The organism is Plantactinospora solaniradicis (genome assembly GCF_042658085.1).
In the GTDB taxonomy this organism is placed as follows: Bacteria; Actinomycetota; Actinomycetes; order Mycobacteriales; family Micromonosporaceae; genus Plantactinospora; species Plantactinospora solaniradicis.
Genome location: NZ_JBHSPR010000032.1, coordinates 321963 through 378683 on the forward strand (window position 1 = coordinate 321963; position 56721 = coordinate 378683).

Sequence of the window (56721 nt, forward strand, 5' to 3'; positions counted from 1 at the left end):
CCGCTGACCAGGATCAGTACGCCCAGGCTGATGATGAAGATCTGCCGGTACCGCTCCGCGATGTGCTCGCCGACCAACCGCACGTAGCCTTCGCCCGTCTGGCCGATCCCTGGTACGGGCCGGCCCACCGTCACACCCAGGTAGTCCAGCACGATGGCTACCGACCAGCACACCAGTCGCGGCGTGGCTGGCAGGAACGCCCCGGTCAGCCACGGTATCGCGCTCACGCCGCACCAGATCGCGGAGCGCTGCATCTGCTCCTGGAGCGGGTGACCGCCCAGCGTCCGCACATTTGCCAGGTGCCGGCCGAGGTTTACCGCGACATACGTACCGGCGAAGACGAAGCCGTGTCCGGCGAAGGCGTCGGGCACCGCGGCGGCGACCAGCAGCCCGCCGAACATTCCCGCGATGGTGAGCAGGTGCACGTACGGCTCGTCGGGATTGAACCAGTCCGTCATGAGCGCTCCCGCTACCCACAACGACCAGATCGCCGCCAGGAGGATCAGCGTCTGTACCGAGTTCTCCCAGCCGAAATCCCGTAGGAAACGCTGCGCGATCTGCGTGAGCGCGAAGATGATGGCCAGGTCGAAGAACAGCTCGAGAAAGGAGACCTCGCGCGGACTCCGGGGCTTTCGTAAGAGCCGTTCCAACCTGGTGTCCGCCACAGCTCACCCGTTTCGCCCGTCTTATCATGAATATTCGTATCATGACCGGAAGAGCGCAGGGGCCGTTACGTTGCCGTTGGTGACCGGCCGACGCAGCGCGGCGACCGAAGAGCTAACCCCGGGACGGGGGAACGACCAGCAGCGGAATGGTCATCTCGGTCGCCGTGCACGAGCCGTGGTACGCGACCAGGGTCGCCTCGATCGGGTGGTGGGTCTTCGAGGCGAGCACCACGGTCTCGCCCAGGCAGGCGGCCACCACGTCACCGATGCGCTCCAGGTGGGCCTCGGGCACCGGGCCGAACCAGCCGGCCGCGACCGCCTCGGCCCGGGTGGCGACCCACGCCTGCTCGCCCAGCACCTCCGACCAGGCGGCGACGACGTCGGCGGTCGCGCCGGGCACGGTGTGCAGGTAGCGGACCCGGGCCTCCCCCGCCACCACCCGTACGCCGGCCCGCAGCCGGGGATCGGCGTCGAGGTCGTACCGGCCCTCCGCCGGGACGTTGAGCTGCCCATGGTCGGCGGTGACCAGCAACGCGGCGTCCGGCGGCAGCCCGTCGGCCAGCCGGGCGAGCAGGCGGTCCACGTCTTTGACGGCGGACTGCCAGTCGGCGGAGCCGATGCCGCTGCGGTGCCCGTGCCGGTCCACCTCCGGGTGGTAGCCGTACACCAGGGTCGGGCCGGGGCCGGCGGTCAGCGCAGCGAGCATCTCGGTCGCCAGCGCGTCGACGTCGGCCGCGTCCCGGTGCGTACCGGCACCGCCGTACGCGGCCAGGCTGAGTCCGGTGCTGGCGAGTTCCGGCCGACTCACCACGGTCACCGCGACCCCGGCCGCCTCGGCCTGCCGCAACCGGGTCGGCAGCGGCTGCCAACGACGTGGGTCGGGATCGTCCGTCGACTCGGCGGCATGCGCCGGTAACGCTTCCCCGGCCGGGGCGCCGGGCCGTTCCCCGGCCGTCGATCTCGGCTGCTCCTCGGTACCGAGTGGCGGCCAGGACCCGCTCGGGCGGTGCCCGCCGACCGGCGACCCCGGGCCGCCGCCCGGGAAGTTCGGACCATCGGCGGGTGACCTCGGCCAGTCGATGTGGGTGAGGACCCGGTCCGTTCCGGGCACGTTGACCCGGAAGCCGAGCACGCCGTGCGCCCCGGGCGCGGCACCGGTGCCCAGACTCACCAGGCTGGTCGGGGTGGTGGACGGAAAACCACAGGTCAACGGGCGCCCGAACCGGCCGGTGAGGTCGGTCAGCACCGGCGCGTGCGGGGCTGCGGTCGGCAACTGGTACCAGCCGAGGCCGTCCACGAGCAGCACCGCGATCCGGCGTACCCCGGGGAGTTGGGCGGTCAGCCCCAACGGGTCGGCCCGGTCGACGCCCAGCACCGCCAACGCGCTCGGCAGTACGTCGGCCAGACTGCCGCCGAAGTAGTGCGGCCGGACCACCTCGAGCGGATTCGTCATGGCCGCACCCCGCTTCGCCCGGTCACGCCGGGCGGCGGGCGAACAGGTGCAACTGGGCCGCGATGTCCCGGTAGGGCGGCTGCGCCGAGGCGGCCAACTCCAGGTCGAGCAGGGCCGGCGGATCGGCCTCGGCGGCAACCGCGGGGATCAGGTCGGCGAAGACGCGTACGCCATGGGTCTGCTCGACCGCCAGCCCGGCGGACCGGAGCAGCGCGGCGGCGCTGTCGGCGTCGTAACGCCGCCGCAGCGTGTCCCGTGATCCGGCGCGTCCGTCCGGGTCGGCGAGCAGCGCGGCGGCAACGTCGAGGTGGCCGTTCATCACCCGGCTGAGCACGGCGGCGGCCCGGTTCGCCACCAGTACGCTGGCCGCGCCGCCGGGGCGCAGCGCGGTGCCGATCGCCCCGACCACCCCGGCCGGATCGTCGACCACCTCCAGTACGGCGTGACAGAGCACCAGGTCGGCGCTGGCAGGCTCGATCAGCCCGGCGAGGGCGTCACCGTCGCCCTGCACGGCACGTACCCGGTCGGCGACCCCGGCCTCGGCGGCCCGCCGGGTCAGCGCGGCGAGCGCATCGGGGCTGGCGTCCACGACCGTCACCCGGTGGCCCGCCTCGGCCAGCGGCACCGCGAACCCGCCGGTCCCGCCGCCGACATCGAGCACGGTGAGCGTCCTGCCGGCCGTCTGGGCGAGTTCGCGCCGCAGTACGGCCCAGACCACGGCGGTACGCGGGCCGATCGCCGTACCGCCGGGACGGCTCTGAGTTCGCTCCACCCGACGAGCCTAAGCCACCCGGCATCACCCGCAGCGCCGGCTGCCGCACCGCCGGCGGGGCCGCCGGCAGCGTTGGCCGGTTAAGAAGGGGCCCTTCTTCTACAGAAAACGATAAGAAGGGGCCCTTCCTTACATCTGTCAGCGGAAGTCGCGGGAGGCGGGGGTGACGGGTGGGGTGATGGCGTCGAGGCGGTCGGCGATCAGGTTGATCACGCCGTCGTGCTTCTCCAGGCGGCCGCGTACGAGTAGGGCGGTGCTGGTCCGGGCCACCTTGCGGTAGCGCTGCCAGAGGCCGGGCGAGCAGGTGACGTTGAGCATGCCGGTCTCGTCCTCCAGGTTGATGAAGGTGACTCCGCCGGCGGTGGCAGGACGTTGCCGGTGGGTGACGATGCCGCCGACCCGGATCCGGGTGCCGGGGTCGACTCGGGCCAGCCGGGCGATCGGGATCGCGCCAGCCGCGTCGAGCTGGGCCCGGACGAACTGCGCCGGATGGCTCTCCGGGGAGAGTCCGGTGGCCCAGACGTCCGCGACCAGCCGGTCGACGGCATCCATCCCGGGCAGGGTCGGGGCATCCGCTCCGACGATGGTGCCGGGCAACCGGTCCGGCTTGTCCTGCGCCGCCGCGCCGGCCGCCCAGAGCGCCGCCCGCCGGGTCAGCCCGAAGCAGGCGAAGGCGTCCGCGGTGGCCAGCGCCTCCAGGTGCCCGGCGGTCAGCCCGGCCCGGCGGGCCAGGTCCGCCATGTCCCGGTACGGCCCGTGCGCGGTCCGCTCCCGCTCGATCTTCTCCGCGAGGTCGTCGCCGAGGGTACGGACCCCGGACAGCCCGAGCCGGACCGCCGGACCGCCCAGCCCCCACCGGTGCGGTGGCTCACCCGGTGCGCTCCCCCACCGGGTTTCCGGGGTGGCCTCCAGGCTCGCCTTGGCACCGCTGGCGTTGATGTCCGGACGGCGTACCTCGACGCCGTGCCGGCGGGCGTCGTCGACCAGGGTCTGCGGCGAGTAGAACCCCATCGGCTGGGCGTTGAGCAGCGCGGCGAGGAATGGCGCTGGGTGGTAACGCTTGAGCCAGGAGCTGGCGTAGACCAGGTAGGCGAAGCTCATCGAATGGCTCTCCGGGAAGCCGAAGCTGGCGAAGGCGGAGAGCTTGAGATAGACGTCGTCGGCCAGCTCGCCGGTGATGCCCCGCTCGGCCATCCCCGCGTACAGCCGGTCGCGGATCTCGGCCATCCGCTCGGCGGACCGCTTGGACCCCATCGCCCGGCGCAGTTGGTCGGCACCGGACGCGTCGAAGCCGGCCAGGTCGATCGCGAGCTGCATCAACTGTTCCTGGAACAACGGCACCCCGAGGGTCTTCTCCAGCGCGTTGCGCATCAGCGGATGCGGATAGGTGACCTCCTCCAGCCCGTTGCGGCGCCGGATGTACGGATGCACCGAGCCGCCCTGGATCGGGCCGGGCCGGATCAGCGCCACCTCGACCACCAGGTCGTAGAACTCCCGGGGCTTGAGCCGGGGCAGCGTGGCCATCTGGGCTCGGCTCTCCACCTGGAACACCCCGACCGAGTCGGCCCGGCAGAGCATGTCGTACACCTCGGGGTCGTCCAGGGACATCGAACTCAGGTCGAGGGTCGACTCGATCATGTCGTACGCGTAGTGCAGCGCCGAGAGCATGCCGAGGCCGAGCAGGTCGAACTTGACCAGCCCGGCGCTGGCGCAGTCGTCCTTGTCCCACTGGAGCACGGTGCGGCCGGGCATCCGCCCCCACTCGACCGGGCACACCTCGATGACCGGCCGGTCGCAGATCACCATCCCGCCGGAGTGGATGCCGAGGTGCCGGGGAAACGTCTGCAACTCGTTGGCGTACGCGACGACGTGCTCGGGGATCCCCTCGACGTCGACCGCCGCCACGCTGCCCCACCGGTCGATCTGCTTGCTCCAGGCGTCCTGCTGGCCGGGCGAGAAGCCGAACGCCTTGGCGATGTCCCGCACCGCCGACCGTGGCCGGTACGAGATGACGTTGGCGACCTGGGCGGTGTGCTCCCGGCCGTACTTGGCGTAGACGTGCTGGATCACCTTTTCTCGCTGATCGGACTCGATGTCGACGTCGATGTCCGGCGGACCGTCGCGCTCGGGGGCGAGGAAGCGTTCGAAGAGCAGGTTGTGCCGGACCGCGTCCACGTTGGTGATCCAGAGCGCGTAGCAGACCGCCGAGTTCGCCGCCGAGCCCCGGCCCTGGCAGTAGATGTTGTTGTCCCGGCAGAACTTCACGATGTCGTAGACCACCAGGAAGTAGCCGGGAAATCCCAGCGCCTCGATCATCTTCAACTCGTGTTCGAGCTGCCGGTACGCGTCCGGATGCGCGGCGGGCGGGCCGTACCGCTGTAGCGCGCCGTCCATGGTCAGCTTGCGCAGCCAGCTCATCTCGGTGTGTCCGGGCGGCACCGGGTAGTCCGGCAGGTGCGGCGCGACCAGGTTCAGGTCGAAGGCCAGCTCGGCACCGAACTCGGCGGCCCGGGCCACCGCACCGGGATAGGCGGCGAACCGGGCGGCCATCTCGGCTCCGCCGCGCAGGTGGGCGGTGCCCGCCGCCGGCAGCCAGCCGTCGATCTCGTCCAGGCTGCGGCGGGCCCGTACCGCCGCCAGCGCGGTGGCCAGGCGGCGGCGGGACGGGGTGGCGTAGTGCACGTTGTTGGTGGCGACGGTGGGCAGCCGGGCGGCGGCGGCCAGTTCGGCGAGCGCGTCGTTGCGGTCGCCGTCGGTCGGGTCACCGTGGTCGGTCAGCTCCACCGCCACGGTCTCGGCGCCGAACAGTGCGGTCAGCCGGTCCAGTTCGCGGGCCGCCGCCTCGACCCCCTCGGTGAGCAGCGCCGCCGGCACCGGCCCCTTGCGGCATCCGGTGAGCACCAGCACGTGGTCCCTCAGGTCGGCGGCGACCTCCTCCAGTTCGCCGTAGACCGGGCGGCCCTTCTCCCCGCCGCGTAGTTGTGCGCGGGCGATGGTGCTGGCCAGCCGGGCGTACCCCTCCGGACCGTGGGCGAGCACCAGAAGGTGCCGGCCGAGCGGGTCCGGCTCGCCGTTCTGGGGTCCGGACAGGCCCAGCGACAGTTCGGCGCCGAAGATGGTGGGCAGCCGCAGTGCGCGGGCCGCCTCGGCGAACCGCACCACGCCGTAGAACCCGTCGTGGTCGGTCACCGCGAGCGCGGTCAGACCCAACCGGGCCGCCTCCTCGGCCAGTTCCTCGGGATGACTGGCCCCGTCGAGGAAGCTGAAGTTGGTGTGCGCGTGCAGTTCCGCGTACGGCACCGCGCCCTCGACCGGTGCCGCCGACGGTTCCGGCGGGGTGTAGCCGGGGCGCTTGCGGGTCCAGGCCGGGGAGTCCCCGCCGTCGGCGTCGACCGCGAGCGGGTCCACCACGCGCAGGTGCGGCCCACCCCGGCCGGAGAGCACGCGCTCCAGCTCCGACCAGGGCACGTCGGGATTGTTGAAGCTCACCGCCGCCGCCCCGCACCGTGGCCGCCCGGCCGTCGTCTAGTCATAGACGGCCTCCACCCACCACTGGCCGCCGGCCAGGGAGAGCAGCAGCGCCGTACCGTCGGCGAGGCACACCTGGAACCGGGCCCGGCGCCGGGCCTCGGCCGGAGCCCACCAGCGCTCGTCGACCGGCCACGGGCCGGACCAACTGACGATCTCCATCGCTCCCGCGCCACCGGCGTCCATCTCCAGCCGGGCCGGCGCGGCGCTGACCTCCAGCCGGGCGGTCACCCGGACCGGTTCCCCGGCGGCGTCGTGGACGACCGCCGGCAGCGGCACCGGCAGCACCAGGGCCGGAGCGGGCGACGGCAGCCGGCCCGGCCACGGCGGGACCAGTGGTCGGGCGGGCGTCCGCTCGTCACCCCAGGGCACCAGCCGGGCCTGGTCGGCCGGTGAGCGTCCACCGCCGAGCACCGCGGTCAGTACCGACTCGGGTCCGAGGATGCCCTGCACCCGGCTCAGCGCCCGGTGCGCCCGGTCCCGTTCCTGCCCCGTCTCGCCCCACAGCCCCGGCTGGAGGCCGACGTGCGCCAGCACCCCCTCGGGGACCAGGCGCAGCCGGATGATCCCGGCGGTCGGGCGGACCGGCCCGACCCGTCCCGAGCCGGGGCGGCGGCTGGTCCCGGTCAGCCAGCCGTCGAGCTGCCAGCGCACCCGGTCGGCGATCGCCGCGGCGGTCAGCAGGCCGTCGTGCCGCCAGACCCGCCGCAACTCCTGCCCGTGTGCGGTCACCGCCTCGATGCCCAACCGGGTGCAGGCCAGCGCGTGTCCGGCGAGCGTGTCGTGCAGCCGTTCGGCCAGCGTCCGGGCGGCGAACGCGGCGGCGTCGACCCGGTCGAGCGGGTCGTCGTCGTACGTCTCGGTCACCGCCAGGTCGGGCGGCGGGCGGCGGACCGCGAGCGGGCGGTGGTCACCGCCGGCGGCCAGCCGGTGGGCCAGCGTTCCGTCGAATCCGAACCGGGCCAGCACGTCCCCGGCGGGCAGCGCCGCGAAGTCGCCGAGGGTACGCAGACCGAGCCGGCGCAGCAGATCGGTCAACTGCGGTCGGCCCAGCGCCTCGACGGGCAGCCCGGCGAGGAATTCCGGGGTGCCACCGGCCGGGACGATCCGCCCGGACCGGGCCGCCAACCCGGCGGCGAAGACCCCATCGGCGATCCCGATCTGGCTCTCCACCTCGCAGGTCTCGGCGACCTGCTCGACGATCCGCTCGGCGGCCTGCTCCTCGCCGCCGAAGTACCGGGTCGGGCCGCGCGCGGCTACCGCACAGGCCCCCGCGCGGATCACCTCGACCCCGGCGACGACCTCCTCGACGGCGGCGACCACCGGCTCGAAGGCGCGTACGTCCCGACCGGGGTCGTGGTCAACGGTGGTCAACTGGGGGCACCGGCTCTGCGCCTCCCGTTTACGCAGCCCTCGGCGTACTCCCTCGGCGCGGGCGGACGCCGAGCAGGCGACCACCCGGTTGGCGTACAGCACCGCGACCGGAGTGGTCGCGGGCACCCCCTCGACGATGTCGGCCGCGATCACCGGCCAGTCGGGGCACCAGAGCAGCATGGTCCGCACCGGCGCCATACACACCTCCCTCGACCAGCAGTTATGCGATCTTAGAACGTGTGTTCGATTCTTGTTGGCTCGGCCCGGTCATCCGGCCGTCCGGGAGCTGCGAAACCGGCCCGGTGCTCACCTCCCGACCGGCCCGGTACCTACTTCCCGACCGGCCCGGTGCTTACTTCCCGACCAGGGTGAGGGAGGTCCGGCGCGCGGTGGACGACGTCTCCGTGGACGGCACCCTGGCCGACGCCGCCTCGGAGGGCACCGACGTCGTCGTCCGCGTCGACCGGTCGCCGGGCATCCAGACCCGGATCTCCTTGGGACGCGCCGCCGCGCCACGGCCACGGGCGGAGATCGTCACCTCGCGCCGCCGCAGCCGGCCCCGGCCCTGGCCCAGCCCCTCCCAGACGCCACGCATCACCCGCAGGGTCACGTCGGCACCCGCCCACTCGCCGTACGGGACGAGCACGCTGCCGCGCTGCCGCGCCCGGGCGGCCAGCCGGTTGACGACCGAGGCGGAGACCGTTCCGGGAACCGCGGCGACCACGACGTCGACCCCGTCGATCAGGGCGGCGACCACGGTGGCCCACTCCGGCCCGGGATGGGGAACGAGGGCGAGCCGATCCAGCTCGATGCCGAGGTCGGCGGCGGCGACCGCACCGAGGGTGGGCACCCCGACCACCGCGCACCACGATCCGGCCCGGGACGCCTCGGCGAGCAGTGCCAGCACCAGCGAGGTGCTGCCGTTGCGCGCCGGTTGATCGTTGCCGACCGCGACGGTGCTGCCCCGCCGCAGTCCACGGTTGGGCAGCAGCCCGGCCAGCTCCGGCAGGACCGGCAGCATCCGGTGCGCGCCCGCCTGGTCCGATCCGCTCGCCGGTCGGACCAGGTCCGCCAGGGCGGCGGAACCGACAACCATCCGCCCCGCCATCTCGATTCCCGCCCCCGTCGTTCCGTTGCCCCACCGGGCATCCCAGTCGGCGCGGCTGCGCCGATCAGGCAGGTGTTGCTGTAACGGACGGATCACCGCATCAGGCGGCGATCCCGTCGAGTGCGGGTTGATGGGCCACGCCGAGCGCCACCTCGATCACCGCGACGAACTGCTCGGCGGCGCGGAGCAGGTCGTCGGCCTCCCGGGGACTCACCACCCGAGGGATGCCCGCCTCGGCGGCGGCTCGCTTGTTCGCACCGGTGGCGAAGTAGTTGGCCCACTCTCCCAGCTCCGGGGCGACGACCACCAGCAGCGCCCAGACGCTGGTGACACGGTTCCGGCGGGTCGGCGCGGGTCGGGCCCGGGCGGCGAGCATCGCCGCCGCGGCGCGCAGGGCGGCCAGGTGTGCCGCGGCGTAGCGCAGGCCGTCGGGCCGGGTTTCGGCGGCTTCCGCCAGGCCCATCCGGGCGATCGTCAGTAGTTGGGCCGGGGTGCGGTGCGGCAGCACGTGCGACGGCACCGTCGGCGCCTGACTGGTCGGCATGGGACTGTCTCCTCCGCGTCACCCATTTACCGCGTCACCGCTGTCGGATCGGGCCGACGGTGACGCATCGAGTCGAGATGAAGCCCGCTGCGGAGGAAGACGCACCGGTGGGTCGCCGGCCGGATGTGGACGCTTCCCCACACCACACCCGGCCGGCTGAACCGGCGGGTTCGTCGCCCGCCACCCGGGGGTCGTGGGCGGCGAGCGACGATCCTGCCTGGTGGGCCCGGATCGCGAATCCGGATCCCGTGCGGTTCGCGAAACCGCATCCGGGGGTTACGCCGCGAACGCCGCCCCCGGCATCAGCCCGAGCGCCCGGCCCGGCGGGTCGACTCACATCGACCGTCGCCCAATCGAACACTCGTTCTAACTACTGGAGAGAGTACACCCCGCCCCCGACAAAAACGCAAGTAACCGCGGCCGGTCGCGCCGTGGGCGGATCGGGGCCGGATCGGGGTCAGCACCAGGTCAGCGTGGAGTTGTTCCGGGTGACGTTCCGGACCACGTTGTTGGCGCCGCCGCAGGGGCTCTGCCTGATGTTGGTGTTGGTCACCGTCAGGTTCTGGAAGGTGATGCCCGAGGAGATCGGGAACTCCGTCCGCGCCGCGATCCGGACCTCGCCGCCACCGGTCACCGTCCCCGACTGCCCGGCGATGGTGACGTTGTAGCAGTTCTCGATCAGGATCGAGTTGTTGCCGGTGTTCGAGATGGTCACCCGGTCGATCACCGCGCCACCGCTCTCCGAGACGCAGAAGATCCCGCGGCCACCACCCCGGGCGATCACGTTGCCGACCCGGATGTTCGTCGGGTAGCTGCTGCCCACCCGGCCGTTGCGGTTGGCCATCCGGAACGCCGCGTACCCGGTGCCGGCGCCGGCGTTGTCGGCGTCGACCGTACCGATGGTGGCGTTGATGGTGTCGTTGAGCAGCAGTCCGGACTCCCCGACGCTACGGGCGGTGACGGTGCCGACGGTCAGCCCGTCCACCCCGTACGTCTCCACGCCCTGGCTGCTGGTCCCCTGCACGTACACGTTGTCGATCCGGATGTTGCGGACCTTCACCGCCCGGTCGCCGCCGTGGTTGTCGATCCGCACCCCGAGGCCCCGGGACAGCCGCATGTCGATCTGCCCGAGCGTCAGGTTGTTCACGTTGCGCATGAAGATCCCGTACAGCGGTGCGCCGGTGAGGTTCAGGTGCTGCACCTCGATGTCGGTGGCGCCCCGGGCGTACACCGGCGCCTGGTCCCCGGACCCGGAGCCGGTCACGTTGATCGTGCCGCAGACGTCCAGGATCGTGTAGCTCGGCAGGGAGAGCCGGGATCCGGCACTCATCGAACCGGACCCCCGGACGACCACCCGCTGCTTCGAGGTACGTCCCGACGACAGGCTGTTCACGGCGGCCTGCATCGCGGAGCGCATGTCGCTGCCGGTGTACACCGTGCTGCCGCCGTTGCGGGCGGTCCAGGTGCTGCCGCTGAGCACCGCCTCGGCGTTGTACGAGCCACTGCCGCAGTCGGCGCTGACCTCGACCGTCTTTCCTCTGTGCCGCGAGGTGACCGCATCGGAGGCGCTGCTGTCGATGGCCGCCGCCGAGGCGAGCGGCAGGCCGACCGTCATGCCGGCGCCGACGAGGGCGGTCGCCGTGGCCACGACGAGGGCGGTACGCCAGCCGCGCCGGCGCGCTGCGCCGTCGGGTGGCGTCCAGTTGGTGGTGAGCGTCATCTTTCCTCCTGAGCTGGGAACGGTGGCAGGGAAAGCAGGGACGGAAAGGGCTTTCCCACCGTTTCGGCAACGTATCGAATCGTTTCAATTTAGTCAACGTCATCGATGGATTGGTGCTCCACCCGCCACCCGGCGACGCCAGAAGTTGATCACCTTGACCGTTTCATCGAGGGCTGGTGCGATAGCATGTGCCGCCGAGGCCGCCCATGATCAACACGGATCAACGGTGCCGGGGAGAAGGCGGGTGCGACATCCCGCCCGAGGCGGCCACAGGCGCGGGAGGTCCATCATGACCAACGAGCAACCCACCGACGGCCTGGCCGAGGAGCCGGTCACAGTCACCGCACCGAAGCAGTGGGCAGCCGGCATTCCCGGGGTACGCACGTCGATCGCGTACTCGTACGCCCAGATGGGTGCCCGACGATCGCTGCTGACCCTGCGCAAGCTCAACCAGAAGGACGGCTTCGACTGCCCCGGCTGCGCCTGGCCGGACGGCGAGCACCGCAAGATGGCCGAGTTCTGCGAGAACGGGGCGAAGGCGGTGGCCGAGGAGGCCACCCGGCGGCAGGTGACGCCGGCGTTCTTCGCCGAGCACCCGGTGACCGAACTCGCCGGGCACACCGACTACTGGCTCGGCCAGCAGGGCCGGCTCACCGAGCCGATGTACAAACCGGCCGGCGCCGAGCACTACGAGCCGATCGGCTGGACCGACGCGTACGAGGTGATCGCCGGGCACCTGCGCGGACTGGACTCGCCGAACGAGGCGGCCTTCTACACCTCCGGCCGGGCCAGCAACGAGGCCGCGTTCGTGTACCAGCTCTTCAGCCGCGCCCTCGGCACCAACAACCTGCCGGACTGCTCGAACATGTGCCACGAGTCCTCCGGCAGCGCGCTGTCCCAGACGATCGGCGCCGGCAAGGGCAGCGTGTCCCTGGCCGACCTGGGCAGGGCCGACCTGATCCTGGTGGTCGGGCAGAACCCCGGGACGAACCATCCCCGGATGCTCTCCGCGCTGGAGGAGGCCAAGGCCGGCGGCACCGCCATCGTCAGCATCAACCCGCTGCCGGAGGCGGGGCTGATGCGGTTCAAGAACCCGCAGAAACCGAGTGGCCTGATCGGCCGTGGCACGTCCCTGTCCGACCAGTACCTCCAACTCCGGATCAACGGCGACCTCGCCCTGTTCCAGGGGCTGAACCGGCTGCTGCTCGACGCCGAGGCCGAGGCGCCCGGCACCGTCCTGGACGCCGCGTTCATCGCCGAGCACACCGGCGGGTTCGACGAGTTCGCCGCCGACCTGCGGACGCTGTCCTGGGCCGACGTACTGGCCGCCACCGGCCTGCGGATGGAGGAGATCGAGCAACTGGCCGAACGGGTACGCGGCGCGCAGCGCATCATCGTCTGCTGGGCGATGGGCCTGACCCAGCACAAGAACTCCGTGGCCACCATCCGCGAGGTGGTGAACTTCCTGCTGCTGCGCGGCAACATGGGCCGGCCCGGTGCCGGCGTGTGCCCGGTACGCGGCCACAGCAACGTGCAGGGCGACCGGACGATGGGCATCTGGGAGAAACCGCCGGCCGCGTTCCTCGACGCCCTGCGCGACGAGTTCGGCTTCGAGCCGCCCCGCGAGCACGGCTACGACGTGGTGAACACCATCCGGGCGATGCGGGACGGCCGGATCAAGGTCTTCATGGCCCTGGGCGGCAACTTCGTCGCGGCGACCCCGGACACCGAGGCCACCATCGAGGCGGTACGCCGCTGCGCACTGACGGTGCAGGTGTCGACGAAACTCAACCGCTCGCACGCGGTGACCGGCGAGGCCGCGCTGATCCTGCCGACGCTGGGCCGTACCGAGATCGACGAGCAGCCCGGCGGGCCGCAGTTCGTCACGGTCGAGGACTCGATGAGCGCGGTGCACGCGTCGACCGGGAACCTGCCGCCCGCCTCGCCCGAGTTGCGCAGCGAGGTCCGGATCGTCTGCGAGGTGGCCAGCGCCACCCTGGGCGACCGGGTCGCCGTGCCGTGGCAGGACTTCGCCGACGGCTACGACGCGATCCGGGAGCGGATCGAGCGGGTGGTGCCCGGCTGCCAGGACTACCGGGCCGGGGTGGCCCGGCCCGGCGGGTACGTGCTCGAACACGCGGTACGCGACAGCCGTACCTTCGCCACCGCGACCGGCAGGGCCAACTTCACGGTGAACGAACTGACCGTGCTGCGGGTCCCGCCGGGGCACCTGCTGTTGCAGACGCTCCGCTCGCACGACCAGTACAACACCACGATCTACGGCCTGGAGGACCGCTACCGGGGGATCCACGGCGGGCGCCGGGTGGTCTTCGTGTCGCCGGAGGATCTCGCCGACCTCGGCATCGCCGACGGCCAGTACGTCGACCTGGTCGGGGTCTGGGCGGACGGGGTGGACCGACGGGCCGCGCACTTCCGGGTGGTGTCCTACCCGACCGCGCGGGGCTGCGCCGCCGCCTACTATCCCGAGACCAACGTGCTGGTGCCGCTGGACAGCACCGCCGAGGTCAGCAACACACCGACGTCGAAGTCCGTGGTGATCCGGTTGGAGGCGAGCGACGCGTGAGCGACTCGAACGGGCAGTGGACGCTCACGGTGTACCGGGACGGCGTTCCCGAACCGGTCTCCTTCGCCACCGAGGACGACGCCCGGGACGCGGCCCGGCAACTGGAACGCGACGGCTGGGCGAACGGCATTCCGGACACGCTCACCTCACCCGCCGGGGAAACCGTCTGGCACCGCCCGCACGACGCCGCCGGCTGAGTTCCGCCCCCGGAATCTGTGACCTGTTTGGTAATGGCCGAAAGCCGTACAGCTCCTGACCTGGGGCCGGATACCCTTCCCCGGTGACGACTCGCAGGCCGGCCCTCGGCGTACTCATGGTGATCTTGTCGGCCGTTCTGTTCGCGGTCAACGGCACCGTCTCCAAGCTGGTCCTCCGGGCCGGCGTCGAGGCCGCGCAGCTCACCCTGATCCGGGCCGCGGGCGCGTTCGTCGGGCTGCTCGCGCTGAGCCTGCTGCTGCGCCCCGGAGCCCGCCGGCTCCGGATCACCCCGGGCCAACTGCCACTGCTGATCGGGTACGGCCTGACCGGGTTCTTCCTCGTCCCGATGCTCTACTTCGTCGCGATCTCCCGGATGCCGGTCGGGATCGCGCTGCTGTTCGAGTACACCGCTCCGCTGCTCGTCGCGCTCTGGGCCTGGTTCGGCGAGCACCAGCGGGTGCGCCCCCGGCTGTGGGGCGGGCTGGCCCTGAGCCTCGTCGGGCTGGCCTGCGTGGCCGAGGCGTGGGGGGACCTCAAACTGGACGGGTTCGGCGTGCTCGCCGGCCTCGGCGCCGCCGTACTGCTGGCCGGCTACTACGTGCTCGGCGCCCGGGGCGTACGGGAGCGCGACAGCCTCTCCCTGACCACCTGGGCGTTCGGCGCGTCGGCCGTGGCCGGGCTGCTCACCCGGGCGCTGACCGACGGCACCGGCGGCTGGGAGCCACTGCGCGAAAGCAGCGGCGGCGTACCGGTCCTGCTGCTCTGCGGGTACGTCGTCGTACTCGGCTCGATCGTGCCGTTCCTGCTGGTGGCCGGCGCGTTACGGCACCTGCCGGCCACCAGCGTCGGAATCCTCGGCATGGTCGAGCCCGTGGTCGCCGCCGCCGTCGCCTGGATCACGCTCGGCGCCGGCGAGGCCCTCAACGTCGCCCAGCTCGGCGGCGGACTGCTGGTGCTGGCCGGAGTCGCGCTCGCCGAGACGGCCCGGATCGCCGAACCAACGGTGACACCCGCCGTTCCCGCCTCCGCGCCCGCTTCCGACGTGGTGGCAGCACCACACTGACCCGCGCCGGCTGCGGAGTCCACGGCTTCACGGATCGTCTTGACAGCCGGCCTCGCGGCCAGAAAGCCGGCGACCGGCTACGGGCTGGGCGTCGGCTGGTGGCTGGGCCCGCTGACCCAGGTTGGGCGGGGGGACCGCTTCGACGCGTTCTTCTTCGACATGCAGGGCCTCGTTCCGGTCGGCTACACCCTCTTCGCGGTCGCGCTGGGCGTCTTCGCCGGCACCGTCTGGCCCAAGGTGCTGCCCGCGATGGCCGGCACCCTCGTCGGGTTCCTCGGCCTGCGCACCGCCCTGGCCATGCTGGCCAGACCCCGCTACCTGCCCGCCGAAACCCTCACCTTCCCGGTCATGGGGACTGCCGTCGCACCGAACGCGACGGCCGGCGACCGGTTCTGGCTGTTCCAGGGAATCGAGACCGGGATCTTCCTCGCCCTCGCCGCGCTCCTGCTCTACCTCGCCATCCGCCGCATCCGGCGTATCGCCTGACCCCGCCGGTGCCGCTGGTCGCCGGGCAATGGGGCCGGCGACCAGCGGCACATCGGCAGTACGGGCGGCGTCAGGCCCGCGGCACGGACAGCGGCCCCCGGACCGCCGGCGTCAGCGGCGGCCCGGGGTGGGTACGCCGTCGCCGGGTAGCCCGGCCGGAATCCGGGCACCGGTCCGAGGCAACGCCCCGGCCGGGCTCAGCACCAGCAGCAGCACGATGCTGGTCGACGCGCCGAGTAGCAACCCCGCGACCACGTCGTGCGGATAGTGCACCCCGGCCAACACCCGCAGCGCCGCCACGGCGACGGCGACCGGCACGGCCACCACCAGCCCGAGTCGCGGGACCAGCAGGACGAGGCCGGCGGCCAACGCACCGGCCACCGTCGAGTGGTTGCTCGGGAACGACCAGTCCCCGCCCGGCGGGCACGAGATCCAGGTGGTCACCTCACCGAACGCCCGACACGGGCGCTCCTGGTCGACGACGAGCTTCAGCGCCTCGCTGACCAGGTACGCCAGCACCGCAGCCGCGCTGACCAGCAGCGCACCCACCCAGATCGGGGTACGCCGCCGCCAGCCGGACCAGCCCACCCAGCAGACCAGCCCGATCAGCACCACCAGCCCACCGGTCGCGCCGTACTCGCCCAGTCCGTGCAGCCAGCCGGGCAGGTTCCCGGCGACCCCGACCACGTCCCGGTACGCCTCGGCGGACGGCCCGTCCGTCACCACCTGCGGCCCCGGATCACCCAGCCCGCCCGGAGCCAGCAGGACAACCACCACCGCGCCGAGCACGAGTACCGGAAGCGCCAGCAGGATTCGTCGCAACACCGTCATAGCGGTCCAACCTAACCACCACTCCACCCGCCGGCCCCATCCGAAGGTCATCTGGTCGTACGACCTTCGTCAGGTCGACCACCGCCCGTCGGCGTGGAACGCTGCGTTCGTGGTGGCCGGTGCGAGGGGGGACCATGCCATTGTCGACGGAGTTCACGAGATTGTTCGGGGTACGGCATCCGATTGCGCTGGCGCCGATGGGCGGGTCGGCCGGTGGCGCGCTGGCGGCGGCCGTCTCCCGCGCCGGCGGGCTCGGGATGCTGGGCGCCGCGAGCGGGGACCGGCAGTGGCTGGATCGCGAGTTGCCGATCGTCGTTTCGGGCACCGACCAGCCGTGGGGGGTCGGCTTCCTCACCTGGGCGATCGAGGCCGGGGCGGTCGAGCATGCGCTCGAATACGGCCCCAGCGCGGTGATGTTGTCCTTCGGTGACCCGACCCCGTTCCTGGAAGTCATCCGTCGGGCTGGGGCGGCCCTGATCATTCAGGTGACCGATCTGGAGGAGGCCCGGCAGGCCGTGGACCTGGGCGCCGACGTCATCGTGGCGCAGGGCACCGAAGCAGGTGGTCATGGCGCCCGGCGCGGGCGGTCGACGCTGCCGTTCGTGCCCGTCGTGGTGGATCTCGCGGGACCGGTGCCGGTCCTGGCCGCCGGTGGGATCGCCGACGGGCGCGGCATCGCCGCGGCCCTGGCCCTGGGCGCGGCCGGGGCCCTGGTCGGCACCCGCTTCCAGGCCACCACCGAGGCTCTGGTCGATCCCGCGATCACCAAGGCGATCGTCGAAGGGCGGGCGCAGGACACCGAGCGCAGCAGCGTGCTGGACATCGTCCGGGGCTCGCGATGGCCGTCGCGGTACCCCGCTCGTACCCTCCCCCACCCCCATCTCGACCGATGGCGCGGCCGGGAGGCCGAACTGGTCGGGGATGCTCAGGCCAGGCAGGACTACCAGGCCGACGTGGCACGGGGCGTCATCCCGCCACTACCGGTCTGGGCCGGGGAGGCCGTCGATCTCATCGCCGACGTACCCTCCGCGGCCGACCTGGTCACGACCCTGGTCACCCAGACCGTGGACGCCCTGACCAACGCCGGAAAGGCACTGACCTCCCGCCCGGACTGAGACGGGTGGACCGCAGCGGCGGAACCACTCGGGTCGGATGTCCGAGGCGACATCGGAGTGGAACCCGCCCCTGGACTGGCAGGATCGCGTGTTTCTTATGCGCGAGTTCGTGCGCGTGGATTTCGTGGTGGTAACGGTGCGTGGTTCCCGCTGGCGTAGTGGCTCCAGGTCGTGCCGGCGTTGACGGCCTGCCTGGCGGCGGTCGTGTGGTGGATGCCGAGGGCGTCGGCGATGACGGGGGCGGGGACCTGGGCGACGAGCTGGCGGAGCGCGGAGACGCGGGCCTGGTTGAGCGGGAAGCCGAGCTTGCGGAGGTTGCGGTGCAGTGTTTGGTAGGTGATGGGCTGGCCCGGGTGGCGTCCGGGGAACAGCCAGCCCTCGGCTGGTGCGGCGGCGGCGAGGTCGCGGAGCAGGCCGGCGATCGGTTCGGGGATGGGTGTGGGCGGTTCGCCGAACCGGATTGTCGGGGCGTCGCTGTTGAGGTCGAGGTCGTTGTTGTGGAGTCGGTGGATGCGGCTGATCGGCTGGCCGTAGAGCAACATGAGGCAGGCGGCGGCCCGTTCGCGTAGGGGTTGGGCCTGGTTGGTGAGGTAGTGCCGGAGCAGGGTGAGTCGCTGTTGTTGGGTGATGGCGGCGCCGATGGTGAACTTGACTGGCGTGAGTACCAGTTGGCGTGGCATGGCCGAGGTGTGGGTGGCCCAGGTGAAGAAGCCGCGGATGGGGTGGCGGTGGCCGGCGCCGGCCGTGACTGCCCAGGTGTCGAGGTCGGTTTGACTGACGGCGTCCGGGGTGATGTCGCGTGTGTGGAGCCAGTCGAGGAAGGCGTGCGCGGCGTTGAACTGGTTCACCGTGTAGGTCGTGGCGGTGGCGCGTAGCGGCCGGGCGGTGGCGTCGGCGCGCCGGCCTGCTGCTGCATTATCTTGAGTCCGTTCGCTGTCCGAGCCGCTGACCAGCGCGTTCGCGTCGCGGCGGTTAATCGTGACGTAGCGAGTGATGGCGTTGACAGTCCCTTCAACACGGGTGCGATCGTTACCGATTTGGAGTTGGTCACGCCGACTGTCGTCTGTCGGCCGACGCGATGCACTGCCAGCGTGTCAGGGCATCTCACGGCTTCTGCTGCCGGCGTGCCGGTTCTAGATGCAGAGTCGGATGCGCCGCCGACCAACAAGCGACGATTGGCATCGGTTGCTGAACGCGAGCGGTTGGAGTCGATGCAACCGCAGGGTCAACAACAGATGGTCGGCTACGGTCAGTGACGAGCCACCCAGCCGCATCATGTCCGGATCTGCCGCTGGGCGGACATGTTGCGCCCGCTCAAGCCGAGATCAGCGCGTCCGAGGGAGGCCCTATGATCGACACCAGTAGTTATGTCGAGCCGAGGGGGCAGAGATGGGCATAGTCCACATATTCGTTCGGGCAACCGAAGAGGAATTGACACGCGCAATCGCCGATCCGACGAACTTCGAAGGGACGTCAGGCCGTCCCCCGGATGAGATGGCGGACCTTGACAAGGCGTTGCCAGACATCCAGGAACTCCTCGTCGCAGCGGACATCAAGGTCGACCTAGAACTGGGCGGCGAAATGATCTTTCCCTACGGCAACGACACGGACTTCGTCATGGTCTGGAGCGTTGACGACGTCGCTGACACCGCCGAACAACTCCGCAACGTGCCGTTCGACCGGCTGGCCACCTTCGTTGACGACCCGGACCTCGTTGACGACCCGGACGAGCTCGACTACCTGAAGGAATACTACGAGGACATGGTCGGCTTCTTCGTTGCAGCGGCGGAGGCTCGCGCAGGCGCTTTCATGATCACGACTTAGCGTCACTGCACATCTCTCGCGATGAGCGCAGTGAGCGTACTCAAGAGAGCTACACCAGTTGCTGAACCAGCGCCTGACCGCACTCGACTTCGCTACACCAGCGGCATCGACCTCATCGACCCAGCGGCAGCGCGCGCCGTAGCCACCGGCGCTTCGCCGGCGTATGGGTGAATCCGCAACCTGAATCCGGACCCCGCAAGATCATCCGCAAGGTAAGTCCGGACTCCGCAAGGTTCGCGCGGACGCGACACCAACCAGCGCGTAATCGCATCTGATCGGACAGGCGGCGGTCGAGGCAAGATATATGCCATGCAGTCACATCCCAACGTGCAGGCGGTGCAGGACGCACTCGACAACGCGGGCGGACGGGACGGCTCCGGAGCGGCCAGCCGGATCCGGATCCTGCCCGAGGCGGTGCACACCGCCGCCGCGGCGGCCGAGGCCCTGGAGATCGAGGTGGGCCAGATCGCCAACTCACTGATCTTCAACGCGGACGGCGATCCCCTGCTGGTCCTCACCTCCGGCGCGCACCGGGTGGACACCGCCCGGGTCGCCACGGAACTCGGGCTGACCGCGCTCAAGCGGGCCACCCCGGAATTCGTCCGCGAGCACACCGGCCAACCGATCGGCGGAGTCGCCCCGCTCGGGCATCCGAAGCCGGTCCGTACCCTGGTCGACACCGCGCTCGCCGGCTACCCGGAGATCTGGGCGGCCGGCGGCGTCCCACAGGCCGTCTTTCCGACCACCTACGCCGAACTGCTCCGGATCACCGACGGCAGCCCCGCCGAGGTGGCGTGAGCCGGCCCGGCCGTCGCGCGAGCGCGATGCGCGGCGAGCCGGCCGCCGGGCCGGGCGACCCGACCCCGGTACGCCTGGTCACCCTGCACATCTGGCAGGTGCCCCGACGCGCCCTGCCCCGGGCACTGGCCCGGATGGCCGTCGACCCGCGCCGGTTACGGGCCACCCCCGGCGTCCGCTTCGGCAAGCTGCTCGGCACCGGCGACGGCGACGGGTTCGGGCCGACCGACGCCGACCTGACCCGGTGGGCCGCCCTGGTCGTCTGGGCCGACCCGGACCGGGCCGCCGGGTTCGACGACACGCCGGTCGGGCGCGGGTGGCGCCGGCTCGCCGTGGCCGACGCCCGGATCGACCTGTGTCCGCTCGCCAGCCGGGGCCGATGGTCCGGAGTCGAGCCGTTCGGCGACCCCCGACGTGGCACGCCTGACGGGCCGGTGCTCGCGCTCACCCGGGCCCGGTTACGGCCACACCGCGCCACCTCCTTCTGGCGGGCGGTGCCGCCGGTCGCCGCCGCGCTGCGGGACGCCCCTGGGCTGCTCGCCCGGTTCGGCATCGGCGAGGCGCCGCTCGGCTGGCAGGGCACGGTCAGCGTGTGGCGTGCCGCGACGTACCTGCGCGATTTCGCGTACCGTTCCTCCGAGCACCGCGCGGCGATCATTCGTACGTCGACCCGACGCTGGTACGCCGAAGAACTGTTCGCCCGGTTCGAGATACGTGATCTCGTCGGCGACCCGACGGTGCTCAACTGGGTCGGATCCGACGACGATCCGCAGTTCCGACGCTGGCCGAGAGACAGGAGCGGGCAAGCATGAGGTTGGTGCCGTGGCAGCCGGACGATCTTGCCCGGCGGCTCGACGACGTGGTGACGGTCTACGGGGAGGCGATGGGCTACCGGGCCGAACTGCTGGAGGCACGCCGCGGATACATCGCCACCCACGTACGCCGGCCCGGCTTCCGTGCGGTCGCCACCCTCAGCACCAACGGCCACCTGGTCGGCTTCGGCTACGGATACCTCTCCGCACCCGGACAGTGGTGGCACGACCAGGTGCACGGCGCGCTTCCCGAAGACGCCCGCAAGACCTGGTTCCCCGACTGCTTCGAGGTGGTCGAGTTGCACGTACGGCCCGCGACCCAGGGGCACGGGCTCGGCGCCCGCCAGCTCCGTGCCCTGCTCACCATGGCCAGCGGCCGCACCACCCTGCTGTCCACCCCGGAGGCGGACGAGCAGACCTCCCGGGCGTGGCGGCTCTACCGGCGGTTCGGGTTCGTGGACGTACTACGGGACTTCCGCTTTCCCGGCGACGAACGGGCCTTCGCCGTGCTCGGCCGGCAACTGCCGCTGCCCCCGCCGGAGCGATGACCTCCGGCCGCCTGCCCTGGCTGCTGCTCGGCGTACTGGTACTGGCCCAGATCGGGTATCCCCTCACCGACGGCGCCGCGCGGGCCCGGCTGACCGTCGCGACGGTCCTGCTCGGCTACCTGTTGTCGGTGACGCACGCCCTGCTCAGCCGGGGTGCCCGGACGGCCGCCGCGCTGGTGCTGGTCACCACGGGCGGCGGGCTGCTGGTCGAGGCGCTCGGCGTGGCCACCGGGATACCGTTCGGCGGTTACGCCTACTCCGGCGAACTGGGTCCGAAACTGGCCGGGGTGCCGCTGGTGATCCCGCTGGCCTGGACCTGGATGGCCTGGCCGGCGTGGCTCGCCGCGGTCCGGCTGACCCGACCGGGGCCGGCCCGGACCGCCCTGGCCGGGGTGGGGCTGGCCGGCTGGGATCTCTTCCTCGACCCGCAGATGGTCGCCGAGGGCTACTGGAGCTGGCAGGACCCCACTCCGGCGCTGCCGGGGGTGCCGGACGTACCGGTCAGCAACTACCTCGGTTGGCTGCTCTTCGCCGTACTGCTGATGGCCCTGCTGGGACCGGTCGCCGGGCGGGCCGTCGGTACGGCCGGCACCCGGGACGCACCGATGTACGCCCTCTACCTCTGGACCTACCTCGGCAGTGTCCTCGCGCACGCGGTCTTCCTCGGCCTGCCCGCGTCGGCCGCGTGGGGCGCCCTGGCCATGGCGGTCGTCGCCGGCCCGCTCGCCGTGACCCTGGCCCGGCGCCGACGGCACCGCCCCAACACCGCGGTACCGGCATGACCACCGCACTGGCCTGGGCGCTCGCCGTGGCCGTCGGCGTGCTGGCCGGGCACGCCGGGCTGAACGCCGCCCGCTGGCTGCGCCGGCCGCCCGGCACCGCGACGACCGACGAGCCGGTCGCGGTGCTGCTGCCGCTGCGCGACGAGGCGACCCGGGTCGGGCCGTGCCTGCGCGCGCTGCTGGCCCAGCGCGACGTTCCCCGGCTGGAGATCGTCGTACTCGACGACGGGTCGACCGACGGCACCGCCGAGGTGGTACGCGCGATCACCGCCGACGATTCCCGGGTACGGCTGATCGCCGGAAGCCCGCCGCCGCCGGGCTGGCTCGGCAAGCCGTACGCCTGCCAACAGCTCGCCGACCGGGTCGGGGCAGCCCCGAGCGTGCTGGTCTTCGTCGACGCCGACGTGCGGCTCGCCCCGTACGCGGTCGCCGCCGCCGTGGCGACGCTCCGGGACGCCTCGGCGGCGCTGCTCTCGCCGTACCCCCGGATCGTCGCCGGCTCGGTGGGTGAACGGCTGGTCCAGCCGCTGTTGCAGTGGCTCTGGCTGACCTTCCTGCCGCTGGCGGCGATGGAGCGCTCGCGCCGGCCGAGCCTGGCGGCGGCCGGCGGCCAGTTCCTGGTGGTGGACCGGGCCGGCTACCAGCGGGCCGGTGGGCACGCGGCGGTCCGGGACCGGGTGCTGGAGGACATCGAGCTGGCCCGGGCGGTGAAGCGGTCCGGCGGCCGGATCGGGCTGGCCGACGGGTCCCGGATCGCCAGTTGCCGGATGTACGAATCCTGGGCCGAGCTGCGGGATGGCTACGCCAAGTCGCTCTGGGCGGCATTCGGCCGCCCGGCCGGCGCGACCGCCGTCGTGGTCCTGCTACTCCTGCTGTACGCCCTGCCGCCGGTGCTCGCCGTCGGCGCGGCCCTGGCCGACGCGCCGGAGGTGGCCCTGCCGGCGCTGGCGGCCTACCTGCTCGGGGTCGCCGGCCGGCTGGTCAGCGCCCGTGCGACCGGCGGCCGGGGCTGGCCGGACGCATTGGCACATCCTGTGTCGGTCGTGCTCCTCGGCTGGCTCACCGCCCGGTCGTACCATCTCCGGAGGCGGGGACGGCTGTTCTGGCGGGGGCGCCCGGTGCGCTGACCGGCGCCGTCGGCCGGACCTCGACGACCGTGGGGAGGGACGGCAGTGAGTCGGGTGGTGGTCATCGGCGCCGGCGTGGGCGGGCTGGCCGCCGCGGCCCGGCTGGCGGCGCTCGGACACGAGGTCACCGTCTACGAACGGTCCGACGTGGTCGGTGGCAAGCTCGGCCGGTATCTCCGGGACACTCCGGTCGGAACGTTCCACTTCGACACCGGCCCGAGCCTGCTCACCCTGCCGCAGGTCTTCACCGAGCTGTTCGAGGCGACCGGCGCCAAGCTGGACGAATACCTCGATCTGGTGCCGCTCGACCCGGTCGTCCGGCACGTCTTTCCGCCGACCGAGCCGGCCGGGACGGCGGTCGTCCTCGACTCCTGCGCCGAACCGGCGGCCTTCGCGACCCGGATCGCCGACCGGTTCGGCGGCGAGGCCGCCGCCGACTGGCGACGGCTGTGGCACCGCGCCGAACGGGTCTGGAACGCCTCCTGGCGCGACATCCTGCGCAGCCCCGTCGACTCCCCGCTCGCGCTGGCGAAACTCTCCTGGCGGCTACCGGACCTGACCGCCATCGCCCCCGGCCGGACGCTCCGGGGCTTGGGGCGCCGGCACCTGCGCGAGCCCTGGCTGCGGACGATGCTGGACCGGTACGCCACCTACACCGGCGCCGATCCACGCCGGGCGCCGGCCGCGCTGGTCGCCATCCCGTACGCCGAGCTGGCGTTCGGGGCGTGGTACCCGCGCGGCGGGCTGGGTACCCTCGCCGACGCGCTGCTGTCCCGCTGCCTCGACCTGGGCGTGGTGGTGGTGACCGGCACGACGGTCACCGGCATCGACGCGGCCGGTGGCCGGGTGCACGGGGTACGGCTCGCCGGTGTCACCGCGCCGGTGCCGGCCGACGTGGTGGTGGCGAACGCCGACGCGCTGACCGTCTACCGGGACCTGCTGCCGACGCCGGGCCGGCTGACCCGGCTGACCGACCGGAGCCTGGCCGGCTTCGTCCTGCTGCTCGGGGTACGCGGCGACTCCGGTCTGGCGCACCACAACGTGTTCTTCCCGGCCGACTACGACGCCGAGTTCGACGCGGTCTTCGGCGACCCCGGGCGGGGCGTACCGGCCCGGCCGGTGCCCGACCCCACGGTGTTCGTCAGCGTGCCCGACGATCCACTGGTCCGGCCGGCCGGGCACGAGGCGTGGTTCGTGCTGGTCAACGCCCCCCGGCAGGCGCGAGCCCTGGACGGGGTGGACTGGCGGCGCCCGGGGCTGGCGGACGCCTACGCCGACCGGGTCCTCGACGTGCTGGCCGCCCGGGGTGTCGACGTACGGGACCGGTTGGTGTTCCGCGAGGTGCGTACGCCGGCCGACCTGGCCGGATCGGCGGCCGCCCCCGGCGGGGCGATCCACGGAACCGCCGGCGGACTGCTGCGTACGCCCAACCGGGGTCCGGTACCCGGACTGTTCCTGGTCGGCGGCTCCACCCACCCCGGCGGCGGTCTGCCGATGGTCGCCCTGTCGGCGCAGATCGTCGCGGGCCGGATCGGTCCGGCCTGACCGTCTCCCTTCGTTTCCCGGTCGGGTCACCCCTCCCCGTCTCCGGTCGGGTCACCTCTCGCCTCCGGACGGCTCACATCTCGTTTCCGGGCAGGTCCCGTCGACTCAACTCCATCTCGGTCGGCTCCCGCCTGGCCAGTTCCTTTCCGGGAACCCCGGTTCCGCCCGGTCCGGCCGGCTCGCCCCCGATCGGTCTCCGGCCCGACGACTCCTCCCCGACGGGGTGACCGGCCGGAGAGGGCTTTCCGGACGGCTCCGGTCCGATGTCCAGCGAGCGGCGCACCGCCGAGAGCAACTGGACCATGCCGAAGAAGCCGAGCAGTACCCAGATGGCGGTCGCCACGGTGATGATGCCGGCCGCCAGTTCCGGCATGATCAGGTGAGCCACGCTGGCCAGTAGCAGTCCGACCACGGCCACGCTGACCCGGCTCGGTCGCTCCCCCACCGTCACCGTGCCGATCTCCTTCATTCCGGCCGAGACGGAGCGGGCCCGGGTGTACTCGTGCAACCAGGACAGTCCCCCGGCGACGACCACCAGTTCCCCCGGCGCACCCACCAGCCAGAAGGCGATCAGCCAGCAGACCTCGCCCACCCGGTCGGCCAGCGAGTCGTAGACGTACCCGAGTCGGGTCGTCCGGCCGGTGACCACCGCGACCGCGCCGTCGATGCTGTCCGCGACCGAGGCGAGCAGGACGAAACCAGCCGCGACGGCCGGCCCGACCGGCCCCGGCGGCGCCTGGATCACCGCGACCGGTACGCAGACGCAGAGCAGCACGCCGAACGCCGTGACCACGGTCGGCGACACCCGCAGTCGAGCCAGGAAACAACCCAGGTGGTACGACATGCGCAGCCAGCGGCGCACCGACGTGGTCGCCATCCGGGGATCGAAACCGCCGTGCAGCCGCGCCCACTTGTTGGCGTACTCGTCCCAGGTCAACCGGTTGCCCACCATGGCTCAACCGCCGGACGGTGCCTCAGGTGGCGCCCGACCGGTCATTTGGGCCGCCGACGGTCAGACCCGCACGCCGGCCTGGAGGGTCTGCCAGACCTCCCGGGTCGCGGTCGACCGATTGAGGGTGATGAAGTGGATCCCCGGTACGCCCTCGTCGAGCAGCCGCCGGCACATCTCGCTGGCCTGCTGGATGCCGAGCTGGCGGACCGCCTCCGGATCGTCCGCGATCCGCTCGAACTGGGCGGCCAACGCGGGCGGGAACGGCGCTCCGGAGAGCTGCTGCGAGCGCTCGATGGTGCTGAACTGGGTGACCGGCATGACGCCGGGCAGGATCGGTGTGTCGCAGCCGGCCGCCGCGACCCGGTCCCGGAGCCGGAGGTAGTCGTCGGCGTCGAAGAACATCTGGGTGATCGCGAAGTCGGCGCCGGAGCGGCACTTCTGGATGAAGTACTCGGTGTCGGTGGCGATGTCCGGCGAGCGGGGATGCTTGTACGGGAAGGCCGCCACCCCGACGCTGAAGTCGCCCGACTCGCGGACCAGCCGGACCAGGTCCTCGGCGTAGAGCACGCCCTCCGGGTGCTGCACCCACTCCCCCATCGGGTTGCCCGGCGGGTCGCCACGGACGGCGAGCACGTTGCGGACCCCGGCACCGGCCAGCCGGCCGATCACGTTGCGCAACTCGGCGACCGAATGGTTGACCGCGGTCAGGTGTGCCATCGGCAGCAGGGTCGTCTCGGTGGCGACCCGCTCCGTCACCGCGACGGTGGTGTCCCGGCTCGACCCGCCGGCCCCGTAGGTGACGGAGACGAACGACGGACGCAGCGACTCCAGCTCCCGGATCGCCTGCCACAGCAGTCGCTCGCCGTTGGCGGTCTTGGGCGGGAAGAACTCGAACGAGAACGTCGGCTGCGGGCCACGAACGAGGTCCCCGATCGACGGTGGCGAGTCGGGGAGAATGGAGGGAAGACCGAGGGCCACTCCGCGACTCTACCGGTCGTACCGGTCCGGTCTCGTCCCATTGCGCGCCGTTCGGGGCGGGGAGTCGGCTTTTTGGTGTCAGGTCGGCGTCACGATCCCGACCGGGTCTGGTCATCCGGTCCGCCCGAGCGGGGCGCCCGGCAGGCGGCGAGCAGGCCCCGTACGGCGATCCGGCGGCCGTGGCAGGGCCAGGGATCGCCGCAGGTCCGGCAGACGTTCGGGCCGGCAGGCCCCGGCAGGCCATTCAGCGGCTCAGCCGGGCATGGGCTGTGATCGCGGTGCAGGCGTACGGCCAGCCGCCAGGCCATCGGCTGCACCACCCCGGGCGGTGGCTCGTCGGGCGGGTTCTCCGGGTCGAACGGCAACTCGTTCAGCACGACGACGCTCCTCGGCGGTCGATCGAAAGCGACGGCCGTCGGCTGACGTCGATCGGTATGCCCGGCGGGGCGTACCGATCGACGCCGGATGGTTCACGCCGTCGCGTACCGAGCAAACGCCGTGCCCGGCCGCGAGGGAGTAGCCAGCGTGTGGGGGCCAGCGCACTGGCCCAGGGGCCAGCAGGGGCCAGACCAGCGCCGGCTAGGTGCGGGGTTCCCCGCCGGGATGGATCGGAGATGATCCGATCCATCCCTGAGCCGTACCCCTACGCCCGCCGTCGGTGCCCGGATGCCGAGGCTTGTTCGCCGAGAGACCACTGACATTGCCCAAACGTCTGATCGCCGGGTGCCCCCGGTGGTACGACTGATCCGAAGCTTGCCGGTCGGCCAACGGGACGTGCGGATGAAGATCGGTCGTGGCCAGCTGGAGCGTGATCTGCGACAGCCGAGGCAATCCACGTACGTCGAGCTGTTCTTCGACCTCATCTACATCTTCATCTTCTTCCGCCTCGCCCAGAGCCTCCTCGATCGACTCACCTGGGTCGGCGCGTACCAGACGCTGATCCTGCTGCTGGCCGTCTGGTGGGTCTGGGCGTACACAAATCTGGTCACCGACACCCTGGACTCGCGGCGACTCCGGCTCCAGTTACTGGTGATCGGCACGATGTTCGGCAGCCTGCTGCTCTCGACGACCATCCCAGAGGCGTTCGAGCAGCGTGCACTGCTGTTCGCGATCACGTACGTCGCGGTCAACCTGGGCCGCAGCACCGGCATGGCGATCCTGCTGTACGGGCACCCACTCAGCCGCCGACCGATGCGCGGGGCGATCTGGTTCGCTTTCTCGGCAATCTTCTGGTTGACCGGCGCGCTGAGCGAGGACGAGCGCCGACTGGTGCTGTGGGGCATCGCAATCCTGATCGACTACTTCGCCGCCTTCGCCGGCTGGCCAACTCCGAAGCTCGGACGGACTGGTGCCGGGGAGTGGAACCTGGCCGGAGAGCACATTGCCGAGAGGTACCGGCAGTTCACCATCATCGCGCTCGGCGAGACGGTTGCCGTTACCGGCCGTACGCTTCACGAGAGCGACTTCACACCTCACCGTGTCGTGGCGTTCGCGCTGGCGTTCGCGACCAGTGCTCTCCTCTATTGGACCTATTTCCATCGCACCCGGGAGCGGCTCGGTACGCCCTTCTCCGGTGCGGCCGAACCGGCCAACAGGACCAAGTTGGCAGGCTTCGCCCACCTGTTGATGGCGGCCGGCGTCGTACTCATCACCGTCGCCGACCAGCTGGTGATCAGCAACCCAACGGCCTCGGCACGAACGTCCTGGGTCGCGGTCATCGTCGGCGGCCCGGCACTCTTTCTGGTCGGGCACGTGCTCCTCGGGCGGAAAGTGTTCGTCCGGGTCACCCGCCCGAGGCTGATCGGGGCCGGCGTGCTGATCGCCGCCGGACCGGCGCTTGTCTCGCTGCCCGCGCTGGCGGTCGTCGCCGTCGTCATCGTCGTGCTGACCGCCATCGTCTGCTACGAGCTCGCACTGCCCCGAGATTGAAAGGTACGCGCGCAGCGACGAGCAGAACGTCGTACCGGAACGATAGGAATAGCCAGCGCATGGGGCCAGCCCAGTGGCCCCGGGGTCGTGCGCGGGGGTCAGCAGTGGTTCGTTCCGTCGACGATCTTGCGCCAGAGGACCGCCATGACCCGACTTGAGCACGATCCATCCCACGCCGCCCCGAAAACGTTCGGGACACTCCTGACCGAGCTGCGCCTGGCCCGGGGCTGGAGTCAACTGCGGGTGGCCGAGCAGCTCTGCGCCGCCTCCGGCGTACCGACGGTGAGTCGGCACGAGGTGTCCCGCTGGGAACGCCAGCACCGGATACCCGGCGAGTTCTGGCTGGGCTGGCTCGCCGCCGTACTCCAGGTGCCGGTTGTCGACCTGGCGAACGCCGCCGCAGCCGCGCGGGCGCCGGCGTTCGGGCCGGGACAGCCACAATCCGGGGACGACACTGGCGCGACGCAGGGCGTGGCTCGGACCCGCCAGGAGTTACTGACCTCGGCCCACGCCTGGCTCGCCGACCCGACCGACCCGATCGCGGTGCCGGCCGTGTCCCCGGCTGGGCCACGGGCGGACCCGGACCCGGCGCCGGAGCTGCCGCTCGACGCGGCCGGTCTGGCCCGGCTGCGTCGGCTGGACGACCTGGTCGGCGGGGAGGACCTGCTGTCGACCGCGCACGGGCGGCTCGTCGTGGCCACGGCCCTGCGGGCGAGCAGCGCCATGGCGTCAGGGGCGACCGGCGCCACGACAACAGAGGCGAACACCCGGGCCGGGTGTCGGGCGCTGCCGCTGGTCGCCGAGGCGGCGCAGCTCACCGGTTGGCTCCGCGCCGACGCCGGTGACCTCGCCGGGGCGCTGTTCGCCTACCGGCTGGCGCTGACCGCCGCAGCCGGCGCGGGCGACCGGGTACTCGGCGCACACGTACTTGGGTCGGCCGGTCACCTGCTCACCTCCGTCGGCGACCCCCAGGGCGGGCTGCTGTTGGCCCGTACCGGATATCTCGGGGCCCGGCGCACCGGACCGGCCGGGCTGCGGGCGCTGCTGCTGCACCGGATCGCGCTCGCGGCGGCGCTGTGCGGGCGCCGCCGGTCGGCGGAGGCCGCGCTGGCCGCCGCCGACCGGATCGCCGCCCGACGTGAGCCGGCCCGGGAACCACCCTGGCTCTACTGGCTCGACGAGGACGAACTGGCCGCGATGTCCGGCCGCTGCCTCGCCGCCCTGCGCCGGCCGCTCCGGGCCGAGCCGCTGCTGTCCGCCGCGCTGACCCGGACCCGGGCGCCGAGGACGTCGGCGGTCTACGGCGCCTGGCTCGCCCGGACCTACCTCGACCTGGGCGAGGTGGAGCGGGCCTGCGAGGTCGCGGACGCGGCGCTGCTCGACGCCGTACGGTCCGGATCGGCGCGGGCGGCGGCGGAGTTGGCGGTGGTCCGGCGCCGGCTGGCGGCGTACCGTGCCGAACCGGCCGGTCGGCGCCACGCGACCCTCGCCGCCGCCGCGCACCGGTACCTGCCGGCACCACTGCCGCCAGCCGTCCCGGGACGTGCCCCAGGTGGAGCCCACACCGCGCCAGCAGCCAGATGGGCGATCCACTAGCGTCATGGCGTGACCGAACCTGCCTCCCTCCCGCCGGTTGACCGCGCTGGCCTGCGCCAGCGGGTCGACAACTGCCTGGCCAGGTTTCTCGCCAGGCAGCGCGGATGGATAAGCGGCGTCGACGACGGGCTCGTCCCGGTCGCCGAGGCACTGGAGGCGTTCGTGCTGGGCGGCGGCAAGCGGCTACGCCCGGCGTTCGGGTACTGGGGCTACCGCGGGGCGGGTGGGGCGGACTCGGACGAGATCGTCAGCGGCCTGGCCGCGCTGGAGTTCGTACAGGCGAGCGCGCTGATCCACGACGACCTGATGGATCGGTCCGACACCCGGCGTGGCGAACCGTCGATCCACCGCCGGTTCGCCGCCCGGCATCGGGCAGCCGGATGGGCGGGCGAGCCGGACGGCTTCGGGGAGTCGAGCGCCATCCTGCTCGGCGACCTGTGCCTGGTCTGGTCCGACGAGCTGCTGCACGGCAGCGGAATCGACCCGGTCGTGGTCAGCCGGGCCCGGCCGGTCTTCGACGAGATGCGTGCGGAGGTCACCATCGGGCAGTACCTGGACGTACTCACCCAGGCGACCCGGGACACCTCGGTCGAGCGGGCCAGCAAGGTGGCACGGTACAAGTCGGCCAAGTACACCGTCGAACGTCCGCTGTTGTTCGGCGCCGCGCTCGCCGACGCGTCCGCCGAGGTCCGGGCCGCCTTCTCCGGGTACGGGCTGCCGCTGGGCGAGGCGTTCCAACTCCGCGACGACGTACTGGGAGTCTTCGGCGACCCGGACCAGACCGGTAAGCCGGCCGGGGACGACCTTCGGGAGGGGAAGCGCACCTACCTGGTCGCGGCGGCCGTCGAGGCGACCGACCCGGCTGGACGGGAACTGCTGACCCAGCGGTTGGGCGACCCCGGACTCGATCCGGCCGGCGTCGACGACCTGCGCGAGATCATCACCAGCAGCGGGGCGCTGGACCGCACCGAGCGGCGGATCGCCACCCTCACCGACACGGCCCTGGCCGCGCTCGACGGCGTCGAGCTGGAGGCCGAGGCTCGGGAGGTACTGGTGGACCTCGCCGTGGTGGCGACCCGCCGCAAGGACTGAGCCGGCCGGGTCCTCCTCGACCCTCGGGGGCGGTCGCCGATCGGGGTTGGTGGCCGATCGCGTCATGCGACCATCGGAGGCGTGCCCGCACCGGATCGGCTGACCCGGCTCCGGTTTGCCGGCCTCGCCGCCAGCACCCTGATGGCGGTGGGCGCGTACGGAGCAGGCGCGCTGCCGGCAGGCGATGCCGACGCCGCAACGTTGTTCGACGGTCCACCAGCTGGCTCGGCGGGCTACTGGCTCGGCCTCGTCGGCTGGCTCGTCGGGTTGGCCGCACTGGCGGGCACCTGGTGGCAACTCGGCGTACGGCTCGGCGTACAGACCGTTCCGGGGACCGGGGCGGTACCGCTGGGTTGGGCACTGCGCACCGGACTGCTCTGGGCGGTACCGCTGCTGCTCGCCCCACCGACCGGCAGTCGGGACGTGTACGCGTACGCCTGCCAGGGTGCGTTGTGGCTCGACGGCGTCGACCCGTACACCGTGGGCGTGCTGCCGGGCGGGTGCGTCTGGTCGGACGCCGTACCCGCGCTGTGGCAGGACACCACGACCCCGTACGGGCCGCTGGCGGTCGCGCTGTCCGGCGGGGTGGTCGCGCTCGCCCGGCTGGGAACGGACTCCACCGACGCCCAACTGCTGGTGGCGGTCGCCCTGCTCCGCGCCGTGGCGCTGGTCGGCGTGGCCCTGGTCGCCGGCTGCCTCCCCCGACTGGCCCGAGCCGGTGGTGTCGATCCGGTACGGGCGACCTGGCTCGGCCTGCTCTCTCCGCTGATCATGATCCACGCGGTGTCCGGGGCGCACAACGACGCGCTGATGCTGGGGCTGATCCTCGTCGCGCTGACCCTGCCCGCCACCGCGTCTCGGGGTGGCGTGTTTCCGGTCGCCGCGTCTCGGGGCGGCATGCTTCCGGTTGTTGCCGCGTCTCGGGGCGGCGTGCTTCCGGTTGTTGCCGCCGGGGCGGTGCTCGGGTTGGCGGTGGCGATAAAGGTCACCGCGATCGTGGCCCTGCCGTTCGCCGTGCTGCTGGCGGCGACCGGGTCGGGCCCGCCGGGCGTACGCCGTCCGGCACCCCGGCACCTCGTCCTGCTCACCGGCGGGGCGCTGGGCGGCGGTGCGCTGACCTTCGCCGTGCTGACCCTGTCCACCGGACTCGACCTGGGTTGGATCGGCGGGCTCTCCGGCACCGGCCGGCTGGTGCAGTGGACGTCGCTGCCGACCGGGCTGGGCATGGCGGCCGGGTACGTCCTGCGGCTGGCCGGGCGGCCCGAGGCGGTCGATCCCGCGGTGACGGTCGCCCGGCTGCTCGGACTCGCTCTGCTCGCCGCGACGATCGTCGTCCTGCTGGTGCGCGGTTGGCGGGCGGTCCCGGCGCCGGACCAGCTGGCCCGCCGCCGGTTGGTGCTGGCCGCGGGCCTGGCCTTCTCCGCCCTCGCGGTGCTGTCCCCGATCTTCTACCCCTGGTACGCCCTGGCCGCCGTCACCGTGCTCGCGGCGGGTCTGCCCGGCGGACCGTGGACCTACCGGGTCGCCGGCATCCTGGTGCTGGTCAGCTTCCTGGTCCTGCCCGACGGGCTGGGGCTGGCCGTGTCGACCAAACTGCCCGGAGCGCTGTTCGACGTCGCCCTCGTCTCGGTGCTGACCGTCGTGGCGTATCGGAGGTGGCGTCCCGGCGGCGGACGTCGGCAGGCCGACCGGCCGGAGCCACCCTGACAACCGGTAACCGGCGGGATCACGATCGGTCCGGGGCGTGCCCATCCCGGTCGACGCGCCCATCCCGGTCGACGCGCCGATTCCGGTTCAGTAGCCGGGGCCGTCCGGGGCCGTCGCCGGCGGCCGGGGAGCGCTGCACGCCGGCCCGGCCGAGCCGGACCCAGACGGCGAGTGTCAGCAGCACCAGCGCGAATCCGAACAACAGGTCCTCCACCGGGGCGTGGACCAGGCGCGGACCGAGGATCGCCGCCGGGTCGTACCGGACGATGTCCCGGCCGGTCAGGATGCCGTTGGAGATCAACTGAAAGAACACGATGATCGGGTACGTGGCCCAGAACACCGGCCGGACCACCAGCCGGGTACGCAGCACGAACAGGTCGACCAGTACGGCGCCGGCCACTCCCAGCAGTGCCGCCGCCGTGTAGCTCACGACCCCTCGCTCACGGCGACTCGTCCCCGGCCGGCCAGCGCAGCACCGCGCGTACCGCCTCGAAGCCGAGGATGGCGCAGAACGGCACGACGACGAAGAAGAGCAGCTCGTCCAGCGGCAGGTCACCGGGGAGCAGAACCCCGGTCGTCTGCTCCGGGTCGAACGTCCAGTGTCCGGCGGCGATCGCGGCCAGATCCCACAGCGCGAAGATCACCACCACCGGCAGCAGGGTGAGCAGCAACCGCCGCCACCGGCGGAGCACGTTGACCCGCAGTATCGGCTCCAGCCACAGCGCGCCGCCGAGGCACCCCGCGAGCACCGCCAGATACGCGAACTTGGCCATGCCGCGAATCCGGTCAGAACCCCGTGGCCTGGGCCCGGCGCTTGACCTCACGGGCCAGGTCGCCGCCGAGGGCGTCCGCCGGGGTGCCCGGCAGGGTGTCGTCGGGCAGGTACAGCCAGCGGAGCACGGCCTCGTCGTCGTACCCCGCGTCGTGCAGCAGGGTGAGGATGCCCGGCAGGTGCTTGCGGACCGTCTGGTTGGCGACCAGTTCGGCGGGGACCAGTCGGACCCCGTCCCGGCGGACCGCGAGCAGTTCCCGGTCCCGGATCATCTGGTGCACCTTGCTGATCGACACCTCGAGACGCTCGGCGACGTCCGGCAGGGTCAGCCAGCCGGTCGGGTCGATCGGCTGCACGTCGGCGGGTACGGATTCAGTCACCCGAACACCTTGCCACGCAGCCGTCCGGGTCGACGAACGGCTCCCCACGAACCGGCGCCGCCCTGTTCCGCCGACCGCGCCGGACCGATCCGAGCCCGCCTCGGATCCGCTGTCGGGCACCCGTCTTTCCGTCCTCGTCACACGTCCGAAATGCCCGCTGAGGTTTTCGGTTCGGTGTCGGCTGTGGCATCCTGTTCTGCCGCCACCCTCTGGAGACATAGACTGCCTGCCGATGGACATTCAGGTCGCCGACACGCTGCTGAACTCGCTGATCGACGGGCGCTACCGCATCCGCGGTCGCGTGGCCCGTGGTGGGATGGCGACTGTCTACACCGCCATCGACGAGCGCCTCGACCGCACCGTCGCAATCAAGATTATTCACCCTAATCAGGCACGCGACGCACAAATGCAACTCGCGGGGTTCGTCGAGCGGTTCACCGACGAGGCCAAGACGATCGCCCGGCTGACCCACCCGAACGTGGTGGCCGTCTACGACCAGGGCATCCACGGCGGATTGCCGTACCTGGTCATGGAGTACGTGCGTGGCCGGACCCTGCGGGAGATCCTCGCCGAGCGCGGGCGACTCAACCCGAGTGAAGCTCTGGCGATCATGGAGCAGATGCTCGCCGCGATCGGCGCCGCGCACCGGGCCGGTCTGGTCCACCGGGACGTCAAGCCGGAGAACGTCCTGGTCGCCGAGGCACCCAGCGGCGGGCCCGCGAACCTCGTCGACGGTGTGGTGAAGGTCGCCGACTTCGGGCTGGCCCGGGCGGTCGAGGCGAGTTCGGAGACCGAGGCCGGCAACCAGTTGATGGCGACCGTCGCGTACGTGGCGCCGGAGCTGGTCACCGAGGGCCGCGCCGACCCACGCACCGACGTCTACGCGGCCGGGATCGTGCTCTTCGAGATGCTCACCGGCCGGGTCCCGTACGACGGTGACCGGGCGGTCGAGGTCGCCTGGCAGCACGTCGACCGGGACGTACCGCCGCCTTCCACGCTGGTCCCCGGTCTGCCGCCGGTACTCGACACCCTGGTCGTCCGGGCGACCCGACGCGATCCGGGTGCCCGACCGACCGACGCGGGCGCGCTACAGGCCCAGGTGCAGGTGGTCCGCGACGATCTCGGCACCGCCGCCAACGCGCACACCGCGGTCCTGCGGCAGATCCCGTCGGTGGAGCACCCGGCGATGGCGGTGGAACAGCCCACCATGGTGGTCTCCTCGGTACGTCCGACGGAGCGGCCGACCTGGGCCCGGCTGCCGGATCAGCAGCGGGAGAAGGCCGCACCGCACCGTCGGCGCGCGGCGTCCCCGAGTTCGGGGTTCGGCGAGCGGCTCCGCGAACTGGCCGCCCGACTGCCCGGCATCGCCGGCGGAAACCGGGTGGCGGTCATCGCCGTCGTGGTGGCGATCGGCCTGGTCGCCGCGATGGGCGGCTGGTGGTTCGGGGTCGGCCGGTACACCGAGGCGCCCGCTCTGATCAGCATGGCCGGCAAGGACGCACAGACTCAGGCCGAGCGGGCCGGCTTCGTCGTCAAGTTCGCGGCTCCCCGCTACAGCGAGGCGGTCGCCAAGGACGCGGTACTGGACCAGGATCCGGCCTCGACCGAGCGGATCGTCCGGGGCGGCACGATCACGCTCACCCTCTCGCTCGGTCCGGAGCGTTTCCCGGTGCCGGACGTGACCGGCAAGACGCTCGACTCGGCCCAGCTCGACCTGGAGCAGGCGAACCTCGTCGTGGCGCGCGGCCCCGACCGGTACGACGACAACCTGCCGAAGGGTGTGGTCATCTCGACCAACCCGAAGGTCGGGACCGTGGTCAAGCCGGGAGACAAGATCACCCTTACGGTGAGTAAGGGCAAGGCGCCGATCAGCGTTCCCGACCTGGTCGGCAAGAGCATCAACGAGGCCCGGTCGGAACTGGGCGAACTCGGTCTCAAGCTGGCCGAGACGTACAAGGACTCCGACAAGCCGAAGGACCAGGTCATCGCACAGAGTCCGGAGAGCGGCGCCGGAGTGGAGAAGGGTGCGGAGGTCGAGGTCGACGTCAGCAAGGGCCCGCCGGCGATCCCCGTACCCAGGGTGGTCGACCTGCCGTGCCAGCAGGCGAAGCAGCAACTGGAGAGCCAGGGATTCGCCGTCGGGGTGAACATCAACCCGAACGCGGTGGTCCGGTTCCAGAACCCGCCCGAGAACACTCCCGTACCACCAGGAACGCAAGTTGTCCTCACCTGCTTCTGATCCGGCCTCTGGTCCGGCTCCTGCCCCCGTTCCTGCTCCGGCACCCCGTCGGCCGGTCGGCTCGCACACGCCGACCGCCGGCGGTCTGGCCAGGGCCGCCCTGCCCTACGCCGACGCCGCCGGTTCCGAGGCGGTGCAGGTCTACGTCGGCAACTCCCGGGGCTGGGCACTTCCCCCCGGTGATCCGGGCCAGGACGCCGCCTTCCTGGCCGGCTGCGCCGAACGCGGCCTGCCGGTCTACATCCACGCGTCGCTGCTGGTGAACATCGGCTCACCCACTCAGGCGACGGTGGAACGGTCGGTGGCGACGCTGGCGCACGCGCTCGACCGGGGCACCGCGATCGGCGCCGCTGGGGTGGTCTTCCACGCCGGCAGCGCGGTCGACGCGGAGCACGCCGAGGCGGCGATGCGCCAGGTCCGCGAGGCGCTACTGCCGCTGCTCGACTCGGCCGCGTCGGCCGGCGGCCCGAAACTGCTGGTCGAGCCGAGCGCCGGAGGTGGCCGCTCGCTGGCCTCCCGGGTGGAACACCTGGAGCCATACCTGGACGCGGTGCAGTGGCATCCCTGGCTCGGCGCCTGCTTCGACACCTGTCACGCCTGGGCCGCCGGGCACGACCTGGCCCGGCCGGGCGGCATGACCGACACCCTGGACGCGCTCGTCGACGCGGTCGGGGCGGACCGGCTGTGGCTCGTGCACGCCAACGACTCACGCGACCCGTGCGGCTCGACCCGGGACCGGCACGAGACGATCGGCAAGGGCAGCATCGGCGAGCCCGCCTTCGCCGAGCTGCTGGCGCATCCGGCGACGGCGGGCATTCCGGTGATCGTCGAGACGCCGACCGAGAAGCATCTCGGGCACGCCGACGACATCGCCACGCTCAAACGCCTGCACCCCTGACGGGCGTACTGTGGCGTCGGTGGGACGCTGGTCGCGCTATCCGGTGCTGGCGGCGCTGCTGGCAGCGCTCGCGATCTCGGGCTGCGCGCACGCCACGGCCGATCCGGACCGGGCCTCCGGCACGCCGACGTCCGGCACGCCGACGTCCCCGAGCCGTCCGACCGGCCAGGCCGGCACCCCACAACCGCCCAGCACTCCGGCCGCGCCTCCGTTCGTCGACGATGTCTCCCCGGTCACCGCCGGTGACATCTCGTCGAGCTGGCGGCCCGGCTGTCCGGTCGGCCCGGAGCAGCTCCGGCGGGTACGACTCGGCTACTGGGGCTTCGACGGCCAGCCCCACGTCGGGACGATCATCGTGCACCGGACGGTCACCGCAGACGTGATCAAGGTCTTCGCGGCCCTCTATCGCGAACGGTTCCCGATTCGACGGATGGAGCCGGTCGACGAGTACGACGGCAGCGACGACAGGTCGATGGCCGCCGACAACACCTCCGGGTTCAACTGCCGGAAGGTGGTCTCCACCGGCCCGTCGAAGTGGTCCGTCCACGCGTACGGGCAGGCGATCGACGTCAACCCGGTGGAGAACCCGTACCTCGTCGCCGGCAAGGTGCTGCCGCCGGCCGGGACGGCGTACCGGGGCCGCTCCGACGAGCGGGCCGGAATGGCAGTCCCGGACGGCGTCCTGGTCGAGGCGTTCGCCTCGGTCGGCTGGCACTGGGGCGGCGGCTGGGAGTCCCCCGACTACCAGCACTTCAGCAAGACGGGCGGCTGAGCACGCCCAATCGAACCCACCCCGGTCAGCGGCGGAAGATCTCCGTGAGCACCTCGATCGCCCGGTCCACCCCGGCGTCGTCCAGGTCGTAGTGCGTGACCAGCCGGGCGATGCGCGGGCCGAGCACCGACACCAGTACACCCCGGTCCCGGGACGCCACGCCCAGCTCGGGTGCGTCGAATCCGCACTTCGTCAGGTCCAGCGGCACGATGTTGGTGCGTACCGGACCGGCCAGGACACCGAACGGGGCGAGCGCGTCGGCGAGTCGGGCCGCCCGGACGTGGTCGGAGGCGAGCCGCTCGACGTGATGGCGCAGCGCGTACCGGCCGGCGGCGGCGAGCACGCCCGCCTGGCGCATCCCGCCACCCATCCGCTTGCGGATGACCCGGGCCCGCTCGATCTGCTCCGCGCTGCCGACCACCACCGAGCCGGCCGGCGCGCCGAGCCCCTTGGACAGGCACACCGACAGGGTGTCGAACAGCTCGCCGTAGCTGGTCAACGGCACCCCGTCGGCCACGTGCGCGTGCCAGATCCGAGCCCCGTCGCAGTGCAGTGCCACCCCGGCGCCGTCGGCGATCCGGCGCAGCTCGCGCAGGGTGCCGAGCGGGATGACTCCCCCGCCGCCCCGGTTGTGGGTCTGCTCGACCGCGATCGCCCGGGTCGGCACCGCGTGGTAGCCGTCCGGCCGGATCATCGCCGCGACCTGCTCCGGGTCGATGTCGGCGCCGACCGGCGACCAGGTCCGCGACGACACCCCGCCGTACGCGGCTGCCGCCCCGATCTCGTACGTCACCACGTGCGCGTCGGCGTCGCAGAGCAGTTCCTCGCCCGGTGGCACCAGCAGTTGGATCGCGATCTGGTTGGCCATCGACCCGGTCGGGGCGAAGAGCGCCGCCTCGTGCCCGAACAGGGCGGCGACCTCGGCTTCGAGGGCGTTGACGGTCGGGTCCTCCCCGTACACGTCGTCGCCGACCTCGGCCGCCGCCATCTCGGCGCGCATCCCCGGGGTAGGCCGGGTGACGGTGTCGGAACGAAGATCGACCAGGGCCGGGCCCGGGGTTGGGGTTGGGGTTGGGTCGAGGTCAGCCACGAAGCATCTCCGCCACCAGGAAGGCCAGTTCCAGCGACTGCTGGGTGTTCAGCCGGGGGTCACAGGCCGTCTCGTAGCGATCCGGCAGGTGCACGTCCTCGATCGCCTGGGCGCCGCCGAGGCATTCCGTGACGTCCTCACCGGTCAACTCGACGTGCAGGCCGCCCGGATGGGTCTCCAGGGCCCGGTGCACCTCGAAGTAGCCGAGCACCTCGTCGACGATCCGGTCGAAGTGCCGGGTCTTGTAGCCGTTCGAGGACTCGTGGGTGTTGCCGTGCATCGGGTCGCACTGCCAGACGACCTTGGCGCCGGCCGCGGTGACCTTCGCCACGATCGGCGGCAGCACATCGCGGACCAGGCCGTTGCCCATCCGGCTGATCAGGGTGAGCCGGCCCGGCACGTTGTCCGGGTTCAGCTTCTCGCACAGCTCGATCGCCTCGTCCGGGCTGGTGGTGGGGCCGAGTTTGACCCCGATCGGGTTGGCGATCCGGGAAATGAAGTCGAGATGGGCACCGCCGAGCTGCCGGGTGCGCTCACCGACCCAGAGGAAGTGCCCCGACAGCCCGTACGCCCGCCCGTCGGAGACCCGGGTCAGCGCCCGGTCGTACTCCAGGGCCAGTGCCTCGTGTGAGCAGTAGAGGGTGACCGTGCGGAGCGCCTCGTCCTCGGTCATCCCGCAGGCCCGGATGAAGGCGAGCGCGCGGTCGATCTCGCGGGCGATGGCCTCGTAGCGCTCACCGGCCGGGGAGTTCCTGACGAAGCCCTTGTTCCAGTCGTGCACGGCGTGCAGGTCGGCGAGCCCACCCGCGAGGTACGCCCGGAGCATGTTCATCGCCGCGGCCGAGTTGGCGTACGCCCGGATCATGCGCTGCGGGTCGGCGATCCGCGCCTCCGGTGTCGGCTCCAGCGAGTTGATCATGTCGCCCCGGTACGCCGGCAGCCCGCGCGCGTCGGTCGGCAGCGAGCGCGGTTTGGTGTACTGCCCGGCGACCCGGGCCACCTTGACCACCGGCAGCGACGCCCCGTACGTCAGCACCACCGCCATCTGGAGCAGCGTCCGGGCGTTGGCCAGGAGGTGGCTCTCGGTGTTGTCGGTGAACGTCTCGGCACAGTCGCCGCCCTGGAGCAGGAAGGCCCGCCCCTCGCAGACCATCGCCAGCCGCGCCCGGAGCTGGTCGACCTCGTACGGCGCGACGACCGAGGGCACGTTCTGGAGGATCTTGCACACCCCGTCGACCACGCTCGGGTCGGGCCAGGGCGGCGTCTGAGCCCGCGGCAGGTCCCGCCACCGGTCCAGTCCGAGTGCCTCGTCCTCGGCGGAATCCTCGGTCGGACGACTGGTCTGCAGGGCGGTGTTGCCCACCGCGGGGTAGCTCAGCTGATGCCACTCATGGCGCATGGAGAGAAGCGTACGGCGACACCCCGACCAACCCCGGAGCGAGGGGCGCCCGTCCGCTTCGTGGGAGTGCTTCCGCTTCGTGGAAGCCCGTCGTGGCTCTCTTCTTGATCAGTAAGGATTCGGCTTACTGATCAAGAAGGATCCGGCCTGTCCGGCGGCCGGTCCGGACCTCTTGTGATCATGGCTGCCGGCCGGGCCGGTGGCCCGATCAGGAGTCGGCGGGCGGCGTGGGCGAGCCGGACGCGGGCGGGGTGTTGCCGCCGATCGCCTCCTTGGCGATGCACCACTGGCCGTCCGCCCTGGCCACGGTGAAGAGGAGCTTGATGGGGCTGCTCCTGCCGCCGGCCTTGACCGTGATCACGGTACTGACCTCCTGGTCCGCTCCCTTGGCCCGGACGTCGGTGATCTTCGCCGTCGAGACCGAGAAGTGCTTCGCGAAGTCGCCGTTCGGCCCGGTGGCACTCAGGTCGAAGGACTCCTGCAACGGCGCGCAGAGCTGCTCGCGGCCGTCCGCGACGCTCTTGGCCTTCATCGCGTCCAGGTACGCCTGCACCCGCACGCGGGCCCGTTCCGGCCCCTCGTCGACCGGGGTGGGCTTCGGGTCCGCTTCCTGCCCGATCGAGTCGAGTAGACCGCAGCCGGTCAGGCCCAGCGGCAGCATCGCCAGCACCACGGCCAGGCCTGCCACGCGCCGCCGTACGAGCACCATCGCGCTCCTTCCAGAGGGAGACTCCACCCTAGTCGAGCCCCCACCCGGCGTTCAGCCCGGTTAGGAAGGGGCCCTTCTTCTACAGAAAACGATAAGAAGGGCCCCTTCCTTACAAGCACTCCGTGCGCGGGTGCTCAGTCGAGCAGGGCGGTCACCGTGCCCGCCGCGACCGTGCGGCCGCCCTCGCGGACCGCGAAGCCGAGCCCGACGTCCATCGCGATCGGCCTGCCGAGTTCGACCGTGAGGGTGACCGTGTCGCCGGGGGCGACCTGGGGCAGCTCGCCGAGGTCGACCGCGCCCACCACGTCGGTGGTACGGAAGTAGAACTGCGGCCGGTAGTTGGCGTGGAACGGCGTACGGCGACCTCCCTCGGCCGTGCTCAGTGCGTAGAGCTGGGCGGTGAACCTCCGGTGTGGCGTGACGCTGCCCGGCAGGGCCACCACCTGTCCCCGCTGGACCTGGTCGCGCTTGACCCCACGCAGCAGTACGGCCGCGTTGTCCCCGGCCTGCGCCGAGTCCAGCGACCGGCCGAACGTCTCCAGTCCGATGGCGACGGTGGAGAGGGTCGGCGCGAGCCCGACCACCTCGACGGGGTCACCGGCGCGGATGGAGCCACGCTCGACGGCCCCGGTCACCACGGTTCCCCGGCCGGAGATGGTGAGCACGTTCTCGATCGGCATCAGGAACGGCCGGTCGAGTTCGCGCGGCGGCACCGGGACGTACCGGTCGACCGCGTCGAGCAGGTCACCGATGGAGCCGACCCAGGCGGGGTCGCCCTCCAGGGCCCGCAGCGCGGACACCCGCACCACCGGCACCTCGGCACCGGGGAAGCCGTACTCGCTCACCAGTTCCCGCACCTCCAGCTCGACCAGGTCGAGCAGTTCGGGGTCGGTGACCGCGTCCGCCTTGTTCAGCGCCACCACCAGGTACGGCACCCCGACCCGCTGGGCGAGCAGTACGTGCTCACGGGTCTGCGGCATCGCGCCGTCGAGCGCCGAGACGACCAGGATCGCCCCGTCCACCTGCGCCGCACCCGTGATCATGTTCTTCACGTAGTCGGCGTGACCAGGCATGTCGACGTGTGCGTAGTGCCGGGTCGCGGTCTCGTACTCGACGTGCGCGATGGTGATGGTGATGCCCCGGGCGATCTCCTCCGGTGCCCGGTCGATGCCGTCGAAGGCGACGAACCGGTTGACCGCCGGGTCCCGCTCGGCGAGCACCTTCGTGATGGCGGCGGTCAACGTCGTCTTGCCGTGGTCGACGTGCCCCATCGTGCCGATGTTCAGATGCGGCTTGGTACGGATGAACTGACTCTTGGCCATGGTCGGTCTGTCCTCGGTAGAGGGGAAATTGGCGGGCGATGAGCGCGGGCGGGTGCCACACCGCGAGAAAGGACCGCGCCAGAACCGCGCATCCGGTGCACGCGACCAGGGCGACACCGGGAAACCGGGCCACCCTCCTCCGTGGGTTCTGCTGGTGCGGGAGGAGGGTCAGCCTCGCGCGCCGGTATCCAGCCGGTCCGGCCGGGTCGATACAACGTCCAGCCGGGGCGACGCCACGCATACGGCAGTGGGGCCCGGCAGGAGGAAACCTGCGGGCCGCGCGAAGGCTGCCGTACCGAACATGGCGATCACGGTAGGCCGGAACGGCGACGGGGGCCACCGATATTCCCGCCGGCCGGCCAGCCGGTCAGTCAGCCGGGACGGCTGTTCCCGGGCTCCGGGCACTGGCCTGTGCGACGATACATTTGCATCGATGTTGGTCGATCAGAGGAGGAAGCATGAGAAGGCTCGCCGCCGTCCTCGGCGCGCTCGTCATGGGAATCGTCGCCTCGATGGTGCCCACCGGGTCCGCGCTGGCCGATGGCTCCGCGTCGGCCCATGGACCCGCGCAGATTTCCGGATCCGTACCGGTCACGCCATCGGTCACCTCGCTGCACGTCGTGATCGGCCCGCCCCAGGGGCCCGGCCCCAGCAAGCGGACCGAGCCGGTCGTCGTGTTGCTGCGCTGCGACGCACCCGGCAACGAGCACCCGTACCCCGCCGAGGCATGCGCCGAGATCGAGGCGGCCAAGGGAGACATCGACGCCATCCCGGCAGGAAGCGCCGGGTGCGCGGGCGTCTGGCAGCCGGTGAAGATCAGCGTGAGCGGGGTCGTCGCCAACGAGTCGGTGCAGTGGTCGGACCAGGTGTCGAACGAGGGCTGCGCGGTCAACTCGCACGGACACGTCTTCCGACTCCCGCTCGACGCCCGCCAACCAGACATCGACTGAATAGGCGACCGTCCGTCGGGTACGAGGTGGGGGAAGGCCACAATGGCCTTCCCCCGGGGCATGCGGGTGACCAGCGACACCCTGGCGTACCGTCCCCGCACTTCCTAGGGTCTAGCCGGTTGGCTACTGGATACAATCTTTACCGGGGGACGCGTGCGGACGGCAAGGGCGTGGCTGAGCGACACCGCCGGCGGGTTACCCGGGGCCTTCTGGTACCTCTGGACCGGCCTGCTGATCAACCGGGTCGGCGCCTTCGCCATGCTGTTCCTCCCGCTCTACCTCGCCGATGCACGTCAGGCCAGTGACGCACTCGCCGGCCTGGTGGTCGGGGCGTACGGGATCGGTGGCGTGGCCGGGGTGCTGCTCGGCGGGGTACTCGCCGACGGATGGGGGCGGCGCAGCACGCTCCTCTGGTCGCACCTGGCCGCGTCCGTGCTGATGGCGGGTATGGCGATCACCACCAGCCTGCCCGCCATCGCCCTGCTCGCCGGACTCGTCGGTATCGCCCACTCGATGCCCGGACCGGCGTTCGTCGCCGCGATCGTCGACGTGGTCCCGGCGGATCGCCGGTCGCGCGCGTTCAACCTGCACTTCTGGGCCTTCAACCTAGGCATGGCCGGCGCGTCGGCCCTCGCCGGACTGCTCGCCGAGGCGAGCTACCTGGCGCTGTTCCTGGTCGACGCGGCGGCCACCCTCGCCACCGCCGTCATCATCGCCTGGAAAGTGCCGGAAACCCTGGCCCCGGCCACTGTCCGAACCACCCCGGCCATCCGGGCCGGGCTGCGGACCCCGCTCACCGACCGCACCTTCCTGGCCTTCGTCGGGCTGACCTTCGTGCTCGCCGTGCTGAGCACACAGACCTCGACGGTGATGCCGCTGGCGATGCGCGCCGACGGGCTGAGTTCCTCGGCGTACGGCCTGGTCGTGGCGCTGGGCGGCGCACTCATCGTGGCCGGTCAACTCTTCGTGCCCCGGCTGATCGACGGTCGCCGCAAACACCGGGTGCTGGCCTGGGCCACCGGACTGACGGCATTCGGGTACGGCAGCCTGGCGCTGGCGGATCAACTTCCCGGGTACCTGCTGGCGGCGCTGGTCTGGACGATCGGCTCGATGCTCGCCGCACCGCCGAACGCGGAGATCAACGCCGAACTGGCCCCTCCGGTCCTGCGCGGTCGATACCAGGCGGTCTTCTACCTGACCTTCCCGGCGGCGGCGTTCGTCGCCCCGACGATCGGCGGGGTGAGCCTGCAGTACCTCGGCGACTGGCACTGGCTGGCGGTCGGCGCGGTCGGCCTCATCGCCGTCGCCGGCCACCTCGTCACGGGACCCCGCCGGGAGCGCCGGGTCGCTCAGCTGGCCCGGACCGATGCTCCGGTCACCTCCGGCCCGGGGCGCCTGACGTCGACGTGTCCGGGGCCCGGCGGGGCGGCGTCCAACGCTTAGCCGGGCAGGACAGGCCGAACCGGGCTCGCCGGGCGGCGGCCACCGCTGCCGTCGACGAACCGACACGTGCCGTTTTGCGCGACCGGGCTAGCCTGACGGCATGTTGGAGGCCCGGAAAGCCAGCGTCTGGCGAAGCCGCTACGAGGTCAGCGTCGACGGACGAACGGTCACCACCTGGGACAACGCCTTCTGGAAGAGCGGCGGCAGCTTCGAGCTGGCCGGACGGCATTACCAGGTACGCGGCAACTTCCTGGGCAACCGGTTCAGCATGGTCGACGCGGACGACCGGGTCGTCGCCTCGGCGGACCGGGTCGGCCGGAAGCGGTGGACGGTCGAGGCCGACGGACAGACCTACCAGTTCCAGCGGGCGTCGCTCTGGAGCAACGAGCAGGAGCTGCACGCCGGAGGGCGCCGGGTGGGCTCGGTGAAGCGGACCAGTCTGTGGCGCGGCGACCTCACCGCCGACCTGCCGGGTCTACCGCTGCCGGTGCAGATCTTCGTCCTCGGCGTCGTCATCACCATGCTGGATCAGCGGGCGGCCGCAGCGGGCGCCGCCAGCTGAACGAGCCGCTCCGGACGGCAGCTCGACAGCCGCCACGGGCAGCAGCTCGACAGCCGTCACGGCAGCAGTCCGACAGCCGTCACGGCACTTTTCCGGATTCCACGGACGACAACACCGTGAAGTAGTCGCGGAGCCGGACGATCTGTCCGTCGCGAACCCGGAAGATCCATACGAGGGACATCGTCATGCGTTGCCCGGTCGTACTCTCCAGCACCGTGTCGATCTCGGCGATGAACACGTCGGGGTCGACGGTGTCGTGCAGCACGTACCCGGACTGTTCGAAATCGACCGTTCCCTGATAGGCCGGATCCCGGTGGTACGCCCCGATGCCCTCCCGGATCGCGGCCCGGCCCTCCAGGCGGCGCGGCAGCGGATGACCGTCGGGAACCAGCGGCGCCTCGAACACGCCGTCCTCGGTGTACATGGCGGCGATCGCGTCGGGGTCTCGGGAGATCGCCCCGGCGTACAGGTAGCGCTCGAAGATTTCCTTGTGCGTGAGGGTCACTCTCTCAAGCCTACCGGCGGGGCTGTGTTCGGCGGCTGCTGACGAGCAGATACCGCTCGTCGGTGATCTCCTGGCCCCAGAGGCGGGAATCATCCAGTACCCGCACCTCGGCCTCCCGACGGCAACGCAGCACGAGTGCCCGACAGGTGGCTGCCGGTAGTCCCGTGCCGGTCGACCAGCAGCCCTCGACCAGCACGAGTCGGCCCTGCGGTCGGAGCAGGCTGATCCAGTGCGCCAGCACACGATCCGGATCCGGCAGCGCCCAGAGCACATGCCGTGCGAGCACCACGTCGAAGGACGACCGCGCGAACGGAAGCTTCGCCCCGTCCGCGAGGACATAGTCGACGCCCACCCCCGCGCCGATGGTCTTCTCCCTTGCCGCCGCCAGCATTCGGGGGGCGAAGTCGACGCCACGCACGTGGTGCCCGGCCCCGGCCAGCAGTACCGACAGGCTGCCGGTCCCGCAACCGACGTCGACGATCGAGGCCGGCGCGGGCGGCAGAACTGGCAGCAGCAAGTCTGCCCACGCCCGCCGGACGCCGGAGTCACGCAGGCCGTGATCGGCCTCCTCGTCAAAGGCCGTCGCGTGTTCGTCCCACGACTGCCGCGTCCCGCCGGTCACCGGCATGCCCCGCTCGACCTCGGCCGCCCGGCCGAGACATTGGCGACCATCGGTCGCTCAGGGCGGCCCCCCGGAGTCGGTCGTCCAATCATGTCCCGACCATAACGACGGGGTCCGACACGGCGTGGCCACGGATTACCCCACGCCACCGACCCGCCGGGGCAGAAAGGGCGCGAAATGCGCGGCCACCAGATCGGCGACCGCACGTGCATCGCGGGTTCCGTCGACCTCGATCACCGGAACGTTCAGACGCCGGGCGCTCCGTACCGCATCCTCGGCGATCAACCGGTCACGGGCGATGCGATTCCGTTGCGCGAGTCGGGGGTCGCTGACCGGGGAACCGACGCCACCGGCGCGCGGGAGGCGGTCGATCTGGTGCTGCCGGAACTCCTCGGTGGGCACCATGACCACCATCCGGTCTGTCGATTCGGTGATCGGGGCGACCAGTTCCGGGCGTAGACCCCAGCCGTCCGCCAGGATCGGACGAGGTGAGACCAGCGCCCGCAGGTCGTCCTGCACCCACTCGAAACGCACGACGAACTCCGCCAGCGCCTTCCGCGCCATCTCCGCGGGTGTCGCCTCGATCCAGATCGCCTCCGGATCCGGTACGGTCGGCGGCTCGCCGCGTCGGATCCGCCGAGCGAACCGACGATCGTCATGGCCACGGGCGTCGTGGTAGTCGTAGTGATAATGCGTCAGGCCGTACTCCTCGGCGAGAATTCCGGCCACGGTGGATTTGCCGGCCCACTGACCGCCACCAATCCAGAGCGCGCGTCGAAGGGTGGTGAACGGATCCCATTGCATGTCTGCAAGCGTGGTGCCACCAGAAGCCAAGATCAAGTCTTGTTCTTCGCTCCGACGAATGGTCAACTGGAATTAGAGAGAGCCCGAGTGGCAGAGTTGCGGCGTGGAGATGTCCGACGCGGACCAGGTGTGGAACCGGGCGTGTGCCTCGGAGTGTGCCGGCACCGGCCCCGGCGACCGGCACCTCTGGGCACTCCTGCGGGTGCACGGCGCGGTCATGAGCGGCGGCGTGGGCTTTGCCGCCGACGTCTGCTCTCCCGAGGAGTTCGCCCGGTCGGCGGACGCGAGCCGATACTTCGGTCTGCCGCACCTGTCTCGGGTGATCGCCCGAGTCGCGCGCTCCAGCCCGGAAGAGGACGAGGAACTCCAGGCCGCGTACGACGAACTCGTGCCACTCGACCAGGTCCTCGCCGACGCCTTCGAGCGCCGGTACCGCGCCGCACCACTGGACTTCGCTCCGCTGTGAATCGCCCGCTTCCCCGGGTCAGGCTCGGGGATGCCCCAGGACCCAACCCAGGAATCGGTTGCCCAGGACCGTCGGCTCCGGAGCGCCGGCCGGATTGAGCACGTAGAGGTCGCGCGAAGACCATCGGCCCGGTCGGCTGACCCCGCCGAGGCGCCGCGCGTACTCGATGATCGCGGAGAGTTCGGCTCGTGCGGACCGGCCGAACTCTCCGCGATCATGAATGGGACGCGCCGCCAGCGGCGTCCGGGACGGGGGTCAGCGGAACAGCGCCCGCCCCCAGTGGTCGTCGCCGTCGCGTACCCCGGGTGGGCAGGCGAACAGGCCGCTGGAGATGTACCGCAGGTACTCGTTCAGCAGGTCGTGGCGGGCAAGCTGGGTCTGGATCGGCACGAACTGCCGACGCGGATCCCGCTGGTACGCGATGAAGAACAACCCCGCGTCGAGCCGGCCGAGCCCGTCCGAGCCGTCGACGAAGTTGTAGCCCCGACGCAGCAGCCGCGCGCCGCCGTGCTGGCTAGGGTGGGCCAGCCGTACGTGCGCCTGCTCGGCGATCACCGGCTCGCCGTCCGGACCCTTCAGTTCCAGATCCAACTCGTCGAACTCGTCGCCACCCCCCAGCGGCGCGCCGCTGCCCTTGCTCCGGCCGATCAGCGCCTCCTGCTCGCCGAGCGAGGTCCGGTCCCAGGTCTCGATGACCATCCGGATCTTGCGGGTCACCAGGTACGACCCGCCGGTCATCCACTCCGGACCGTCGCCCGGCTGCACCCAGAGCTGCTCCGCCAGGTCGGGGTCCTCCGCCTTCACGTTGGCGGTGCCGTCCTTGAAGCCGAACAGGTTACGCGGGGTCGCCTGGTCCCGCGACGTCGACGACGTACGTCCGAATCCCAGTTGCGACCACCGCACGCTGACCACGCCCATGCCGAGGCGGGCCAGGTTCCGGATCGCGTGCACGGCCACCTGGGGGTCGTTGGCGCACGCCTGCACGCACAGGTCGCCGCCGGAGATCTCGGGGCGCAGTGCGTCGCCGGGGAATTTGGGCAGCGCGGCCAGGGCGGCGGGCCGCCGGTCGGCGAGGCCGAAGCGGTCCCGTCCGTCCGCGTCCCGGAACAGCGACGGACCGAAACCGACGGTCAGGGTGAGCTGGGACGGCGGTAGCCCGAGCGCCTCACCGGTGTCGTCCGGTGGCGCCTCCGGGATGCCGCCGACCGCGCCGATCTCCCCGGCGTCCTGCCCGGCGGTCATCCGGGCGGCGGCCACGCTCCAGTCCTCGAGCAGCGCGACCAGCCTGGCCCGGTCCTTGGTGATGACGTCGAACGCGACGAAGTGCAGCCGGTCCTGCGCCGGAGTGGTGATCCCGGCCTGGTGCTCGCCGTGGAACGGCACCGCCGAGGCGGCGTGGTGTTCGGTAGCGGTCCGGTCCCATGACCGGCTGCCACCCAGCGCCGTCGCGCCGGCCATCCCGGCCAGGCCCGTCCCGGCCAGGGTCATCGCCCGCCGCCGGCTCAGCCGACCGCTCCGCTCGCCCATTGGGCCTCCCTCGACTGCTACGACCTACTTGGCGACGACTGCCGCGACCTTGCTGATCGGCTCGGCGAGGGCGTTGATGCCGTCGGAGAGTTCCTTCAGCTCGGCCTGGCTCAGCGCGGTGTGCAGCTTCCAGCCGTCTCCGGCGCGGTGCTTGCCGAGCAGGGTCTCGACGTTGGTGAATTCCGTGTCGAGCTGCGTGATCAGCTCGGGCGCGCGTTCCTGCAACACCGGGCGCAGCGCGGCGATCGCGGCCTTGGAGCCTTCCAGGTTGGCGTTGAAGTCCCACAGGTCGGTGTGCGAGTAGCGGTCCTCCTCGCCGGTGATTTTGCCGGTGGCGACCTCGTCGAGCAGTTCCTTCGCACCGTTCGCCAGTTGCAGCGGGGAGAGCTTCTCCGCGTTGGCCTTGGTCACGATCTCCTGGATGTCGGCCATCAGCCGGTCGGCGATCGGGCCGGCCTTGCTGATGTCGCCGCTGACCCAGAGGTCCTTCTCGATCCGGTGGAAGCCGGTGAACTCCATGCCCTCTTCGATGACCTCTTCCCGGCCGTCGATCTTGGGGTCCAGGTCACCGAAGATCTCCGCCACCGGCTCGATCCGCTCCCAGTAGGTGCGGGCCACCGGGAAGAGCGCCTTCGCCTTGGCCACATCTCCGGCCTTGACCGCGGCGACGAACTCGCCGGTCTTCTCCAGCAGCGCACCGGTCTGGCTCTTGACGTACCGCTGGTAGTTGGCGGTGGCGTCGGCCAGCGCGGCGTCGGCGGTGAGTGGCGCCGCCGATCCGCTGACCTTGAGCGCGCCCCGGATGCCCTTGCCGCTCATGCCCGGCTTGCAGGCCGTCTGGTACGTGCCCGCCGGCAGTTCGACCCGCAGTTCCCGGCTCAGTCCGGGCGCGATGTTCTCGACCTCGCCCATCACCCGGTCGCCGTCGGCGTAGACGTAGAACTCGGTCACCTTGGCGCCCGAGTTGGTGACCTTGAAGACGGCCGTCCCGGCCGCGATGTCGGTGCTGCCGACCTCGCACGTGCTGTCGTCGGCCTTGACGGCGATCGGTCCACCGGCGTCGTTGGCCGCGTCGTCGTCGTTCCCGCCGCCACACCCGGCCAGCCCGGCCGTGGCGAGGACACCGGCGGCGACGGTCGCCAGGAATCGGGAGGTACGCATCGGGTCGGTTCTCCTTGGAAGGTCAGGCGTGCTGCGAGGCGGGCGCCTCGGAAGCCGGGCTGGTGGTGGGCGGGGCGGACTGGGCGGAAGCCGGCGTGCGACGCCCGGGCCTCAGGAAGAACAGGAGTACGGGGACCGCGTACCCGATCCAGGCGATCGTCTCGAAGACCGTGGGGGCGGGGGTGATGTTGAACATCCCGGCCAGCAGCGCCGCGTACCAGGTGCTCGGGTCGAGCGTGGCGGAGATGTCGAAGGCCAGGTTGTTCAGGCCGGGCAGTACGCCCGCCTCCTGGAAGTCGTGCACGCCGTACTTGAGGATGCCGGCGGCGACGAGGATCAGCAGCGCGCCGGTCCAGGTGAAGAACCGGCTCAGGTTGATCCGCATCGCGCTGGCGTAGATCAGGATGCCGAGCACCATCGCGGTGACGATGCCGCCGATCAGCGCGAACAGCGGCGCGGTGTCGTCCGCCGCTCCCTGGGCGGCCGAGTAGAAGATCAGCGCGGTCTCCAGTCCTTCCCGCACCACCGCGAGGAAGGCCATCACCGCCACCGCCGCCGACCCGACGGCGAGCGCCTCGGTCAGCCGGCTGCGCAACTCGCCCGCGATCGACCGGGCGGCCCGGCGCATCCAGAAGATCATCCAGGTGACGAAGACGACGGCCGCGACCGAGGTGATCGCCTCGAAGAGTTCCCGCTGGTTGCTGGTGGCCAGCAGCGAGGTCGAGGTGTACTCGATCAGCCAGCCGAAGAACACCGAGACGGCGACCGCGAGGCCGACCCCGAGCCAGACCTGCGGCAGTCGGTCCCGCCGCTGCGACTTCACCAGGAACGCCACCAGGATGCTGACGACCAGGGTGGCTTCGAGCCCTTCGCGCAGGCCGATCAGGTAGGTGGCGAACATCGGATCGCGTCCTTCTCCGGCACCCCCCGACGACCTGGTCCGGGTGCGCCTTGCTCTGGTTCCCGGGTACGGCGTCAGGTCGTGCGCGACCCGGACCGGCCCCCCGCTCCTCTACTGGCTGTAGAAGTTAGCAGAGCCTAACCTATGCTCGCTAGCGCGAATCGGGTGGCATACCAGCACGCACCGCACCCACCTGGTACCGCGTGGTACCAGGTGGGTGCGGTGCGGCCAGCCCTCAGGTCAGGGCTTGACGGGCGACGGCGGCCGGTTCGCGTCCCGCCAGCAGCCAACCGCAGACGGCGGCGACCAACGGAAGTCCGACAAGCAGGGCGAGGAGATGAACCACGGGTACGTGGCCCAGGGTGTCGAGCTGCCCCCAGTACCCGCCGATCAACCCGAGGTACGCGCCCACCGTGCCGAGCACCACGCCCAGCAACGCGAGTGCGCCCGCGGTGATGGCGGTCAACGTACGGCGAACCCCGCTCGTGGCGCCGGCGGCGGTCAGGGTACGCAGGTCCCTCGCCGCCTCCGTCCGGATCAGTCCGACGGTCATCGCCAGTACGCCCAGCGCGAGGAGCATGCCTCCCGCGGTGACACCGTTCTGTAGCGCGGCCAGGCTCAGCGGCGCCTCCCTGGACTCGATGTGCAACCCCGCGTTCGCCGCGATATGCCGCGCCTGCGTCAACTGGTCGTCGCCCAGTGCCCCGGTCGCCTCGACGAACCAGCCGACCCGACCCTGCTGCCAGCCGAACCGCCGTAGGGCATCTTCGGTGATCAATGTGGTCGGGGCGGAGGTATAACCAGGTACGTCGATCCGCTGGATCTTCAGCGGCTGTCCCCTCCCCCTGATACCCGAGAGCTGGAGGTTCGACTCGCCTCGTACCGTCAGCAGGTCGGTGCCCGCGGCCACGGAAGCGGGGTCGATCCCGTAGTGCCGCAGTTGGGCCGGCGTGGCGACGAAGAGCGGGACGGACCGCAGATTTCCGTCGCCGGTCGGCCAGCCGGCGTCGATGCCGGGCCGCCCCGACTCGCCGCCGTCCTGGCCGCTCTCCACTCTGGAGTTCGGATGCACGGGGATGTCCATCGGGATCACTGTCGCGCCACCGAGAACGCCCGCGATCCGGTCGACCTCGGCCTGCAGGCTCGCGAGCTGCGCCGGAGTCCGGACCGGAACGATGGGCGCGACCTGCCGGTCGATCCGTACCACCAGTTGCCGGTCCGACAGGTTGCCGAACGCGGCGGCTGACCTGGCGACGGAGGCGGAGGCCACCACCACGGTCCCCACCGGAATCGCCAGACCGAGGCTGATCGCCGCCAGCGCCGCCGCCGAGCGGGCCTGGTACCGGCCCAGGTCCCGCAGGGCGAGCCGGGCCGCGATCGGCAGCCCGCCAGCGACCATCGGCAGCATCCTGATCGCCAACGGACTGACGAACAGCAGGCCGACGGCCGTCGCCAGCGTGCCACCGATGATCAGCCACGGGTTGCGCTGTTCGGCACCGACCAGGCATCCGACACCGATACCGAGGAGCGCGATCGCGGCGATCGCGGAGCGACGTGCCGGCTTCGGTCGCGGTGGCCGCGCGGAGAGGGCCAGCACGATCGGGACCCGCGCCACCGCCCGCGCGGGCCACCACGCGGCAGCGGTGGCGGTCAGCACGGCGAGCAGGGCGGCCGCACCGATCAGCGGCCAGGGCAGGTCGAACCGGCCGACCCGGTGCCCGACGGCCGACTCGAACGTCGGCGCCACGACAACCCAGAGGGCCAGGCCGATTCCGCCGCCGAGGAGTGCGGCGATCACCCCCACCACGGCCCCGTTGACCACCATCACCAGGCGCAGGTGTTTCTCGGTCGCCCCCAACGCGGCGAGCATGCCGAGTTCGCGTAGCCGGCGCTGGGCGACGACGGCGAAGCCGGCGGCGGCCACCAGGCAGACCAGGAGCAGGCCGACAGTGGTCAACGCGAGCACACCCGCCGCGGCCGCGTTCCTCGGATCGACCCCCCGCTCCTGCGTGACCGGGCGCCGCCCGCTGGGATCCCGGAATTCGTGCACCCGGTCGGCGCTGGCCCGCACCAGGACGGCCACGGTCTGCGGCGGATCCTGGTGGGCCGGGGAGACCAGAGCGAACTCGTCGCTCAGGTCGCTCGGGTTCTCCACCACGCCCACCACGGACCGGCTGCGGCCGTCGAGTGCCAGCCGATCCCCGACCCCGACTTCGAAGATCGCCGCCATCTCGTCCGTGACGGCCAATTCGTCCGCGCCGGTCGGGTACCGACCCTCTCGCAGTCGCAGCATCGGCCCGCTGAAGGCACCGTCCGGATCCTGTGCCCGGATCTGCACGTTGTTGGCCGAGCCGGGAATCGGCGCGGCCCGCCGCCCGACGACGTCGACGGTGCCGAAGAACTGCTCGGTGGCGGCCAGGGAGGCCGCCAGGGCCGCCGGGTCGGAGCCCTCGTACGACAGGAGGTGACTGGCCGTGCCGAAGGTGGCGTCCCGGGAGGCTGTCACGTTGTACGCCGCGGACACGCCGCCGATCGCCGCCATGACCGCGAGGGTGAGGAGGGCGAGCAGGATCATCTGTTGGCGCCACTGGCGGCGGAAGATCCGCCAGGCCCAGCGGGCCACGGCCCGGCGGGCCGGAAGTCCGCCACCGGACCTCCCACGCTCCGCCCGGGTACGCACCGGTGACGGCGTGGCCGGGCCGACCTCGCTCACCGGTGACAGCCGACTCATCGGCCCGGCTCCGCCGCGAGCAGGGACTCCGGGCCGGCGGGCGGTGCGGTCTGGTCGACGATGTGCCCGTCCCGGAGGAACACCACACGGTCGGCCCAGGACGCCAACTGGGCGTCGTGGGTGACCATGACCCCGGCGATCCCCTCCTGGCAGGTGGCCCGCAGCAGGCGCATCACCGCCTCGCCGTTGACCGAGTCCAGCGCACCGGTCGGCTCGTCGGCGAGCAGTAGCTGGCGGTCGCCCACCACTGCCCGGGCGATCGCCACCCGCTGCCGCTCGCCGCCGGAGAGCTCGTCGGGATACCGTCCTGCCCTGGCCGACAGTCCCAGCTCCTCGAGGGCGCGCATGGCCGTCCCACGGGCGGTCCTGGCGCGTACGCCATCGAGTTCGAGGGGCAGGGCGACGTTCTCCGCGGCGGTGAGCCCGGCGAGCAGGTTGAAGTCCTGGAAGACGTACCCGATCGCGCGGCGCCGCATCCTTGCCCGATCGTTGGCGGACATCCGGGACAGGTCGGTACCGGCCACCAGGACCTCGCCGCTGGTCGCCTCCTCGAGGCTCCCCGCGATCGTCAACAGTGTGCTCTTGCCGGAGCCGCTGGGCCCCATGATGGCGACCAGCTCGCCACCCTCGACGGTCAGGTCCGCCTGGTCGAGCGCCCGTATCTCGGTGGGACCCGAACCGTACACCTTGGTCACCTGACGCAGTTCGAGCTGTGCGGTCATCGACGGGCCTCCGCGCGGGGAGAGGTGCGGGGCGCGGTGGAGGCCGGGGCGACCGGGGGCGCGGCGGTCGGGGGAACGGACGTGGTCGCCGGCCGTCGGGTCAGCCGGACGTCGGCCGCGTCGAGCCACCGTACGGCGGCCTCCAGCCGGAACAGCTCGGCGTCGACCACGAGTCCGACCCCGATGTCCTGCTCCGACGCGTCCGCCTTCAGTCGGGTGTACCGCTGCATCGCCTCGACCAGATGCCGGCGGTGCACCTGCACCACCTCGTGTACGTCCACCCCGGGCACGGTCAGCGCCACCAGCACCTTGATCACCAACTCGTCGCGTGGCGGAAGCGTGGCGTCCGGCGGTGTCCTGAGCCAGGCCGCGAGCTCGCGGTTGCCGACGGCGGTGATCCGGAATCCCTTCTGCGGGCCCTCCGCCAGCGTGTCCTCGGACTCCACCAGTCCATCGCGTTCGAGTCGTTGCAGGGTGGTGTAGACCTGACCGACGTTGAGCGGCCACACCTCCCCGGTCCGCTCCTCGAACTCCTGCCGCAGCTGCAACCCGAACTTCGGACCCTCGGCGAGCAGGGCCAACAGGGCGTGCCGAACACTCATGAGATGCCTCCAGGTCTGTATATACCGAGTATAATACTCGGTATACGAGTTCCCGGGCGACGGGGTCGCAGGTGGGATCTGGACCTGCTCCGATGTGGTGGCCGCGCTGTTGCCGCGGCTATCGGCCGGGACGGGCCGCGTTGAGCAATTCGAAGAAGTCGTAGATCGCCTCGCCGGTCCAGACGAGCGAGGCCAGGGCCAGCGACACCGGCAGGGCGCGTAGCGCGGGCCAGCGAACGGGTGTTCGCGGACGCAACAGTTGCGCCACCCGGCGCGGGACAACTCCGCCGGGAGCCGCGACGTGCAGGCCGGGCCGGGTGTCCCGGTTTCCCGTCGTGGCCAGCGCGGCCGTTCCGATGGCGTGGGCAACCGTACGGCGACTGCCGATCTCGACCGCGGCCTGCTCGTCGGCCGCCCGTTCCACCAGGTAGTCGACGTGACGGGCCACCCACCAGAGAGCCGGGTGCGTCGCCGCGGCAAGTTCGGCCAGCAGGACGAGCCGGTGATGACCCGCCGCGAGGTGCGCGTGCTCGTGGGCGAGCAGCGCGTCGAACTGACGATCGGTGAGCAGTTCACGCATGCCGGTGGTCACCACGACGTGACCCGGCCGGCCCGGCACCGCGAACGCCTGTGCCGTCGGGTCGGGCAGCACCACGAGCCTGTCGCCGTCGGGCAGCTCGACGTGGCTGAGGTCGAGTGCCTTACGGTGACCGCGCCACCGCAGACCAATCGAGACAACGGCGATGACCAGCAGCGCCGCGCTCAGCCAGGGCACCCAGGCCACATGTGCGGTGTCGTCCGCGACCACCTGGGCAGACCAGCCGAACGTCCTGCCGACGGCCGGCACCTGGGCGATGGCCTTCAGCGTGAAGAGGGTGAGGTTGACCAGGCTGGCCGCGCCCACGCCCGCCGCCGACCAGGCCATGATGACAGCGGCGGTCGAGGGTGGCAGCCGATCGGCCAACAGCCGCATCGCCACCACGATCAGCGGCGGGACCACGACCACTGACCAC

At 71.7% G+C, this 56721-nt stretch carries 52 protein-coding genes and 1 pseudogene (2 of these 53 running past the window's edge); 23 read left to right on the top strand and 30 right to left on the bottom strand.

Features of this window, described 5'->3' with window-relative positions:
- From ACFP2T_RS30190 to ACFP2T_RS30225, 8 genes are all read right to left on the bottom strand, one after another.
- Positions 1–650, bottom strand: partial view of a low temperature requirement protein A gene (locus ACFP2T_RS30190; protein ID WP_377427605.1) — the beginning only. Its footprint begins 1654 nt before the window's first position; only the first 650 of its 2304 coding nucleotides appear in the window; its start codon is at positions 648–650; its stop codon lies beyond the left edge, outside the window.
- A 127-nt stretch (positions 651–777) separates the two neighbouring features.
- Positions 778–2118, bottom strand: coding sequence for an alkaline phosphatase family protein (locus ACFP2T_RS30195; RefSeq protein ID WP_377427607.1), 1341 nt, complete (start codon positions 2116–2118; stop codon positions 778–780).
- Positions 2119–2140: 22 nt separating this feature from the next.
- The gene (locus ACFP2T_RS30200; RefSeq protein ID WP_377427610.1) at positions 2141–2890 is read right to left on the bottom strand and encodes a methyltransferase domain-containing protein; all 750 of its coding nucleotides are present in this window, start codon (positions 2888–2890) and stop codon (positions 2141–2143) included.
- A gap of 138 nt (positions 2891–3028) precedes the next feature.
- The gene (locus ACFP2T_RS30205) at positions 3029–6379 is read right to left on the bottom strand and encodes an error-prone DNA polymerase (protein ID WP_377427612.1); all 3351 of its coding nucleotides are present in this window, start codon (positions 6377–6379) and stop codon (positions 3029–3031) included.
- Positions 6380–6415: 36 nt separating this feature from the next.
- A complete protein-coding gene (locus ACFP2T_RS30210; RefSeq protein WP_377427614.1) occupies positions 6416–7990 on the bottom strand; it encodes a DNA polymerase Y family protein in 1575 nt (524 codons plus the stop codon).
- Between the two features lie 154 nt (positions 7991–8144).
- On the bottom strand, positions 8145–8900 hold the full coding sequence (locus ACFP2T_RS30215; protein ID WP_377427617.1) for a hypothetical protein: 756 nt from the start codon (positions 8898–8900) through the stop codon (positions 8145–8147).
- A 100-nt stretch (positions 8901–9000) separates the two neighbouring features.
- Positions 9001–9444 carry an SAV_6107 family HEPN domain-containing protein gene (locus tag ACFP2T_RS30220; RefSeq protein WP_196202200.1) on the bottom strand — a complete coding sequence of 148 codons (444 nt, stop codon included), beginning with the start codon at positions 9442–9444 and terminating at the stop codon, positions 9001–9003.
- A 457-nt stretch (positions 9445–9901) separates the two neighbouring features.
- Positions 9902–11164, bottom strand: a complete 1263-nt coding sequence (locus ACFP2T_RS30225; protein WP_377427620.1) for a hypothetical protein — start codon at positions 11162–11164, stop codon at positions 9902–9904.
- A gap of 289 nt (positions 11165–11453) precedes the next feature.
- On the opposite strand from ACFP2T_RS30225, the gene ACFP2T_RS30230 reads away from it, so the two are divergent.
- The 4 genes from ACFP2T_RS30230 to ACFP2T_RS30245 all read left to right on the top strand — a co-directional run bounded on the left by ACFP2T_RS30230 (position 11454) and on the right by ACFP2T_RS30245 (position 15495).
- Positions 11454–13748: an FdhF/YdeP family oxidoreductase gene (locus tag ACFP2T_RS30230; protein WP_377427623.1), complete on the top strand. Its 2295-nt coding sequence runs from the start codon at positions 11454–11456 to the stop codon at positions 13746–13748.
- Positions 13745–13945, top strand: a complete 201-nt coding sequence (locus ACFP2T_RS30235; RefSeq protein WP_377427625.1) for a hypothetical protein — start codon at positions 13745–13747, stop codon at positions 13943–13945. Before ACFP2T_RS30230 ends, ACFP2T_RS30235 begins: the two co-directional genes overlap by 4 nt.
- A gap of 83 nt (positions 13946–14028) precedes the next feature.
- Positions 14029–15009 carry an EamA family transporter gene (locus ACFP2T_RS30240; protein WP_377427628.1) on the top strand — a complete coding sequence of 327 codons (981 nt, stop codon included), beginning with the start codon at positions 14029–14031 and terminating at the stop codon, positions 15007–15009.
- 39 nt (positions 15010–15048) lie between these two features.
- Positions 15049–15495, top strand: coding sequence for a hypothetical protein (locus ACFP2T_RS30245; RefSeq protein WP_377427631.1), 447 nt, complete (start codon positions 15049–15051; stop codon positions 15493–15495).
- Positions 15496–15606: 111 nt separating this feature from the next.
- Here the strand turns inward: ACFP2T_RS30245 and ACFP2T_RS30250 are convergent, their stop codons facing one another.
- Positions 15607–16326: a phosphatase PAP2 family protein gene (locus ACFP2T_RS30250; protein WP_377427632.1), complete on the bottom strand. Its 720-nt coding sequence runs from the start codon at positions 16324–16326 to the stop codon at positions 15607–15609.
- Between the two features lie 134 nt (positions 16327–16460).
- Here ACFP2T_RS30250 and ACFP2T_RS30255 point away from each other — a divergent pair, with 134 nt between their 5' ends.
- Positions 16461–17441 (top strand): NAD(P)H-dependent flavin oxidoreductase, encoded by a 981-nt coding sequence (locus ACFP2T_RS30255; protein ID WP_377427635.1) that lies wholly within the window; start codon positions 16461–16463, stop codon positions 17439–17441.
- Between the two features lie 95 nt (positions 17442–17536).
- On the opposite strand, the gene ACFP2T_RS30260 is transcribed toward ACFP2T_RS30255, so the two are convergent.
- Entirely contained in the window at positions 17537–18289 is a 753-nt protein-coding gene (locus tag ACFP2T_RS30260) for a site-specific integrase (protein WP_377427638.1), read from the bottom strand.
- Positions 18290–18830: 541 nt separating this feature from the next.
- Here ACFP2T_RS30260 and ACFP2T_RS30265 point away from each other — a divergent pair.
- The 7 genes from ACFP2T_RS30265 (at position 18831) to ACFP2T_RS30295 (ending at position 24877) form a co-directional block, all read left to right on the top strand.
- Positions 18831–19265 (top strand): DUF1877 family protein, encoded by a 435-nt coding sequence (locus tag ACFP2T_RS30265; protein WP_377427641.1) that lies wholly within the window; start codon positions 18831–18833, stop codon positions 19263–19265.
- 309 nt (positions 19266–19574) lie between these two features.
- Positions 19575–20063, top strand: coding sequence for a YbaK/EbsC family protein (locus tag ACFP2T_RS30270; protein WP_377427644.1), 489 nt, complete (start codon positions 19575–19577; stop codon positions 20061–20063).
- Positions 20064–20089: 26 nt separating this feature from the next.
- Entirely contained in the window at positions 20090–20875 is a 786-nt protein-coding gene (locus ACFP2T_RS30275; protein WP_377428052.1) for a monooxygenase, read from the top strand.
- Complete coding sequence (locus ACFP2T_RS30280; protein WP_377427646.1) at positions 20872–21423, top strand: GNAT family N-acetyltransferase; 552 nt, start codon at positions 20872–20874, stop codon at positions 21421–21423. The genes ACFP2T_RS30275 and ACFP2T_RS30280 overlap by 4 nt, the downstream gene beginning before the upstream one ends.
- Complete coding sequence (locus tag ACFP2T_RS30285) at positions 21420–22205, top strand: carotenoid biosynthesis protein (RefSeq protein ID WP_377427649.1); 786 nt, start codon at positions 21420–21422, stop codon at positions 22203–22205. The genes ACFP2T_RS30280 and ACFP2T_RS30285 overlap by 4 nt, the downstream gene beginning before the upstream one ends.
- Positions 22202–23332, top strand: coding sequence for a glycosyltransferase family 2 protein (locus ACFP2T_RS30290; RefSeq protein ID WP_377427652.1), 1131 nt, complete (start codon positions 22202–22204; stop codon positions 23330–23332). Before ACFP2T_RS30285 ends, ACFP2T_RS30290 begins: the two co-directional genes overlap by 4 nt.
- Before the next feature lie 45 nt (positions 23333–23377).
- On the top strand, positions 23378–24877 hold the full coding sequence (locus tag ACFP2T_RS30295) for a phytoene desaturase family protein (protein ID WP_377427655.1): 1500 nt from the start codon (positions 23378–23380) through the stop codon (positions 24875–24877).
- A 268-nt stretch (positions 24878–25145) separates the two neighbouring features.
- On the opposite strand, the pseudogene ACFP2T_RS30300 reads toward ACFP2T_RS30295, so the two are convergent.
- From ACFP2T_RS30300 to ACFP2T_RS30310, 3 genes and pseudogenes are all read right to left on the bottom strand, one after another.
- Positions 25146–25829, bottom strand: a pseudogene (locus tag ACFP2T_RS30300) (CDP-alcohol phosphatidyltransferase family protein); the annotation flags it as partial.
- Between the two features lie 60 nt (positions 25830–25889).
- A complete protein-coding gene (metF, locus tag ACFP2T_RS30305; protein ID WP_377427658.1) occupies positions 25890–26807 on the bottom strand; it encodes a methylenetetrahydrofolate reductase [NAD(P)H] in 918 nt (305 codons plus the stop codon).
- An 89-nt stretch (positions 26808–26896) separates the two neighbouring features.
- A complete protein-coding gene (locus ACFP2T_RS30310) occupies positions 26897–27184 on the bottom strand; it encodes a hypothetical protein (RefSeq protein WP_377427661.1) in 288 nt (95 codons plus the stop codon).
- 403 nt (positions 27185–27587) lie between these two features.
- Between ACFP2T_RS30310 and ACFP2T_RS30315 the strand changes: the two genes are divergently transcribed.
- From ACFP2T_RS30315 to mptB, 4 genes are all read left to right on the top strand, one after another.
- A complete protein-coding gene (locus ACFP2T_RS30315; RefSeq protein WP_377427664.1) occupies positions 27588–28736 on the top strand; it encodes a low temperature requirement protein A in 1149 nt (382 codons plus the stop codon).
- Positions 28737–28880: 144 nt separating this feature from the next.
- Complete coding sequence (locus tag ACFP2T_RS30320; protein WP_377427666.1) at positions 28881–30332, top strand: transcriptional regulator; 1452 nt, start codon at positions 28881–28883, stop codon at positions 30330–30332.
- Between the two features lie 9 nt (positions 30333–30341).
- Entirely contained in the window at positions 30342–31424 is a 1083-nt protein-coding gene (locus ACFP2T_RS30325; RefSeq protein ID WP_377427669.1) for a polyprenyl synthetase family protein, read from the top strand.
- A gap of 81 nt (positions 31425–31505) precedes the next feature.
- The gene (mptB, locus tag ACFP2T_RS30330; protein ID WP_377427672.1) at positions 31506–33131 is read left to right on the top strand and encodes a polyprenol phosphomannose-dependent alpha 1,6 mannosyltransferase MptB; all 1626 of its coding nucleotides are present in this window, start codon (positions 31506–31508) and stop codon (positions 33129–33131) included.
- Positions 33132–33150: 19 nt separating this feature from the next.
- On the opposite strand, the gene ACFP2T_RS30335 is transcribed toward mptB, so the two are convergent.
- Genes ACFP2T_RS30335 through ACFP2T_RS30345 form a run of 3 tightly spaced genes read right to left on the bottom strand, consistent with a single transcriptional unit; the run spans position 33151 to position 34283 of the window.
- A complete protein-coding gene (locus tag ACFP2T_RS30335) occupies positions 33151–33561 on the bottom strand; it encodes a lycopene cyclase domain-containing protein (protein ID WP_377427674.1) in 411 nt (136 codons plus the stop codon).
- A gap of 10 nt (positions 33562–33571) precedes the next feature.
- Positions 33572–33904, bottom strand: coding sequence for a lycopene cyclase domain-containing protein (locus ACFP2T_RS30340; protein ID WP_377427676.1), 333 nt, complete (start codon positions 33902–33904; stop codon positions 33572–33574).
- A gap of 13 nt (positions 33905–33917) precedes the next feature.
- Positions 33918–34283 carry an Rv2175c family DNA-binding protein gene (locus tag ACFP2T_RS30345; RefSeq protein WP_377427678.1) on the bottom strand — a complete coding sequence of 122 codons (366 nt, stop codon included), beginning with the start codon at positions 34281–34283 and terminating at the stop codon, positions 33918–33920.
- 232 nt (positions 34284–34515) lie between these two features.
- Between ACFP2T_RS30345 and pknB the strand changes: the two genes are divergently transcribed.
- Genes pknB through ACFP2T_RS30360 form a run of 3 tightly spaced genes read left to right on the top strand, consistent with a single transcriptional unit; the run spans position 34516 to position 38192 of the window.
- Positions 34516–36522 (top strand): Stk1 family PASTA domain-containing Ser/Thr kinase, encoded by a 2007-nt coding sequence (gene pknB / locus ACFP2T_RS30350; protein ID WP_377427680.1) that lies wholly within the window; start codon positions 34516–34518, stop codon positions 36520–36522.
- The gene (locus ACFP2T_RS30355; protein ID WP_377427683.1) at positions 36503–37420 is read left to right on the top strand and encodes a deoxyribonuclease IV; all 918 of its coding nucleotides are present in this window, start codon (positions 36503–36505) and stop codon (positions 37418–37420) included. Before pknB ends, ACFP2T_RS30355 begins: the two co-directional genes overlap by 20 nt.
- A gap of 19 nt (positions 37421–37439) precedes the next feature.
- Entirely contained in the window at positions 37440–38192 is a 753-nt protein-coding gene (locus ACFP2T_RS30360; protein WP_377427686.1) for a M15 family metallopeptidase, read from the top strand.
- A 25-nt stretch (positions 38193–38217) separates the two neighbouring features.
- Here ACFP2T_RS30360 and ACFP2T_RS30365 read toward each other — a convergent pair whose 3' ends face one another.
- The 4 genes from ACFP2T_RS30365 to tuf form a co-directional block, all read right to left on the bottom strand.
- On the bottom strand, positions 38218–39237 hold the full coding sequence (locus tag ACFP2T_RS30365) for a threonine aldolase family protein (RefSeq protein WP_377428054.1): 1020 nt from the start codon (positions 39235–39237) through the stop codon (positions 38218–38220).
- 37 nt (positions 39238–39274) lie between these two features.
- Positions 39275–40681 carry a class II 3-deoxy-7-phosphoheptulonate synthase gene (locus ACFP2T_RS30370; protein ID WP_377427689.1) on the bottom strand — a complete coding sequence of 469 codons (1407 nt, stop codon included), beginning with the start codon at positions 40679–40681 and terminating at the stop codon, positions 39275–39277.
- Positions 40682–40889: 208 nt separating this feature from the next.
- Positions 40890–41390 (bottom strand): hypothetical protein, encoded by a 501-nt coding sequence (locus tag ACFP2T_RS30375; RefSeq protein WP_377427692.1) that lies wholly within the window; start codon positions 41388–41390, stop codon positions 40890–40892.
- 134 nt (positions 41391–41524) lie between these two features.
- Entirely contained in the window at positions 41525–42712 is a 1188-nt protein-coding gene (tuf, locus tag ACFP2T_RS30380; protein ID WP_377427695.1) for an elongation factor Tu, read from the bottom strand.
- Between the two features lie 458 nt (positions 42713–43170).
- On the opposite strand from tuf, the gene ACFP2T_RS30385 reads away from it, so the two are divergent.
- The 3 genes from ACFP2T_RS30385 (at position 43171) to ACFP2T_RS30395 (ending at position 45667) form a co-directional block, all read left to right on the top strand.
- Positions 43171–43662, top strand: coding sequence for an SSI family serine proteinase inhibitor (locus ACFP2T_RS30385; protein ID WP_377427698.1), 492 nt, complete (start codon positions 43171–43173; stop codon positions 43660–43662).
- 153 nt (positions 43663–43815) lie between these two features.
- Positions 43816–45105 carry an MFS transporter gene (locus ACFP2T_RS30390; RefSeq protein ID WP_377427701.1) on the top strand — a complete coding sequence of 430 codons (1290 nt, stop codon included), beginning with the start codon at positions 43816–43818 and terminating at the stop codon, positions 45103–45105.
- Between the two features lie 100 nt (positions 45106–45205).
- Complete coding sequence (locus ACFP2T_RS30395) at positions 45206–45667, top strand: LURP-one-related/scramblase family protein (protein ID WP_377427703.1); 462 nt, start codon at positions 45206–45208, stop codon at positions 45665–45667.
- A gap of 79 nt (positions 45668–45746) precedes the next feature.
- Here ACFP2T_RS30395 and ACFP2T_RS30400 read toward each other — a convergent pair whose 3' ends face one another.
- The 3 genes from ACFP2T_RS30400 to ACFP2T_RS30410 all read right to left on the bottom strand — a co-directional run bounded on the left by ACFP2T_RS30400 (position 45747) and on the right by ACFP2T_RS30410 (position 47598).
- Entirely contained in the window at positions 45747–46172 is a 426-nt protein-coding gene (locus tag ACFP2T_RS30400; RefSeq protein ID WP_377427706.1) for a nuclear transport factor 2 family protein, read from the bottom strand.
- A 10-nt stretch (positions 46173–46182) separates the two neighbouring features.
- A complete protein-coding gene (locus tag ACFP2T_RS30405) occupies positions 46183–46800 on the bottom strand; it encodes a class I SAM-dependent methyltransferase (protein ID WP_377427709.1) in 618 nt (205 codons plus the stop codon).
- Positions 46801–46929: 129 nt separating this feature from the next.
- Entirely contained in the window at positions 46930–47598 is a 669-nt protein-coding gene (locus ACFP2T_RS30410) for a hypothetical protein (protein ID WP_377427712.1), read from the bottom strand.
- Between the two features lie 103 nt (positions 47599–47701).
- Here ACFP2T_RS30410 and ACFP2T_RS30415 point away from each other — a divergent pair, with 103 nt between their 5' ends.
- Positions 47702–48064, top strand: coding sequence for a hypothetical protein (locus ACFP2T_RS30415; protein WP_377427714.1), 363 nt, complete (start codon positions 47702–47704; stop codon positions 48062–48064).
- Between the two features lie 255 nt (positions 48065–48319).
- On the opposite strand, the gene efeB is transcribed toward ACFP2T_RS30415, so the two are convergent.
- The 7 genes from efeB to ACFP2T_RS30450 all read right to left on the bottom strand — a co-directional run.
- A complete protein-coding gene (efeB, locus tag ACFP2T_RS30420; RefSeq protein ID WP_377427717.1) occupies positions 48320–49591 on the bottom strand; it encodes an iron uptake transporter deferrochelatase/peroxidase subunit in 1272 nt (423 codons plus the stop codon).
- A gap of 24 nt (positions 49592–49615) precedes the next feature.
- The gene (efeO, locus tag ACFP2T_RS30425; RefSeq protein WP_377427720.1) at positions 49616–50752 is read right to left on the bottom strand and encodes an iron uptake system protein EfeO; all 1137 of its coding nucleotides are present in this window, start codon (positions 50750–50752) and stop codon (positions 49616–49618) included.
- 22 nt (positions 50753–50774) lie between these two features.
- Positions 50775–51653 carry an iron uptake transporter permease EfeU gene (efeU, locus tag ACFP2T_RS30430; RefSeq protein WP_377427723.1) on the bottom strand — a complete coding sequence of 293 codons (879 nt, stop codon included), beginning with the start codon at positions 51651–51653 and terminating at the stop codon, positions 50775–50777.
- Between the two features lie 235 nt (positions 51654–51888).
- On the bottom strand, positions 51889–54384 hold the full coding sequence (locus ACFP2T_RS30435; protein ID WP_377427726.1) for an FtsX-like permease family protein: 2496 nt from the start codon (positions 54382–54384) through the stop codon (positions 51889–51891).
- Entirely contained in the window at positions 54381–55106 is a 726-nt protein-coding gene (locus tag ACFP2T_RS30440; RefSeq protein WP_377427729.1) for an ABC transporter ATP-binding protein, read from the bottom strand. Before ACFP2T_RS30440 ends, ACFP2T_RS30435 begins: the two co-directional genes overlap by 4 nt.
- Entirely contained in the window at positions 55103–55708 is a 606-nt protein-coding gene (locus tag ACFP2T_RS30445; protein ID WP_377427732.1) for a PadR family transcriptional regulator, read from the bottom strand. The genes ACFP2T_RS30440 and ACFP2T_RS30445 overlap by 4 nt, the downstream gene beginning before the upstream one ends.
- A gap of 118 nt (positions 55709–55826) precedes the next feature.
- Positions 55827–56721: the 3' portion of a M56 family metallopeptidase gene (locus ACFP2T_RS30450; protein ID WP_377427734.1), read on the bottom strand. Its footprint extends 17 nt past the window's final position; only the last 895 of its 912 coding nucleotides appear in the window; its start codon lies off the right edge, out of view; it ends in the stop codon at positions 55827–55829.

What these genes read in the sequence shown, in the direction of transcription:
- ACFP2T_RS30195 (WP_377427607.1), bottom strand. Translation starts at nt 2,118, where the DNA reads ATGACGAATCCGCTCGAGGTGGTCCGGCCGCACTACTTCGGCGGCAGT.
- ACFP2T_RS30210 (WP_377427614.1), bottom strand. Translation starts at nt 7,990, where the DNA reads ATGGCGCCGGTGCGGACCATGCTGCTCTGGTGCCCCGACTGGCCGGTG.
- ACFP2T_RS30215 (WP_377427617.1), bottom strand. Translation starts at nt 8,900, where the DNA reads ATGGCGGGGCGGATGGTTGTCGGTTCCGCCGCCCTGGCGGACCTGGTC.
- ACFP2T_RS30220 (WP_196202200.1), bottom strand. Translation starts at nt 9,444, where the DNA reads ATGCCGACCAGTCAGGCGCCGACGGTGCCGTCGCACGTGCTGCCGCAC.
- ACFP2T_RS30225 (WP_377427620.1), bottom strand. Translation starts at nt 11,164, where the DNA reads ATGACGCTCACCACCAACTGGACGCCACCCGACGGCGCAGCGCGCCGG.
- ACFP2T_RS30230 (WP_377427623.1), top strand. Translation starts at nt 11,454, where the DNA reads ATGACCAACGAGCAACCCACCGACGGCCTGGCCGAGGAGCCGGTCACA.
- ACFP2T_RS30250 (WP_377427632.1), bottom strand. Translation starts at nt 16,326, where the DNA reads ATGACGGTGTTGCGACGAATCCTGCTGGCGCTTCCGGTACTCGTGCTC.
- ACFP2T_RS30255 (WP_377427635.1), top strand. Translation starts at nt 16,461, where the DNA reads ATGCCATTGTCGACGGAGTTCACGAGATTGTTCGGGGTACGGCATCCG.
- ACFP2T_RS30265 (WP_377427641.1), top strand. Translation starts at nt 18,831, where the DNA reads ATGGGCATAGTCCACATATTCGTTCGGGCAACCGAAGAGGAATTGACA.
- ACFP2T_RS30270 (WP_377427644.1), top strand. Translation starts at nt 19,575, where the DNA reads ATGCAGTCACATCCCAACGTGCAGGCGGTGCAGGACGCACTCGACAAC.
- ACFP2T_RS30275 (WP_377428052.1), top strand. Translation starts at nt 20,090, where the DNA reads ATGCGCGGCGAGCCGGCCGCCGGGCCGGGCGACCCGACCCCGGTACGC.
- ACFP2T_RS30280 (WP_377427646.1), top strand. Translation starts at nt 20,872, where the DNA reads ATGAGGTTGGTGCCGTGGCAGCCGGACGATCTTGCCCGGCGGCTCGAC.
- ACFP2T_RS30285 (WP_377427649.1), top strand. Translation starts at nt 21,420, where the DNA reads ATGACCTCCGGCCGCCTGCCCTGGCTGCTGCTCGGCGTACTGGTACTG.
- ACFP2T_RS30290 (WP_377427652.1), top strand. Translation starts at nt 22,202, where the DNA reads ATGACCACCGCACTGGCCTGGGCGCTCGCCGTGGCCGTCGGCGTGCTG.
- ACFP2T_RS30315 (WP_377427664.1), top strand. Translation starts at nt 27,588, where the DNA reads ATGAAGATCGGTCGTGGCCAGCTGGAGCGTGATCTGCGACAGCCGAGG.
- ACFP2T_RS30320 (WP_377427666.1), top strand. Translation starts at nt 28,881, where the DNA reads ATGACCCGACTTGAGCACGATCCATCCCACGCCGCCCCGAAAACGTTC.
- ACFP2T_RS30340 (WP_377427676.1), bottom strand. Translation starts at nt 33,904, where the DNA reads ATGGCCAAGTTCGCGTATCTGGCGGTGCTCGCGGGGTGCCTCGGCGGC.
- pknB (WP_377427680.1), top strand. Translation starts at nt 34,516, where the DNA reads ATGGACATTCAGGTCGCCGACACGCTGCTGAACTCGCTGATCGACGGG.
- ACFP2T_RS30370 (WP_377427689.1), bottom strand. Translation starts at nt 40,681, where the DNA reads ATGCGCCATGAGTGGCATCAGCTGAGCTACCCCGCGGTGGGCAACACC.
- ACFP2T_RS30375 (WP_377427692.1), bottom strand. Translation starts at nt 41,390, where the DNA reads ATGGTGCTCGTACGGCGGCGCGTGGCAGGCCTGGCCGTGGTGCTGGCG.
- tuf (WP_377427695.1), bottom strand. Translation starts at nt 42,712, where the DNA reads ATGGCCAAGAGTCAGTTCATCCGTACCAAGCCGCATCTGAACATCGGC.
- ACFP2T_RS30385 (WP_377427698.1), top strand. Translation starts at nt 43,171, where the DNA reads ATGAGAAGGCTCGCCGCCGTCCTCGGCGCGCTCGTCATGGGAATCGTC.
- ACFP2T_RS30395 (WP_377427703.1), top strand. Translation starts at nt 45,206, where the DNA reads ATGTTGGAGGCCCGGAAAGCCAGCGTCTGGCGAAGCCGCTACGAGGTC.
- ACFP2T_RS30405 (WP_377427709.1), bottom strand. Translation starts at nt 46,800, where the DNA reads ATGCCGGTGACCGGCGGGACGCGGCAGTCGTGGGACGAACACGCGACG.
- ACFP2T_RS30410 (WP_377427712.1), bottom strand. Translation starts at nt 47,598, where the DNA reads ATGCAATGGGATCCGTTCACCACCCTTCGACGCGCGCTCTGGATTGGT.
- efeB (WP_377427717.1), bottom strand. Translation starts at nt 49,591, where the DNA reads ATGGGCGAGCGGAGCGGTCGGCTGAGCCGGCGGCGGGCGATGACCCTG.
- efeO (WP_377427720.1), bottom strand. Translation starts at nt 50,752, where the DNA reads ATGCGTACCTCCCGATTCCTGGCGACCGTCGCCGCCGGTGTCCTCGCC.
- efeU (WP_377427723.1), bottom strand. Translation starts at nt 51,653, where the DNA reads ATGTTCGCCACCTACCTGATCGGCCTGCGCGAAGGGCTCGAAGCCACC.
- ACFP2T_RS30435 (WP_377427726.1), bottom strand. Translation starts at nt 54,384, where the DNA reads ATGAGTCGGCTGTCACCGGTGAGCGAGGTCGGCCCGGCCACGCCGTCA.
- ACFP2T_RS30440 (WP_377427729.1), bottom strand. Translation starts at nt 55,106, where the DNA reads ATGACCGCACAGCTCGAACTGCGTCAGGTGACCAAGGTGTACGGTTCG.
- ACFP2T_RS30445 (WP_377427732.1), bottom strand. Translation starts at nt 55,708, where the DNA reads ATGAGTGTTCGGCACGCCCTGTTGGCCCTGCTCGCCGAGGGTCCGAAG.